Origin of the sequence: Citrobacter sp. wls829 (assembly GCF_005280825.1) — a bacterium.
GTDB lineage: Bacteria > Pseudomonadota > Gammaproteobacteria > Enterobacterales > Enterobacteriaceae > Citrobacter > Citrobacter gillenii.
In genome coordinates this window covers 115,344-172,793 of record NZ_SZWP01000066.1, presented here as the reverse complement: position 1 = coordinate 172,793, position 57,450 = coordinate 115,344, and the positions used below count along the sequence as shown (strand labels likewise).

Here is a 57,450-nt window from a genome sequence, read left to right as displayed (position 1 = left end):
ACAACTTCCAGCTGACGCCGGTTGATGTGATCAACGCCATTAAAGCGCAGAACGCCCAGGTTGCAGCCGGTCAGTTAGGTGGTACGCCACCGGTGAAAGGCCAGCAGCTTAACGCGTCAATCATCGCGCAAACCCGTCTGACCTCTGCCGATGAATTCAGCAAAATTCTGCTGAAAGTGAATCAGGACGGTTCTCAGGTTCGTCTGCGTGACGTGGCGAAAGTGGAGTTGGGTGGCGAAAACTACGACATCATTGCGAAGTTTAACGGCAAACCGGCTTCCGGTCTGGGTATCAAACTGGCGACAGGTGCTAACGCCCTGGATACCGCTAGCGCCATCCGCGCTGAACTGGCGAAGATGGAGCCGTTCTTCCCATCAGGCCTGAAAATTGTTTACCCGTATGACACCACGCCGTTCGTGAAAATCTCAATTCACGAAGTGGTGAAAACGCTGGTGGAAGCAATCATCCTCGTGTTCCTGGTTATGTATCTGTTCCTGCAGAACTTCCGCGCGACGTTGATTCCGACCATTGCCGTACCGGTGGTCTTGCTGGGTACCTTTGCAGTGCTGGCCATTTTCGGCTTCTCGATAAACACCCTGACGATGTTCGGGATGGTGCTCGCCATCGGCCTGTTGGTGGATGACGCCATCGTGGTGGTCGAGAACGTTGAGCGCGTTATGGCGGAGGAAGGACTGCCGCCGAAAGAAGCGACGCGTAAATCAATGGGCCAGATTCAGGGCGCACTGGTGGGCATCGCGATGGTGCTGTCAGCGGTATTTATCCCGATGGCATTCTTTGGCGGATCTACCGGGGCAATCTACCGTCAGTTCTCCATCACCATTGTTTCTGCAATGGCGTTGTCAGTACTGGTGGCGTTGATTCTGACGCCGGCTCTTTGTGCCACCATGCTCAAACCGATCGCTAAGGGCGATCACGGAGAAGGCAAAAAAGGCTTCTTCGGCTGGTTTAACCGCATGTTCGATAAGAGCACCAACCACTATACCGACAGCGTTGGCGGCATTCTGCGCAGTACGGGTCGTTATTTGGCGCTGTATCTGATCATTGTCGTCGGCATGGCTTATCTGTTCGTTCGCCTGCCAAGCTCCTTCTTGCCGGATGAAGACCAGGGGGTATTCCTGTCCATGGCTCAGCTACCTGCAGGTGCTACGCAAGAGCGTACCCAGAAGGTGCTGGACGAAATGACGGATTACTATCTGACCAAAGAAAAAAATAACGTTGAATCGGTATTTGCCGTTAACGGCTTCGGTTTTGCGGGACGCGGTCAGAACACCGGTATTGCCTTCGTGTCGTTAAAAGACTGGAGCGAACGTCCGGGTGATGAGAACAAGGTCGAGGCAATCACCGCTCGCGCGATGGGGGCGTTCTCGAAGATTAAAGATGCGATGGTCTTCGCCTTTAACCTGCCCGCGATTGTCGAACTGGGTACCGCAACTGGTTTTGACTTCCAGTTGATTGACCAGGGTGGTTTGGGCCATGACAAACTAACACAGGCGCGTAACCAGCTGTTTGGTGAAGTGGCCAAGCATCCGGATCTGTTGGTCGGTGTTCGTCCTAATGGCCTGGAAGATACGCCGCAGTTCAAGATCGATATCGATCAGGAAAAAGCGCAGGCGCTGGGCGTTTCCATTAGTGATATTAATACAACGCTGGGTGCAGCATGGGGCGGAAGCTACGTGAACGACTTCATCGACCGCGGTCGTGTGAAGAAAGTTTACGTCATGTCTGAAGCGGAATACCGTATGTTGCCGGAAGATATTGGAAACTGGTACGTTCGCGGTAGCGATGGACAAATGGTACCGTTCTCCGCCTTCTCTACCTCACGTTGGGAATATGGTTCACCGCGATTGGAACGCTATAACGGTCTGCCTTCCATGGAAATCTTAGGCCAGGCCGCACCGGGTAAAAGTACCGGTGAAGCCATGGCAATGATGGAGCAACTGGCAAGCAAACTGCCGTCCGGTATCGGCTATGACTGGACCGGGATGTCCTATCAGGAACGACTGTCTGGCAACCAGGCTCCGGCCCTGTATGCCATTTCACTGATCGTCGTCTTCCTGTGTCTGGCAGCACTGTACGAGAGCTGGTCAATTCCGTTCTCCGTTATGCTGGTGGTTCCGCTGGGGGTTATCGGTGCGTTGCTGGCCGCGACGTTCCGCGGATTAACTAACGACGTTTACTTCCAGGTAGGCCTGCTCACAACCATTGGGTTGTCGGCGAAGAACGCGATATTGATCGTCGAATTCGCCAAAGACTTGATGGATAAAGAGGGTAAAGGGTTGATCGAGGCGACGCTGGATGCAGTTCGTATGCGTTTACGTCCGATCCTGATGACCTCGCTGGCCTTTATTCTTGGCGTCATGCCGTTGGTTATCAGCTCCGGCGCAGGGAGTGGCGCGCAGAACGCCGTTGGTACTGGCGTAATGGGCGGGATGGTTACAGCAACCGTACTGGCTATCTTCTTCGTTCCAGTGTTCTTTGTGGTGGTTCGCCGCCGCTTTAGCCGCAAGAATGAAGATGTTGAACACAGCCACCCGGTTGATCACCATTGATTCATCGCTAATGAAAAGGCCGCGCAAGCGGCCTTTTTTCTGGAAAAATCATAAAAATCACTTATTGTGATTACGTTTATTTTCTGCCGAGTGAATAAGCGATATAATCCCTGTAGGCTTAAAGGCTATTCTTAAGAATTCTTGAGGTTTCTTATTTTACCTGAATAATTATTAAGATTAATCCTAGCAGCTAATCTGCATTGTTAGAGGTTGCCTTTGATTGCTAAAGCTAACTCCGTTAACCTGATGATTGCCCGAACAATAAAGAAGTTGTTCCATTTCGAATACCTTCATTTTTAAGGTAAAATGTAAAAAGGGTGCCACATCATAATTTTACGCAATTGTAATTTTTCATGATATGACGATGAAATCTTTTTTAGAGTAGATTATAGTTAAATCATCAGGCGTCACGGGCAAGTTTCAGGTAGTTTGTTGTATCCACCCCGAAGGTGTTCGGTTAGTTTAAACCACTAAGAAGGGGATGCGCTATGGACGAGTACTCACCCAAACGGCATGATATCGCGCAGCTTAAATTTCTCTGCGAAACCTTGTATCATGACTGTCTTGCAAACCTTGAACAAAGCAACCATGGCTGGGTTAATGACCCGACTTCAGCAACCAGCCTGCAGCTCAACGAACTGATAGAGCATATTGCAACCTTCGCACTTAATTATAAAATTAAGTACAATGAGGACAATAAGCTGATTGCGCAGATTGATGAATACCTGGATGACACTTTTATGTTGTTCAGCAATTATGGTATTAATACGCAGGATTTGCAGAAATGGCGAAAGTCCGGAAATCGACTGTTTCGCTGTTTTGTCAATGCCACCAGGGCTAATCCTGTTAGTTTGTCTTGTTAAAAAATATTACAATCATAGGTAAGAGTTATGTCTGATAAACCATTAACTAAAACAGATTATTTGATGCGTCTTCGACGCTGCCAGACAATTGACACGCTCGAGCGCGTTATTGAGAAAAATAAATATGAATTGTCCGACAATGAACTGGCTGTATTTTACTCAGCAGCAGATCATCGCCTTGCTGAATTGACGATGAATAAGCTGTACGACAAGATTCCAACTTCCGTTTGGAAATTTATTCGCTAATTGTTCACGAGGTTAAGTCAGGTATCGCGTTAGATTTGTTTGTCTGGCTGACCACCTCCTCATATTTACAATAGTTATTTAATTCAAATCAGGTGACTTCGATCACAATAAGGTAATGGGAACGCTCCCCTGTGCGCATTGCATTTTATTGTTTTGCCATAATGAACGTTCGGCAAACAGAAGATGCAGACTGTCCTGCATAACCTGTTGGGTCAAAAACACCGTTGTAGGCGGCAATCCTGCGCGCCTCATCAAAACGCTATACGTTCAAATGTAACTGTTATGCTAAATTGTGGTTAATCTGTTACTTTTTTCAGGCACTATCCCCTCTTAAAATGGGTCGATCCCACCTGAATATTGAAGACATCACGAAGGCAAGAGATGACAGAAATACAGCGCCTGCTCACCGAAACAATTGACGACTTAAATGTGCGCGAAAAGCGCGATAACAGACCGCGCTTTAGCATCAGCTTCATTCGCAAGTATCCGGGACTGTTTATTGGCATGTATGTCGCCTGGTTCGCCACGCTGGCGGTTATGCTGCAATCAGAAACGCTGGTCGATTCAGTGTGGCTGCTGGTGGTATTGTTTGTCATCCTCAATGGTTTTTTCTTTTTTGACGTCGCGCCGCGTTACCGTTTCGAAGACATCGACGTGCTGGACTTCAGAGTCTGCTATAACGGCGAATGGTATAACACCCGTTTTGTTCCGCCAGCGCTTATCGAGACCATTCTGCATTCACCGCGGGTGGATGGCGAACGTAAAGCCCAATTGCAAAAAATGATGGCGCGGAAAGGCGAACTCTCTTTCTACGACGTCTTCACGCTAACTCGCGCAGAAGCTGCCGGTCAGTAGCTTGCCTACCAGCCAATAAAAAAGTGCGTACCCGCTGGCACGCACTGGTTTCCCTAAAATGTTGGCAAAATGTCTAACGTCTTTTCTTCCTGCCCTGCACCGCTTTAAATCGCGGATTCGTTTTGCAGATAACATACAAACGCCCTTTGCGTTTGACTATCTGACAGTCAGGGTGGCGCTGTTTGGCACTTCGAAGTGAATTAAGAACCTGCATATTAACCTCGCTTAGTGCCAATAAAATGGCCAAAACGTTTCTGGAAGCGCGCCGCACTGCCTTCGTTGTCGAACGTCTTCTGCTTCCCGGTGTAGTACGGGTGTGATTTAGACGAAATATCAAGGGTCACGTAGGGATACGTTTGTCCCTCAAATTCAATTTCACGTTCCGTTTTGATGGTCGAACCGACCTTAAAGTACTCATTGGCACTGGTGTCGTGGAATACCACAGTACGATAAAAAGGATGGATATCCGGTTTCATAGTAACCTCTAATTGTTACATTATAACATAACAATAAAGTACACTACTCTCGTCCCTGGCTCAACCTCATTTACACAGTGGGTAATTAATCTGGAAATACCCCTCTTAAATCTATTAGGTCATTCGAATAGATTTTTCACTTTCGGATATACTTTCCCTACGCTGTGTAAATAAGGATATCACTGTGACAACACGACATTTGATCGGCCTGGTGACCGGAATACTGATTCTGTCCATCCTTGCGCCAGTGGGTTTGAGTCTGTGGCTGGCGTATCGTCAGGTTGAAACTAAATTTATGGACGAGCTTGATTCTTACACCACCCGGGTTGCTTTGCGCACAGAAAGGGTCGGCGAGCAGGCGAAAAAAGCATTACGCCAGATTGAGACCTTCAAGGGAGAACCTTGCGGAACGGAACATTTACTGGAAATGCGTCGTTTGTCATACAGCTATCGTTACATTCAGGAAGTGGTGTACCTTAAGGACAACGTCCCGCAATGCTCTTCCCTCGAGAATAAAAGCCGTGCTGTCGCCTTCCCTGCGGCGATGAAAGTCACCGAGGATGGCTACCGTGCCTGGTTAACCACGGAGAACGACTTAGGTATCCAGCGTTTTATGGCTGCATTAGGCAGCGAAAACTATGTGGTGATGGTCGATCCCGCCACGTTCATTGACGTTGTTCCGTTTGGTTCGTGGCCGATTGATGTCGCCATTATTGGCGCCGATAAAAGCAGGATTGTCACCAGTAGCGGAACGCTACCCGAAGATATTTTGCAAAATTTTCAACAAGATAATGCCACTACGCATTTGCAAAAAGAGGGCGTTATTTACAACGCTCGTCCCTTCCCTGCATTAGGTATTACCGTCGTCAGTTGGGCATCTACGCTGCCGCTAAAAAAAATATGGCACCGACAGGCGCTTATCTGGCTCCCGGCGGGAATTCTTATCGGTCTGCTGACCGCCGCCTTTGTTCTGCGTATTTTACGTCGTTTGCAGTCTCCCCATCATCAGTTGCAGGAGGCTATCCAGCGCCGTGAAATTAAGGTGTACTATCAGCCGATCATTTCTCTTCGTACCGGGAAAGTGGTAGGTGCCGAAGCGCTGGCCCGTTGGCCGCAGCCCGATGGCAGTTTTCTCTCACCAGAGATTTTCGTCGCGCTGGCACAGCAGACCGGCCTGACAACCCCTCTCACTCGCCTGATTATCGAAAGCGTGTTTGACGATCTGGGCAAATGGCTTCATCACCATCCGGAGCAGCATATCTCCATCAATCTTGAAGCCGATAATCTGACATCAGAAACGCTGCCAGGTCTGCTCAGCCGGAAGGTGAATCACTATCAGATAAACCCGTCGCAAATTGCACTCGAACTCACAGAACGCGCCTTTGCCGATCCGAAAACCAGCGCTCCGTTCATCGCCAAGTACCGCCAGGCCGGCCATTCGATTTACATTGATGATTTTGGCACCGGTTATTCCAGTCTCAGTTACTTGCAGGATCTGGATGTCGATATTCTGAAGATCGACAAATCGTTCGTGGATGCGTTGGGATACAACAACGTGACGCCGCATATTATCGAGATCGCAAAAACGCTGAAGCTGGAAATGGTGGCAGAAGGTATCGAGACGAAAAATCAGGAAGAGTGGCTACGACAGCATGGCGTGCAGTACGGCCAGGGCTGGCTATACAGTAAGGCATTGCCAAAGGCAGAGTTTATCCTGTGGGCGGAGACACGACTGTAGCCGACATGCGAAAAGATTGAGATGGCTGGCGGCACGCCGCACAGCCAGTCACGTCAGTCATCCATAATGGGCGAGAATCCACCGTAGATCATGCGCTTGCCATCAAAGGGCATCGATTCGCCAAATTCCTTCATTCGGGGATCGGACATCATCTTCTGATTCGCCGCGTCACGGACTTCTTTTGAAGGATACTCAATCCAGCTGAATACCACTTCTTCATGATCCTGCGCTTTTACCGCCATGCGAAAATCGGTCAATTTGCCGTCAGGGACATCGTCTGCCCAGCATTCCACCACGCGCAATGCACCGAACTCCTTGAAAAGCGGAGCCGCTTTTGCCGCCATCGCGATATACGCCTCCTTGTTTTCAGCGGGTACGGCAACCACAAAACCATCAACATACTTCATGAGAAAAGCCTCCGAAGTTTACTGCGCGGCAAGCCAATTCTGGCCGCGTCAGTCGAGATTAAGTTTAGTCGTCAGCCCGCGATCATGCCGTAGGTTCATTCCGAACCCGAACACGTGACTGCGGCTGATGCCGAAACCACGGCAGGCAAAGCTGAATGAGCGGACCAATCGCCAGTGCATACAGCACCGTACCAACGCCCAGGGTTCCCCCGAGTAGCCAACCGATAAACAACACCGACACTTCGATGGCCGTTCGAATTCGCCTCACCGGCCAACCGGTACGCGCGTGAATGCCGGTCATCAGACCATCACGTGGGCCAGCACCGAACCCCGCACCGATATACAGACTGGTCGCTAAGGCGTTCAGTATCACCGCAGATACCAACAAACCGCTGCGGGCAAACAGGGATTCAAATCCCGGGATTAGCATCAGCGCCACATCAGCCGCCAGCCCAATCATAATGACATTACTCAATGTGCCAAACCCCGGACGCTGGCGTAGTGGGATCCATGCCAACAGGACCAATACGCCCACGGCAATAATCACCAAGCCGATGTTCATCGACAACAGATTTGCCACACCCAGATGAAAAACGTTCCAGGGATCAGCGCCTAAATCCGCACGCACAAACATCGCCGTCGACACGCCGTAAAGCATCAGCCCGATAAACAATTGCAGTAAACGACGCAGCATGCTTTTCTCCTCTCCCTGCGCAGACAGTCTTCATCTTCAACGCAATTGGCACTATGATTAATGACCAGTTTCCAAAAAGTGGACTGCAATGTCATCTCGTCGTTATGGAAGTCAGTCTCTCCAGCGCCTGCTCGGGCACTGGCAGGAGAGTCCCTCACGTACCCCAATCTGGCGACAGCTGGCCGAAGCCTTGCGTCTGCTGATACTGGATGGCCGGCTGGCGCTGGATAGCCGGCTTCCCGGCGAGCGCGAACTTGCTACGGTGCTGGAAGTCAGCCGAACAACTATCGCCAGCGCAATGGCACAGCTGCGGGAAGAAGGATATCTGGAAAGCCGCCAGGGTAGCGGCTCACGGGTGATCCTGCCGGAACATATTCGCCATGTACCGACTCGCACCGTCACCGGTACCGCACTCGATCTGTCCACCGCCGCGCTCAGCGCAGGTCCCGAAATTCATCAGGCTTACCAGCAGGCGCTGTTTGCCATACCGCAGCATCTATTAAGTTCCGGGTATCTGCCCCAGGGGCTACCGTCTTTGCGCGAATCCATTGCCCGGCATTACTGCGAACGCGGATTACCCACGCAGCCGGATGAGGTTATGGTGGTCAATGGTGCAGTCAGCGGGCTGGCGCTGATCCTGCGGTTGCTTACCGGTCCAGGCGATCGCGTAGTGGTTGATCATCCTACTTACCCGCTCGCTATTGCGGCGATTCAGGGGGCCTCCTGCCGACCCGTGGGGGTGTCGCTGCCTGAACAGGGATGGGATACTGCGGGTCTTGTCGCCACCATCGCACAAACCGCCCCCCGCATGGCCTACCTGATGCCGGATTTTCACAATCCTACCGGACGTTGCATGGACGCCGCCACACGCCAGGTGGTGGCCGATATCGCCGCCAAAACGCACACCACGCTGGTGGTGGACGAAACCATGGTCAATCTGTGGTATGACGCCCCGCCACCACCGCCGCTTGCCGCCTTCAATCGCGATGCACCCATCATTATGTTGGGGTCTGCCGGTAAAAGTTTCTGGGGAGGATTACGTCTTGGCTGGGTGCGGGCGTCATCACGGACTATTGCCTCACTGGTGCAAACCCGCGACACGTTCGATTTAGGCTCACCGGTGCTGGAACAGCTCGCTACCGGCTGGCTGCTGGATAACGCCGCGCAGTTTCTCCCGGACAGAAGACAACTGCTCACCGCCAGACGCAACCAGTGCCATACTCTGATGCGATCGCATTTCCCGGAATGGCAATTTACCCAACCGCAGGGCGGGTTATCTTTCTGGGTAGAATTGCCCGATACGCTGGCGACGCTGTTTGCCACTCGCTCCGACAGCGCCGGTATTCAGTTAGGTACCGGAACGCGCTTTGGGTTAGCGGGTGCATTCGATCGTTTCTTACGCATGCCCTTCGCGCTGCCGGATGACACGATGCGCGCCGCCTTCAACACGTTGCAGCCGATCTGGGACACTCTGCGTTCACAGGCAAGTCATGGGAAAATACGTAAAATAATCTAAGTGACGAGGAAAGGTGAAAGAGATTGCCGAACGGCAGAATTGGGTGGGGGCCCTGCCAGCTACATCCCGGCACACACGTCATCTGCCTTGGCTGCTTCCTTCCGGACCTGACCTGGTAAACAGAGTAGTGTTGCGGGAGAACCAACAGAGCCCCCATTGAGAGCGTTGTTAACCAACGCGCAGGCGCATTATCACTGCTGCACCGTGTAATTGCAACCCATCCAGCACCAGATGCTGTTTTCTTGTGCAATGCGGCTTCACTCACCCGCCATTCCAGATTATGCTGGGGAATTAGCGCAGGAATAAATGATGGATATACAAGACTCTTTCCCCCAACGCGTCTGGCAAATTGTCGCCTCAATCCCCGAAGGATTCGTCACTACCTATGGTGATGTCGCCAGACTTGCCGGATCTCCGCGTGCAGCGCGTCAGGTCGGCGGCGTCCTCAAACGGCTTCCCGAAGGCAGCACCCTGCCGTGGTATCGAGTCGTTAATCGCCATGGTGCTATATCGCTGACCGGGCCGGATCTACAGCGCCAGCGTCAGGCATTGCTGTCTGAAGGGGTGGTGGTTTCGGGAAGTGGGCACATCGATTTACAACGTTATCGCTGGGTGTATTAACCCTCCCCTGGCGGAGAGGGTTATGCCAGGCTTAGTACTGCGTAGGTGCAGGGACGGCTGAAGACGGATTCACCTGCGTGGGAGACGTTGACGGCACCGTAGTTGCCGCACCACCGCTGGCCTGAACCGGAACTTCCGTATGCTGAACAGGAACCAGCGTCAGATCGGCCTTGGTACCGCCCTGGTTGATAACCGGCTGCACGGTGTCCGTAATAAACACCAGTTTGTCGTTCACCATAATGGCTGCACTCAACAAAATACGGGCGTTCGGCTGAATATCTGCCGGGTTAAACGGCAGCACAAAGCTAAATGGCGCCTGCTTCCCTTCAGTACGCACCGCTTTTTGCGACAGAACTTTTGACGGGGCATCCGCCAGCGAAGCGTCCGACAGTGTGACGGTCAGTACGGCATCCGGTGGCAGCGCAACTTTCTGGCGGATCCACACCGTACCAGAAACATTCGGCTGTTGAATTTTTGACTGTGTGTCAGCAATTGACGTAGTAGGGCTTGGCGCAGGTGTCTGAATATCTGCACTTTTATCAGCACAGGCCGCCAGCGCGACCGCAACGGCTAAACCACTTACCATGTGCACGAGTTTCATTAAATTCTCCTTATCGTCAATGCACCAGCGAGAACTTTCCTCGCCAGAAGAGTGGTTAACAAAAACATAACGTGACTAAGTGTGGCACAAAGTAGCTATTTTTGCCTGCAATCGACCGGTAATTCAGACAATTGCACCCATCGGACCACTTTCAAAATTGCGTTATACTCTGCCTACTTCGCTGCGACATCGACATGACCTGGAGAGCACCTATGAGTCTGGCACTAAAAAGTTTGCTGACATTGTTGAATTTGGAAAAAATTGAAGAAGGACTCTTTCGCGGCCAAAGTGAAGACTTAGGATTACGCCAGGTTTTTGGCGGGCAGGTCGTCGGACAGGCGCTGTATGCCGCTAAAGAAACCGTACCGGAAGAGCGGCTGGTGCACTCCTTTCACAGCTACTTTTTACGTCCTGGCGATAGCCAAAAACCGATAATTTACGATGTCGAAGTGCTGCGCGATGGTAACAGCTTCAGCGCTCGCCGCATTGCCGCCATCCAGAACGGAAAGCCCATTTTCTACATGACCGCCTCTTTTCAGGCGCCGGAAGATGGCTTTGAACATCAAAAAACCATGCCGCACGCACCTGGGCCCGACGCGCTGAAATCCGAAACCGAAATTGCCCGTTCAGTGGCGCATCTGCTGCCACCGCTGTTGAAAGAGAAATTTATCAATGACCGCCCACTGGAAGTGCGTCCGGTGGAGTTTCATAACCCGCTCAAAGGCCATGTCGCCGAACCGGCACGACAGGTGTGGATCCGCGCCAACGGTACGGTGCAGGACGACCTACGCGTGCATCAGTATCTGCTGGGTTACGCCTCCGACCTGAACTTCCTGCCTGTGGCGCTACAACCGTACGGAATTGGTTTTTTGGAGAAAGGGATTCAGATAGCCACTATCGACCATTCGATGTGGTTCCATCGTCCTTTCAATATCAATGAGTGGTTGCTGTATAACGTCGAGAGCACCTCTGCCTCCGGTGCCCGGGGCTTTGTGCGCGGGGAATTTTATACACAGGACGGCGTACTGGTTGCCTCTACCGTACAGGAAGGGGTGATGCGCAATCGCAACTGATGTCTTATCCGGCCTACAGACTACATCTGTCGTAGGCCGGATAAGCGTTTAGCGCCATCCGGCAGAGTGAAATATCAAGCGTTGTAGGCGTTTTCACCATGGCTGTTCACATCCAGCCCTTCGCGCTCCTGCTCTTCCGGTACGCGCAGCCCTACCGTCATGTCCGCCAGCTTATAGCCGATGAAGGCCACCACACCGGACCAGACAATGGTAATCGCCACGCTTTCGAGCTGCACCAGCACCTGATGCCCCATGGTCACGCCCTCAGCAAAGCCTACGCCACCCAGCGAACTGGCGGCGAACACCCCGGTCAGAAGACAGCCGACAATGCCGCAAACGCCGTGCACACCGAACACATCGCACGGGTCATCAACGCGCAGAAAACGCTTCAGCATCGTCACGCCCCACAGTCCCGCCAGACCGGCAATTGCCCCGATGATCAACGCACCGCCGACGCCAATGTACCCACAAGCAGGGGTCACGCCAACCAGGCCCGCAATGGCACCAGAACACGCCCCCAGCAGCGACGGTTTACCGCGCAGCGCCCACTCACCGAAGATCCAGCCGAGAATGGCAGCAGCGGTCGCCACCACGGTATTCACAAAGGCCAGTGCAGCGATTTCATTTGCCGTCCCAGCAGAACCTGCGTTAAAACCAAACCAGCCGATGTAGAGAATCGCGGTCCCGGTAAAGACCATCGGCAGGTTATGCGGTTTGAAAGCCTCTTTGCCAAAACCCACACGCTTGCCAATCAGATAAGCACCCACCAGCCCGGCGATCGCGGCGTTGATATGCACCACCGTCCCGCCCGCAAAATCCAGCGCGCCATGGGAGGCCAACAGACCACCACCCCAGACCATATGCGCAATCGGAATGTAGGACAGCGTCAGCCATACCACCACAAAAATCAGTACCGCAGAGAAGCGAATGCGTTCAGCCAGCGCCCCAACGATAAGTCCAACGGTGATGCAAGCAAATGAGCCCTGGAACGCAACGTGAATGTACTGGTAGAAACTCCCCGTTACCGCCGTCAGGGCAATGTTTTTCAGCATCACCCAGTTGAAGTTGCCGAAGAAACTATTCCCCTCGCCAAAGGCCAGCGAGTAGCCATACACCACCCATAAAATGCAGACCAGTGCGAACGTCACCGTCACCTGCGTCAGCATCGACAGAACGTTCTTGCCACGAATCAAACCGCCGTAAAACAGCGCGATGCCCGGAATGGTCATAAACAGCACCAGCGCGGTACATATCATCATAAAGGCGTTATCAGCTTTGTCCGCGACGGCTGGCGCTGCCATCGCCAGTCCCGGCAGCAGTGCCAGTGAAGCGATACCCGTTTTCATCGTTGCTATCTTCATTTTTTGGTTTCCTATCACTGTGTGCCAGAAGTTACAGTGCGGCTTCGTCGGCTTCGCCGGTACGAATACGAATCACACGTTGCAGCTCGGCGACAAAAATTTTGCCGTCGCCAATTTTTCCGGTGTAGGCCGACTTGCTGATGACGTCGATCACCTCATCAAGCTGATCGTCGGCAATCGCCACATCAATCTTCACCTTCGGTAAAAAATTGACGCTGTATTCGGCTCCCCGATACAACTCGGCATGGCCTTTCTGTCGACCAAAGCCCTTCACTTCGGTGACGGTCAGCCCCTGAATACCAATAGAAGACAGTGCTTCACGGACGTCTTCCAGTTTGAACGGTTTGATTACCACGGTAACCAGCTTCATAGATCCCCTCCAGTCAGAATTCAGTAGTGGCTGCAGATACACAGGATGAATATTGCAAGGGGTGTGCCAGGAATGAAAAACGCGGGATGATTCAGGCTCGCAGGGCGCGGCCGGGGTAGAAAAAGAAAAAACGCACTATAACGGTGCATAGTGCGTTACATTTTTGCACCAGATTGTTGATGCTTCTTGAACCAATTTAGCCGTAGGCCTGAAACGCACTGCGCCATCAGGCAATAATGGAATCCTCATGCGCACTGGCCGCCAGCTCTTCACCGGCCAGTTGCAGCTGATACATTTGCCAGTAGCGGCCTTGCGCCGCCAGTAATTGCTGATGTGTGCCGCGCTCGACGGCCTGCCCCCGGTGCAGCACCAGAATGGTGTCTGCTTCCACGATCGTGGAGAGTCGATGGGCAATCACCACCAGCGTAGTGTGTTCGCGCACAGCAGCCAGCGCCTGCTGAATGGCCTGCTCCGTGCCGGAGTCAATACTGGCGGTGGCTTCATCCAGAATCAGTACCTGCGGCGTTTCGACCAGAACCCGCGCCAATGCCAGCAGCTGTTTCTGCCCCACGGACAAATTATTGCCCTGTTCGCCCAATCGGGTGTGAATACCGTCACTCAGACCACGTGCCAGCTCAGCCAGCTGTACGGTCTCCAGCGCCTGCCACACTCGATCTTCAGAAATATCGCGGCCCAGCGTGACGTTTGCCAGGAAGGTGTCCGCCATCACAACCGGATCCTGCTGCACCATCGCGACGCCCTGACGTAAGACGCCGTGACTCAACGAGGAGAGGGGGCGCCCGTCCAGACGGATCTCCCCTTGCGTCAGCGGATAGTAGCCCATCATCAGGCTGGCGAGCGTACTCTTGCCACTACCGGTATGCCCAACCAACGCCACAAAACTACGTGAAGGCACGGACAGGCTAATATTTTTCAGCACCAGATTGTCATCGCGATAAGCAAATGACACGTTATCAACCTCAATGTTGCCACTCTTCAGCGGCTGATCATCATCGCCATAATGCTGACGCGGTCTGTCCATCAGTTCGAAGACGCGCTCACCGGCGACAACCGCTTGCTGCAGCATAGATTGTTGGGTCGTCAGCTCAATCAGCGGCTCATTCAGACGCCCGAGATAGCTGATAAACGCATACAGCACGCCAACCTCGATGGACGTGCCAGAGGTCACACTGAACAACATCAGTAAACCACAGAGGATCAGGGCGGAAAACAGGCTCAGCAACGGACGCAGTAAAAAACCGTCCAGCCGCAAGGTCTGCATGCGTGCCATATAGTGCGAACGGCTGGCCTCGCCCATGCGCTCCCCAAAGCGCGCCTGCTGACGAAACTGTTGGATCACGCTCATACCGTTAATGACTTCATTGAAGCCATCATTGATATCGGCCAGATAGGCACGAACGCGGCGCACAATCGGCGTGCTGTAGCGCTGATAAATCACCATCACCACCATCACCGCCGGGAATATAGCCATCGCCACCAGCGCCATACGCCATTCGAGGCTAAACATCGCCACCAGCATGGCACCAATCAGAGCCGCACTGCGCAGTACCGTCGCCACGACCGTCACGTACAGGTCGCGGATCACTTCGGTATCGTTGGTTACACGAGAGATAAGCTGTCCGACGGGCTGGATGTCAAATTCACTCAACGGTTGGCGCAGCGCAGCATCCATTACATCCGTGCGTAGCTGTTGCACCACACCGACGGCAGCCTGGTTAAACAACAGTGACTGCGCATAGTGCAGTCCCGCCGCCAGCAGTTGCAGACCGACATAAGCCGCAACCAGACCAGCCACCATCGCCAACGGCAAATTGTTTTTCGCCACCATGTTATCAATAAAGTAGCTTATCAGCAGCGGACCGCTGACTTCTGCCGCCGCCGCCACCCACAGCATCACCACCGCAATGCCCAGTGGTTTTCGCCACGGTGAACCATAGCGCAGCAGCCGTTTCAGCGTCGGCCATAATTGCCCAAAACTACGCATTCGCCGCCTCCTCATTTAACGCAGGGGCATCAGACAGCGCCGCTTCCAGCTGCTGATAGCGATACATATCGCGGTACCAACCGGGTTGCTGGACCAGCGTGTCATGGTCGCCACGCTGGGCAATATGTCCGTGCTGCATCACGATAATCTCGCTGGCTTCCGTCAGCGCCGACAAGCGGTGGGCGCTGATAATAACCGTTCTTCCCTCGCCCCACTGGCGCAGGTTATGCAGGATCTGATGTTCGGTACGGCCGTCTACCGCCGACAGCGCATCGTCAAGAATCAGAATTTCCGCATTAAGCAGCAGCGCTCGGGCAATAGAAATTCGCTGTTTTTGCCCGCCCGAGAGCATCACGCCCCGCTCGCCCACTTCGGTGTCATATCCCTGCGGCAAACGTAAAATATCCTCATGCACGCTGGCGAGGCGCGCCACATGTTCGATTTCGGCCTGCGTCGCCTGCTGGCGTCCAAGTGCAATGTTATTGCCGACGGTGTCCGAAAACAGGAACGGCGTCTGGCTAACAACTGCCAGCCGACTGCGCCAGCTATCAAGCTGTAAGCGCGTCAGCGGAATGTCATGAAAGCGCACATCGCCCTGGGTAATATCAAAGTGGCGCTGGATCAGCGACAGAATGGTACTTTTTCCCGCACCGGTCGGCCCACAAATACCCAGCATCTGCCCAGGCTTAAGCTGGAAATTAACGTTTTCCAACGTCGGGCGCGCCATCAGCGGGTAGCTGAATTCACGAATCGCAACCGCCAGTTCCCCGCGCCCTTCCGGCACGGGTTCCGTGCCATCATTAACCACGGGAGCTTCCGCCAACATGGCGCGAATACGGCTGTAGGCGGCGCTACCGCGCTCGACGATATTAAACATCCACGCCAACGCCAGCATCGGCCAAATCATCAGACCGAGATACATCATAAAGCTGGTCAGCTGACCGAGCGTCAGCGAACCGTGAACCACCATCCAGCTTCCACCGCCAATCGCCAGCAGGTTCGCCATACCAATAGCGATATAAATGGTGGGATCGAAGCGGGCGTCGATGCGCGCGACGCGCATATTTTTCTTACCGGTATCCTGCGCATCTGCGGCAAATAAGGCCGACTGCCGGTCCTCCAGACCAAAGGCTTTAATCATGCGAATGCTGGTCAGGCTCTCCTGAGTACGATCGTTGAGGCTGGAGAATGCCGCCTGCGCTTGCTTAAAGCGGTTATGAAGCCGATCGCCGTAACGCTTAATCATCAGCGCCATCACCGGCATCGGTAGCAAGGCAAATAGCGTCAACTCCCAGCTTATTTGCGTAGACATGACGATAAGCACCGCACAGCCCATCACCAGCGAGTCGACCAACGTCAGCACACCTTCTCCGGCGGCGAACACCACCCGGTCAACATCGTTGGTGGCGCGCGCCATCAGATCGCCCGTGCGATGGCGCAGATAAAATTCAGGATGTTGACGGCTCAACTGACGGTAATAATCTTCGCGCAGTTCTACTGCCAGCTGGTAGGATGCCCCAAACAGCAGCACGCGCCAGACGTAGCGCAGCAAATAGACCACCACCGCAATCAGTGCAATTGTGCCAACCCACATTAGCAGGCGTTCGGTCGTGAAGCGTTGAGCCGTCACGCCATCAACAATAATGCCGACCACTTTAGGCGGAATAAGTTGAAGGATAGCGATGATGATAAGCAGGGCCACTGCCCCGAGGTAGCGACGCCACTCCCGGCGAAAGTACCAGCTTAATTGAGCAAATAATCGCACGCGTTATGTCCTGACATGATTTCCGACAATGAGCGCCGGGAGAATTATTCAATAGGTAGAGCAGTTGTGTATTTAATCTGTTCCATCGCAAAGCTTGAGGTAACGTCCGACAACCCCGGCACGCTGTTCACCAGCCGTTTGTAGAAGTCATCATAGCGTTTCATGTCGGCGACCTGCACTCGCATCAGGTAGTCATACTCCCCGGCCATGCGCCAGAATCCCAGTACCTCTGGCATCCCGGTCACTTCAGTCACAAAGCGACAGTACCATTCACTGCTGTGATGCTGCGTTTTGATCAGCACAAAGGCCGTTAACCCAAGTCCCAGCTTTTCGGGATCCAGCAGCGCGACTTTGCCAAGCAGAACGCCGTCATCCTCAAGTCGCTTGAGTCGTTTCCAGCAGGGGGTGGTTGTCAGATTAACGGCATCTGCGAGTGCCTGCAAAGAAAGGGTACAATCCTGTTGCAGCAAGCTGAGCAGCTTGCGGTCAATTTTGTCTAACATATCCACTCCACAGAGAAGAATTTTCTCCCTACATTCTATTTTAAAGGCTAAATGGCAACAATTTTTTCCGTGCTTTTCGTTACTCTAGGCACAAAATGACAAATGGATATTAATGATGAATAGCTCCTGGGTTAAAAACGCCATCAATGAAATCAATGCGGATTATCAACGCTCCGCAGATACTCATCTTATCCGCCTGTCACTTCCGGCGTTCCCGGGGATTCAGCTGTACCTGAAAGATGAAAGTACACATCCGACCGGTAGCCTGAAGCATCGACTGGCGCGTTCACTGTTCCTGTACGGACTGTGCAATGGTTGGATCAAAGAAGGCACCACCATTATTGAGTCGTCTTCCGGCTCCACGGCGGTTTCTGAAGCCTATTTCGCCCGCCTGCTGGGGCTACCGTTTATCGCCGTCATGCCGTCCTGCACGGCAAAACGCAAAGTTGAGCAGATTGAGTTTTACGGCGGTCGCTGCCATTTCGTGGAAAGCGCCTGCGAAATTTATGCCGCGTCTGAACAGCTGGCCCGTGAACTCAACGGCCATTATATGGATCAGTTCACCTACGCCGAGCGCGCTACCGACTGGCGCGGCAATAACAATATTGCCGACAGTATCTTCCGCCAGATGTCATGCGAGCCACATCCCGTTCCCCGCCACATTGTGATGAGCGCCGGAACCGGCGGCACGTCAGCGACCATTGGGCGCTACATTCGCTGCCAGGGTTACGACACCAGGCTGATGGTGGTCGATCCGGAAAACTCTGTTTTTCTGCCATACTGGCAGGCGCGTGACGCCACATTACGCAGCCCGGTGGGCAGTAAAATCGAAGGTATCGGTCGCCCGCGCGTCGAGCCCTCTTTCATTCCGGACGTGGTTGATGAAATGCTGCGCGTGCCGGATGCCGCCAGCGTCGCTACCGCGCACTGGCTGGAAACGCAGTTGGGCCGCAAAGTCGGAGCTTCAACCGGGACCAATATGTGGGGTACGCTGCAACTTGCCGCCCGCATGCGTGAGGCTGGAGAAACAGGTTCACTGGTAACGTTACTGTGCGACAGCGGCGAACGTTATCTTGAGACCTACTACAACCCAGAGTGGGTTAATGCGCATATTGGCGATTTGACACCATGGAAAGCGGAAATCGCCCAACTGCTGAATACCCAGTAAACCGGCAAAAAAAAGCCAGACCTAATGGTCTGGCTTGCTGGAAGGGATCTCTCATTCGGGGGAATAAGGTAGATGCGGATTATCCAGCCAATGTGTTAAAAAGTGCGATACCGCCTGATTGCGACAATGTCCAATCACCGGTAAATCAGGAAGCTCAGCAATTAATTGCGGCATGGCGTTGCCCATAATCAAACCTCGCCCCACGCTGCCCAGCATCTCGCGATCGTTCATCGCGTCACCAAATGCCATGCACTCAGCCATAGAAAAACCTAAATGGTCACTCAGTACCGCCAGCGCGGAGCCTTTGTTACAGCCCAGCGGCAGCACTTCAAGACAGTCTACGGCGGAAAAACAGAGATTTGCCTGCTCACCCAGCACCTCATTCAATTGAATGCGCAGGCGTATCAGGTCGTCATGATCGCCGCAGAAGCAGATCTTCGTCACCTGATGCGCGGGGATACGTTTCACATCCACGACTTGATAACGGAATCCGCTGTACACATGCGCCTTGAGGATCGACGGGATCTCCTGCCCGGTGAACCATCCATTGTCATTGAAGACATGCATGCTGGCCTGGGTATCCCACTTCTGATGCAGGACGATATCTGCTGCCTCGGGTGCCAGATCCTGACGATGCAGTACATCCCCTTCCAGCGAATGAATACGCGTCCCGTTACCCGTTATCAAAAATGCGTCCAGCGAGAGGGTCCCTAAGATATGACGCATCTCCAGCACATGGCGGCCAGTGGCAAACGTCAGGGTGATGTCGCGTTCACGCAGGCGCGCCAGCGTCGAGAGTGTTTCGTCACCTAAATGGTGATTCGGCATCAGCAGGGTGCCATCCATATCAAATGCAGCCAGACGAGCCATTTCTTTCTCCACACTGTGACGCGGTTAACTTGTGGTTCAGTATCACCTGAGATATACGGAAGTAATAGTGAATAGATAAAACGAATTGTTCCGGGTTTATGTTGCCCGAAGGATGAAGTGCAAATGCGACTTTTGAATCGATTGAATCAGTACCAACGCCTCTGGCAGCCCTCAAACGGAGAGCCGCAGTCGGTCACCGTCGGCGAACTGGCTGAACGCTGTTTTTGCAGCGAACGCCATGTCCGTACGCTGCTACGCCAGGCACAGGAGGCGGGCTGGCTGGTATGGGAAGCACGCTCAGGACGCGGAAAACGGGGACAATTGCGCTTTTTGGTCACGCCCGACTCGCTGCGTAATACGATGATGGAGCAGGCGTTGCAAAAGGGAGAACAGCGTAGCGTGCTGGAGCTGGCGCAGCTGGCTCCCGGAGAATTAAGAACGCTGCTGCAGCCGTTTATGGGCGGCCAGTGGCATAACGATACGCCAACCCTGCGTATTCCCTACTATCGCCCACTTGATCCCCTCCGCCCCGGCTTTCTCCCCGGTCGTGCCGAACAACATCTTGCCGGGCAAGTCTTCTCCGGACTGACCCGTTTTGACAGTACGACCCAGCGCCCCTGCGGTGATTTGGCCCACCACTGGGATATCTCCGCCGACGGCCTGCGCTGGGATTTCTATATTCGCTCCACGCTGCACTGGCATAACGGTGACGTGCTCAGCACCTCGCAGCTACATCAACGCCTGCAACAGCTGCTGGAGCTGCCCGCGCTCAATAAATTATTTATCAGCGTGAAGCGTATTGAGGTGACTCACCCTCAATGCCTGACGTTTATTTTACATCGCCCCGACTTCTGGCTGGCACACCGTCTGGCCAGCTACAGCAGTCATCTGGCGCACCCGGAACAGCCGCTCGTCGGCACCGGTCCGTTTAGGCTGACGCTGTTTACACCGGAACTGGTCCGTATCGAGAGCCATGACCACTATCACCTCAGCCACCCGTTGCTGAAAGCCATTGAATTTTGGATAACACCGCAGCTTTTCGACCAGGATCTGGGTACCAGCTGCCGCCATCCGGTGCAAATTGCCATTGGCAAGCCTGAGGAACTGCCGATGCTTAGCCAGGTCAGTAGCGGGATCAGCCTCGGATTTTGTTATTTAACCCTCAGGAAAAGCGCACGACTGAACGTGCTTCAGGCGCGTCGGCTGGTCAATATCATCCACCGCTCTTCCCTGTTGCAGACGCTTGAGGTGGAAGAGAATCTGATTACCCCAAGCAATGCGCTGCTGCCAGGGTGGACCATTCCGCAATGGGATCAGTTGGATGAAGTGGCCCTGCCGGAAAAACTGACGCTGGTATATCACCTGCCAGTAGAGTTGCACGCCATGGCCGAACAGCTTCGCCAGGTACTGGCAACGCTGGGCTGCGAGTTAACGCTGATTTTTCACAATGCCAAGAACTGGGACGGTGACCATCCTCTGGCCCAGGCCGACCTGATGATGGGCGACCGTCTGATTGGCGAAGCACCAGAATATACACTTGAACAGTGGCTACGCTGCGATCAGCTCTGGCCGCATGTTCTGGATGCCCCGGCATTCTCTCATCTACAGGCCACGCTGGATGCGCTGCAAACCCAGGCTAATGAGGATCATCGTCACGCGGCGTTACAGCAGGTTTTCACTAACCTGATGAATGACGCCACGCTAACGCCGCTGTTTAATTACCATTACCGCATTAGCGCCCCACCGGGCGTCAACGGCGTGCGGCTCACCCCCAGAGGCTGGTTTGAATTCACCGAGGCCTGGCTGCCGCCGCCTTCATCGTGAAGAAGCTGGTCGACGCCGCGCCCAGGCGCTACCATAGGGTTTTCGTTATTTGTCAGGAAAAACCATGAAACGTGCCGTTGTCGTATTTAGTGGAGGTCAGGACTCCACCACCTGTCTGGCGCAGGCGCTGCATCAGTATGATGAAGTGCACTGTGTGACCTTTGATTATGGTCAGCGCCATCGCGCTGAGATTGATGTCGCACGTGACCTGGCCTTAAAACTCGGCGCACGCGCGCACAAAGTTCTCGACGTCACGCTGCTTAGCGAACTGGCGGTCAGTAGCTTGACCCGCGATAACATTCCGGTACCGGATTACGAACCGGAAGCCAACGGCATTCCCAACACCTTTGTGCCCGGACGTAATATTTTGTTCTTAACGCTGACAGCGATTTATGCATATCAGGTGCAAGCGGAAGCGGTCATTACTGGCGTTTGCGAGACCGATTTCTCCGGCTATCCTGATTGTCGCGATGAGTTTGTCAAAGCGCTGAATCATGCCGTAAGTCTGGGCATGGCAAAAGATATCCGCTTTGAAACCCCGTTGATGTGGCTTGATAAAGCCGAAACCTGGGCACTGGCCGACTACTGGGGCAAGCTGGATCTGGTGCGTGAAGAGACGCTGACTTGCTATAACGGCGTTAAGGGCAACGGTTGCGGCCAGTGTGCCGCCTGTAACCTGCGTGCCAACGGCCTGAACCATTATCTGGCGGATAAACCGGCAGTGATGGCGGCCATGAAGCAGAAAACCGGGTTAAAGTAATTTATCGCGATGATAATGCCGGATGGCGACGCTAATGCGTCTTATCCGGCCTACAAATCGGTATCATTTGCAGGCCTGATGTTTGCAGGCCCGGCAATCTTCCCTTACTTCACCATCTGCTCCAGCTTTTCGCGCAACTCCCCTTCCAGCGGCAGCGCTTTCTGCGTTTTTAAATCGATACAGACGAAGGTAATCAACGCATCGGCCACTACCTGCCCTTCCGGCTCTAACGTGATGGTCTGGTTTAACACACCGCTTTTGCCATTTAACTGTTGTACCTGACTGGTGACCGTCAGCAGATCACTCAGCACGGCGGGGCGCCGGTAGTTGATATTAATGTTAACCACCACAAAAGCGATGTTGTGCGCGGTCATCCACTGGAAGCTATCACTGTTTTCCAGACCGTCCCAGCGGGCTTCTTCCAGAAACTCAAGGTAGCGGGCATTGTTAACATGTTGATAGACATCGAGATGAAAACCACGAACTTTGATTTGTGTTTGCATAGCGCAGGAACCCTAATTTGTTTTTATAGGAATAGACTTGAGGATAAGGAGGCCATAACTGGTATGACCTCTACAGTCTGGCAAATTTTCAGCGCTCTGCAAGTTATTAAAGTGTTAAAACAGCCAGGTTACGCTCCACCAGTGAACTGCCCATTCCCGGCACCTGTTTTAAGTCATCAACCGTTTTAAACGGCCCGTACTCCTCCCGATAGCTGACAATCGCCTGCGCTTTCTTTAGCCCGACACCATTCATGACCCGCGCTAAATCCTCCGCCGACGCGGTATTGATGCTTACCCTGGTGCCTTCATCATCGCTGGCTTTCGTCGGTACCGTCGCTTTGCTATGCGCCGCACCCGCGCCCTCAGCTTTGGTCTGGACCGCCTGGCTTTTGGCGACAGGTTCCGCGGCCAGAGTACTTTGGCTCACGCCAGCACAGGTTAATGAAAGGGTGATAAGCAGTGCTTTGATTCCATGTTTCATACTGTTTTCTCCTTGTTTGTTAACAGTGGAATCACGATAGCGAGGTGGAGAACGGCAGACAAATGGCAAAATTCAGAAATGGAAAAGGCCGCGAAAGCGGCCTTTGGTGTATACAACTTTTTGCAATTTTTTGCGAAGCGTCTCGATTATTGCTGCTGTTCCAGCGCGTCACCGACTTTAATTTTTGCCGCTTTACGCAGGTTACTCATCAGCGCTTCGAAGACAATCTGCGCGTTGTTCTGAGTAATCCCCTGAACCATTGCTTTCTTCTGCTCTTCTGGCATTGAACCCGCTTTCACCGCGTCGAGCGCCAGCAGAACAACGTTGCCCTGCATATCGTTCGCTACGCCGTAGCTCGGCTTGTCATTCGCCGGCAGCGCCAGACCAAACGCCGCCTGACTCAGCGGATCCTGACCTGTACGGCTCAGGGTTTTCGCTTCACCAAAACTCAGACCTGCCGCTTTCATTGCTTCATCACCTTTACCGGCTTTCAGCGCAGCCAGCAGTTTGTCGGCATCCAGCTTCGCTTGCTGCTCTGCTTTGTTATGCTTAACAAGCGCGGTTACCTGATCTTTCACTTCAGCCAGCGGCTTAACAGCTTCCGCTTTGTGCTCTGCAATACGCAGCACAAACGCGCGATCGCCATCCACGGTGATGATGTCAGAGTTGCTGCCCGGAGTGCCATTCTCACCAACCAGGCCACCATTGAAAATGATGTCTGAAACCGGTTTGAAATTCAGCTCTTCAGGCAGGCTGTCACGGCTAAACCAGCCCGTTTCAACGGCTTTCATACCCGCTGCCTGCTCAGCCCCCGCGAGGGATTCGTTATCGTTGCTTGCCGCATCGCTGACTTTCTGCTGCAGCGCATAGTAGGCATCCAGCGCTTTTTCCTGCTTCACTTTCGCCGCAATCTCGTCACGTGCTTCGCTCAGCGGTTTAACCTGCGCTGGCTGGACATCATCAAGACGAGCAACCAGGAAACCCACAGAAGACTTGATCACGCCTGACAGTTGGCCTTTTTCTTTCAGACCCGCATTCTTCAGCTCTTCTGGCGTGGTGGATTCTTCCAGCCATCCCATATCACCGCCGTTACGGGCAGAGATAATGTCGGCAGATTTTTCCTTCGCCAGGGCGGCAAAATCACCACCTTTGTTCAGCGCATCCAGTACCGCTTTGGCTTCATCTTCCGTTTTGGTCTGGATGATGCTGTAGCGATTACGCTGTGGTTGAGTGAACTGATCCTGATGCTGGTCATAATAAGACTGAATATCCGCATCGCTGGCTGTTTCCTGCATAGCTGCAGCATCCAGCTTGATGTAGCTCACACGGAACTGCTCCGGCATCATAAAGTGGTTTTTATTCTGCTCGTAGTAGCTGGCAACTTCCTGCTCGGTCACCGACTGTTTCGCTGCAAGTGCGTTGACGTCAATAGTCGCTTCACGCACGATACGCTGCTGTGCAACCAGCGCCGCCAGTTCGTCCGTTTCACCCTTCAGCATGAACTCTGTCCCGGCTACGCCGTTGATCAACTGCTGGGTGGTGAGCTGGTTACGCAGCGCCTGAGCATACTGGTCTGCGGTCATCCCCATCTGATTTACAATTGCGTTATAGCGGTTGTTATCAAATTTACCGTCAACCTGGAAAGCAGGCGTTGAGAGGATAGCCTGTTTAACCTGCTCATCGCTGATGCTGAGCTTCAGTTCGCGAGAGTATTGGTCCAACAGCGCTTCGTCTACCAGACGATTCAGCACCTGCTGACGCAGCGTTTTCATGTAGCCTTCATTCGCCGCCAGCTCAGAGAACTGATCGCCCAGCTGCTGCTGCATGCGATTACGTTCACTGTTAAACGCATTCTCAAACTGCCCGCGGCTAATTTCCTGGCCATTCACTTTTGCGGCGTAGTTGTTGCTTCCGCCAATCAGGTAACCACTCACGCCGGTCAAAATGAACGACACGATAATGATACCGAAAATAATCTTGAGCACGAGACTGTTAGCAGCCGTGCGTAAGCTGTCCATCATGGTGTAACCACACTCCGCTGTAGGTGACTGTATACCTCACGCAGCATAGCGTTTTCTGAACGCTGCGTGGAAAGGTCTATTGTGACAAGAAACAGGGGCGATTGTCAGCCCACAACACGTAGAAAGTCCCGGAATCACAAATAAAAAAGGCACATCTGTTGATGCGCCCTTGTACTTAGTCACATCCCCAAAGGGGGAATCACTTAGTTTACCGCGTCTTTCAGTGCTTTACCTGCACGGAAACCCGGTACTTTAGCCGCGGCGATAGTGATCTCTTTACCAGTTTGCGGGTTGCGACCAGTACGGGCAGCACGCTCTTTAACGGCAAAAGTACCAAAACCTACCAGCGCTACGTCATCACCTTCTTTCAGGGATTCGGTAACAGAAGCAATAATTGCATCTAACGCACGTCCAGCCGCAGCTTTAGAGATATCAGCCCCTGCAGCAATTTTGTCGATCAGTTGAGATTTATTCACTCTTCTCTTCCTCTTTATAATTTATATCGCACCTGAATCCTTCAAAGTGCGAACGCGCAGCAGTTATATCAGGCCTGCCATGCCCTTACAACACCCGTTAATGATGGCAAGCCTAATCCGTCATCTAAATTAGCTATACAAAAAAAGGCTGGCAAGCCCGAAATGGCCTGCCAGCCCTGTTTTTATTGACGCTCTTTGCGCGAGGTCACTATTTTGCCGTCACAACCTGCATACCTGAAGGTTCGTTTTGCAGTGCCAGAGTCAGAACTTCCTCAATGCGCTTCACCGGATGGATGTCCAGATCGGCGAGAACGTTGTCCGGAATCTCTTCCAGGTCACGTTTGTTTTCATCAGGAATTAAGACCGTTTTGATACCACCACGGTGTGCTGCCAGCAGTTTTTCTTTCAAACCACCGATCGGCAAAACCTGACCACGCAGGGTGATCTCGCCGGTCATGGCAACATCCGCACGAACCGGGTTACCGGTCAGGCACGATACCAGTGCGGTACACATAGCAATACCTGCGCTTGGGCCATCTTTCGGCGTTGCCCCTTCAGGGACGTGAACGTGAATATCACGTTTTTCGTAGAAGTCCGGGTTAATACCCAGTTTCTCCGCACGTGCGCGTACCACGGTCAGCGCTGCCTGAATGGATTCCTGCATTACTTCGCCCAGAGAACCGGTGTAGGTCAGCTTTCCTTTACCCGGCACACAGGCGGTTTCGATGGTCAGCAGATCGCCACCCACTTCAGTCCACGCCAGACCAGTGACCTGACCTACGCGGTTTTCGTTGTCCGCACGGCCGTAGTCAAAGCGCTGCACACCCAGGTAGTCGTGCAGGTTATCGCCATTGATCTCGATATGTTTCAGTGACTTATCAAGCAATAGTTGTTTCACCGCTTTGCGGCACAGTTTGGAGATTTCACGCTCCAGACTACGCACGCCCGCTTCACGGGTGTAGTAACGAATAATGCCCACAATGGCGCTATCGTCGACCGTCAGTTCACCTTTTTTCAGTGCGTTACGCTCAATCTGCTTCGGCAGCAGGTGGCGTTTAGCAATATTCAGCTTCTCGTCTTCGGTATAACCGGACAGACGGATCACTTCCATACGATCCAGCAGCGGTGCCGGAATGTTCATGGAGTTAGAGGTCGCAACAAACATCACGTCGCTGAGATCGTAGTCCACTTCCAGGTAGTGATCGCTGAACGCCACGTTCTGTTCGGGATCCAGCACTTCAAGCAGTGCGGACGCCGGATCGCCACGCATGTCGGAAGACATTTTGTCGATCTCATCGAGCAGGAACAGCGGGTTTTTAACGCCCACCTTGGCCATTTTCTGGATGAGTTTGCCCGGCATTGAACCGATATAGGTCCGGCGGTGACCGCGGATTTCCGCTTCGTCACGCACGCCACCCAGCGCCATACGGATGTATTTACGCCCGGTCGCTTTAGCAATGGACTGCCCCAGAGAGGTTTTACCCACCCCCGGCGGCCCTACCAGGCACAGGATCGGCCCCTTGATTTTGTTGACTCGGCTTTGAACCGCAAGATACTCAAGGATGCGGTCTTTCACGCGCTCCAGACCATAATGATCGGTATCGAGGATCTCCTGCGCCTGACGCAGGTCTTTTTTGACCTTGCTACGCGCGTTCCACGGTACCTGCACCATCCAGTCGATGTAGCCGCGAACCACGGTCGCTTCTGCCGACATCGGAGACATCATTTTCAGCTTCTGCAGTTCTGCTTCCGCTTTCTCTTTTGCCTCTTTCGGCATTTTCGCCGCGTCGATTTTACGTTTCAGCGCTTCGTTTTCATCCGGCGCGTCGTCCATCTCGCCGAGTTCTTTCTGAATGGCTTTCATTTGCTCGTTCAGATAGTACTCACGCTGGGACTTCTCCATCTGCTTTTTCACGCGGTTGCGAATACGCTTCTCAACCTGCAGCAGATCGATTTCAGATTCCATCATTGCCATCAGATATTCCAGACGTTCGTTAACGTCTGACATCTCCAGCACGGACTGCTTATCCGCCAGTTTTAGTGGCATGTGCGCAGCGATGGTGTCCGCCAGACGTGCAGGATCGTCAATGCTATTAAGCGACGTCAGCACTTCTGGTGGGATTTTCTTGTTCAGCTTGATATAGCCTTCGAACTGGCTGATTGCGGTACGCACCAGCACTTCCTGTTCGCGCTCATCAATGGCCGGCGAATCAAGGTACTCCGCTTTCGCAGAGAAATGCTCACCGTTATCAGACAGCGCAGAAATACGCGCGCGCTGTAACCCCTCGACCAGCACCTTTACGGTGCCGTCAGGCAGTTTCAGCATCTGCAAAATAGAGGCCACGGTCCCGACGGTGAAAAGATCGTTTACACCCGGCTCATCCGTTGATGCTTCTTTCTGTGCGACCAGCATGATTTTTTTATCATGGTCCATGGCCGCTTCCAGACAACGGATAGATTTTTCCCGCCCTACAAATAAGGGTATGACCATGTGCGGATAAACCACCACATCGCGCAACGGCAATACGGGGATTTCAATGCGTTCAGAACGCTCAGGATTCATAGAGCTCTCTCTTAGTTTAGTGTCCGCCAGGTAATCAGGTGGCATTGCTGTGCTTCTTATTACCACCTTTAACATGTATGTCAGTATATGGGGATGTTTCCCACACATTCAACGCCATGTTTACGGAAAAATAAAAGGGGAGATAAAATCCCCCCTTTTTGATTAACCGATTGTATAAAATGGTTAATTATTCGCCAGATGCCTGCTGCGCTTCCGGCTTACCGTAAATCAGTAATGGCTTGCTCTGACCACCGATAACGGACTCGTCGATAACCACTTTTTCGACGTCTTCCATAGAAGGCAGATCGTACATGGTGTCGAGCAGTGCAGCTTCAACGATAGAACGCAGACCACGAGCACCGGTTTTACGCGCCATCGCTTTCTTGGCGATAGCATCCAGCGCTTCGTCACGGAATTCCAGATCCACGCCTTCAAGATTGAACAACGCCTGATACTGCTTGGTCAGGGCATTTTTCGGCTCTTTCAGGATTTGGATCAGCGCATCTTCGCTCAGCTCGGTCAACGTTGCCACCACCGGCAGACGTCCTATGAACTCAGGGATCAGACCAAATTTGATCAGATCTTCCGGCTCAACCTGCGACAGCAGTTCACCTTCGCTGGCTTTATCAGACTGGGCTTTTACCGTCGCGCCAAAACCAATGCCGGAGCCGGTTTCAACACGGTTAGCAATCACTTTATCCAGACCGGCAAATGCACCGCCACAGATAAACAGGATCTTAGAGGTATCAACCTGCAAGAACTCCTGCTGCGGATGTTTACGTCCGCCCTGCGGAGGCACAGCAGCAACCGTACCTTCGATCAGTTTCAACAGCGCTTGCTGTACGCCTTCGCCGGAAACATCACGCGTGATGGACGGGTTGTCTGATTTACGCGAGATCTTGTCGATCTCATCAATATAGACAATGCCGCGCTGCGCTTTCTGTACGTCGTAATCGCACTTCTGCAACAATTTCTGAATGATATTTTCAACGTCCTCACCCACATAACCTGCTTCGGTCAGGGTGGTGGCGTCGGCCATAGTGAACGGAACGTCCAGCAGGCGCGCCAGCGTTTCAGCCAGCAGCGTTTTACCGGAACCCGTCGGGCCGATCAGCAGGATGTTACTTTTGCCCAACTCGACGCCATTGCTGGTGTCGCCGTTGCGCAGACGTTTGTAATGGTTGTATACCGCGACCGCCAGCACTTTCTTCGCCTGCTCCTGACCGATAACGTAATCGTCCAGGTGGTTGCGAATTTCATGCGGCGTCGGCAGCGCACTGCGTTCACGATGCGGTGCGACTTCCTTAATCTCTTCGCGAATGATGTCATTACATAAATCAACACATTCGTCGCAGATATACACGGATGGTCCGGCAATCAGCTTGCGCACTTCATGCTGGCTTTTGCCGCAAAAAGAGCAGTACAACAATTTGCCCGAGCCATCTTTGCGTTTATCTGTCATGAGTCAAAACCTCTTCTTTGTTCTTTGTGCCGCACACGACGACGCAAATGCCATTCTCAGGCGCAAGCCGCTTGTCAGCGTTGTGCCGCCCTTCATTAGTATATACACAAAATCATTCGAGCTACATCGAGGCGGCAACTAAGCGACTCCCCAGGCGCTTACATAAGTAAGTAACTGGGGGGAGCGCTGGCAGCCAACAAAGAGGTAGCGTGAAGGATGAAGTGTATAGCGACACACTTGCGTCCTGGGCATCAATTACGATGGGTCAAAATCGAGTCGACCAGACCGTACTCTACTGCTTCAGAAGCAGAGAGGAAGCGATCGCGCTCGGTGTCACGTTCAATCTGCTCAAGCGATTGACCCGTATGATGCGCCATAAGTTCATTCATGCGCCCTTTCACTTTAAGGATTTCACGGGCATGAATTTCAATATCCGTTGCCTGGCCCTGGTAACCGCCCAGAGGCTGGTGGATCATGACGCGAGAGTTAGGCAGGCAGAAGCGTTTATCTTTTGCCCCTGCAGTCAACAGGAACGCGCCCATTGAGCACGCCTGGCCCATACAAATGGTGCTAACGTCCGGCTTAATAAACTGCATGGTGTCATAGATAGACATCCCTGCGGTAATTACCCCACCCGGGGAGTTGATGTACAGGTAGATATCTTTTTCTGGGTTTTCCGCTTCCAGGAACAGCATCTGCGCCACGATCAGGTTAGCCATATGGTCTTCGACCTGGCCGGTCAGAAAAATGACGCGTTCCTTAAGTAGACGAGAATAGATATCAAAAGAGCGCTCGCCACGTGAGGTCTGTTCAATGACCATCGGCACCAGCGCCATATGGGGTGCAAAGTTATCTCGTTCGCCGCTGTATGACATTTCCGTCTCCTGGATAAAATTTGAAAAAACCTGCTGTGCTGATTGTAACCTTATGGACGGATTATCAGCTAGTCCCTCAGTAATGGGTACGACATCGCCATAATTCAAGCATAACAATCTTTTGTTGTAACGCTAACACTGAAACGCTGTTTTCGCACCCTTCCCATGCAAAATGCGTGACAAAAAAAAACCCGCCACCGGAAGGTGACGGGCTTATGTGCGAATTTCGTGCTAAAAACGCGACGAATTACGCCTGCTGGTTCATCAGTTCGTTGAAGGTAGTGGCTTTTTCAGTCACTTTTGCCTTCGCCAGAACCGCTTCAACAGCCTGCTCTTCCAGAGCGACGTTACGCATGTTTTCCATCAGCTCTTTGTTCTTGCTGTAGAATTCAACCACTTCTTTCGGATCTTCGTAAGCAGAAGCCATCTCTTCGATCAGGCCTTTTACGCGTTCTTCGTCAGCTTTCAGCTCGTTGGTACGAATAACTTCGCCCAGCAGCAGGCCAACAACAACGCGACGCTTAGCCTGTTCTTCGAACAGTTCACGCGGCAGTTCCAGAGCTTGTTTCTCGTTGCCACCGAAACGCTGTGCAGCCTGACGACGCAGAACGTCGATTTCGTTGTCAATCATGGCAACAGGAACGTCGATGTCATTCGCTTTTACCAGACCTTCGATCGCCTGAGACTTAACGCGGTTACGCACGGCGCCTTTCAGCTCGCGTTCCATGTTTTTACGCACTTCAGCACGCAGACCGGCAACAGAACCATCTTCCACGCCGAAACGCTTGATGAATTCTTCAGTCAGTTCCGGCAGTTCACGTTCTTCAACTTTCTTCAGGTTGATAACGAATTTAGCCGCTTTACCTTTCAGGTTTTCAGCGTGGTAGTCTTCCGGGAAGGTCACTTCGATAGTGAACTCTTCGCCAGCTTTGTGACCTTTAACGCCTTCTTCGAAGCCTGGGATCATACGACCCTGACCCATTGCCAGTACGAAGTCAGACGCTTTGCCGCCTTCGAACTCTTCGCCGTCTACAGAACCGGTGAAGTCGATGGTGACACGGTCTTCTGCATCAGCAGCGCCGTCTTTGTCTTTCCAGGTCGCCTGCTGCTTACGCAGGGTGTCCAGCATGACGTCAACGTCAGCGTCGGTGACTTCAACAACCGGTTTTTCAACTTCGATTGCGTCCAGACCCTTCAGCTCAACTTCCGGGTAAACTTCAAACTCTACCGCGTAAGTAAAATCTTCACCCAGTTTGTATTCGCCCGGAACGTAGTTCGGAGAGCCAGCCGGATTAATTTTTTCTTTGATGATTGCATCAACGAAGTGACGGCTCATCAGGTCGCCCAGAACGTCCTGGCGAACAGAAGCGCCATAACGCTGAGCAACAACATTCATCGGTACTTTTCCCTTGCGAAAGCCGTCAATACGCACTTTCTTCGCTACGTTGACCAGCTCGCTTTTCACAGCGTTTTCGATGCTGTCAGCAGCGATAGTAATCGTTACACGGCGGCCAAGGCCTTGAGTGGTTTCAACTGAAACTTGCATCTTGTTACCTCAAAAAATCACAGTGCTCGGTCAACTCTTCTCCGCAAGCACAGGTTGTTGGCTTCGCGGAACCGGGATGTTCTCAAAATCAATCACATTCCCTGTCGTCAGAATCATCCCGAAGACATTCCGAAAAATAAGACGCGCATTATAGCGGCATCACTTTTATGAGTCGAGAACGGTTATCGCGCGTTGCTGCGGCTTTTTTCACAATTCCCGGCTAATTTTTGTCTGAATACTGTACGACTGACTCAGAATTCAGACAAAACAAAACGGCCCGTAGGCCGTTTTCACATAATCTGTAGCAACATACTGGAAAAGCGCCGGTTGTTGCAAATCCGTTTTTCTACGCGATGCTTCCCGCTCCACGACAGGGAGGCGATGCAAAAATCGTGTCCTGCAACGCTTCCCACTCCTTGGTGGTGTAGGTATGCAGGGCTAACGCATGTACGGTTGTGGAGAGTTCCGCCGTTAACGTACTGTAAATCATCCGATGACGATTAAGAAAACGTTCACCTGTAAAGCGATCGCTGACCAGCACAACCTTAAAGTGGCTTTCAGAACCTGCCGGAACATTGTGACGATAGCTTTCATCCACAACTTCGAGGAACACGGGTTGGAACGCTGCCCTTAATTTTTCTTCTATTTGCTCACGAATCATCATGAAATTTTTCCTCCGACAACGCTGAGATGTCACCCATCCCTTTAAATACTAGCCGCTTTTACCGTTTCCATTACACCTTAGCAACAAAAAATTAGCGTTTATCTGATTTTCTCAGCCAAACGAATGAAGTTCACTGATTCAACTAACCGGTTTATTGCAAAAAGTCCATTTATGGTCTCATCAAAGTAGATAAACGGACAACGCAATGAATTTACATGCGTTACCCACTTCCCCTCGTCTCTGGCAATGTTATGATGGCGGGAATTTTCTCTAACCATAAAATGTAGATCCACTGAGAACCCCTGGCATGTTTAAAAAAATCCTCTTTCCGTTAGTCGCGCTGTTTATGTTAGCTGGATGCGCAACGCCACCGACCACCATTGACGTTTCGCCAAAAATTACCCTGCCGCAGCAGGACCCTAGCCTGATGGGTGTGACCCTCAGCATTAATGGGGCCGATCAGCGTCAGGATCAGGCTCTGGCCAAAGTCACCCGCGACAATCAACTGGTAACGCTGACTGCATCCCGCGATCTGCGTTTCCTGCTGCAAGAAGTGCTGGAAAAACAGATGACCGCACGCGGTTATATGATTGGTCCAAACGGTGCAGTGAACCTGCAAATCATCGTGAGCCAGCTGTACGCCGACGTGTCTCAGGGTAGCGTGCGTTATAACATCGCCACCAAGGCAGACATCGCCATTATTGCTACCGCAGCCAACGGCAACAAGATGACCAAAAACTACCGCGCAAGCTATTCTGTTGAAGGCGCGCTGCAGGCCTCTAACAAAAATATTGCTGATGCCGTTAACAGCGTCCTGACCGATACCATCGCTGATATGTCTCAGGACACCAGCGTTCACGATTTCATCAAGCAGAACGCACGTTAATTTCTGCCCTTATGGCCCGGCGCACGTCGGGCCTAAAGACGCCATGTCCAGTCACTACTTACGTATTTTTCAGCAACCTAAGTCAGCAATTCTGCTGATGCTGGGTTTTGCTTCCGGTTTACCGCTCGCGCTGACCTCCGGTACGCTTCAGGCGTGGATGACGGTCGAGAACATCGATCTTAAAACTATCGGCTTCTTTTCTCTGGTCGGTCAGGCCTACGTCTTTAAGTTTCTCTGGTCCCCTGTGATGGACCGCTACACGCCGCCGTTTTTGGGTCGACGTCGCGGCTGGCTGCTGACCACACAGATTTTGCTGCTGATTTCTATTGCTGCAATGGGTTTTCTGGAGCCCGGCACGCAGTTGCGATGGATGGCAGCACTGGCGGTAGTAATCGCCTTTTGCTCAGCGTCGCAGGATATCGTCTTTGATGCCTGGAAAACGGATGTTTTACCCGCCGAAGAACGCGGCACCGGCGCTGCCATCAGCGTGCTCGGCTACCGCTTAGGGATGCTGGTTTCCGGTGGCCTGGCGCTGTGGATGGCCGATCGCTGGCTTGGCTGGCAGGGCATGTACTGGCTGATGGCGGCCCTGCTAATACCGTGTATTATCGCCACCCTGTTAGCCCCCGAACCCACAGATGCGATTCCGGTCCCTAAAACGCTGGAGCAAGCTGTTGCCGCGCCGCTGCGCGATTTCTTTGGCCGTAACAACGCCTGGTTAATCCTGCTGCTGATTGTGCTGTATAAGCTTGGCGATGCCTTCGCCATGAGCCTGACCACCACCTTTTTAATCCGCGGCGTCGGATTTGACGCCGGTGAAGTTGGGGTGGTCAATAAAACGCTGGGGCTGCTGGCGACAATTGTTGGCGCACTGTACGGCGGGATCCTGATGCAACGCCTGTCGCTGTTTCGCGCATTGCTGATTTTTGGCATTTTGCAGGGCGCATCGAACGCGGGTTACTGGTTGCTCTCCATTACCGACAAACATATGTTTAGCATGGGTGCGGCAGTATTCTTCGAAAACCTGTGCGGTGGGATGGGGACAGCAGCATTTGTCGCCCTGCTGATGACGCTGTGTAATAAATCCTTCTCCGCAACGCAGTTTGCCCTGCTCTCCGCGCTTTCCGCTGTGGGGCGCGTTTATGTCGGCCCGGTCGCAGGCTGGTTTGTCGAAGCACACGGTTGGCCCACGTTTTATCTGTTCTCCGTCTTTGCCGCGATCCCTGGCCTTATTCTGTTGCTGGTCTGTCGCCAGACGCTGGAACATAGCTGGAAAAACGAAAGTTTTATCCCGCGCACGGAGTTTCGTAGCGCGTACAACCTGGCATTGATGACGCTGGTGGCGGGCTGTTGTTTGCTGGTGGTCTGGCTGTTACTGCTGACAATGAACGCCCTGGACTATACTAACTTCTCCTTCCTGCCGGAACTGCTTGAAGTTGCGGTCGTGGTCGCAGTCTGCGGTGTGGTATTCGGTGGATTGCTGGATTATCTGGCGCTGCGCAAAACGCGTCTGGCGTGATGTTGCATATTTATGCTCTAAATAATTCGAGTTACGGGACAAAAGGCGTGAGCGTTTTGAACAGCGCTTGCGCTGGCCCCGTAGGGGAGAGGCCGAAAGGCCGAATCACGCGGCGACGCAGCAAATCTCCAGGAGCTTACATAAGTAAGTGACAGGGGTGAGCGAGGACAAATTCGTCGGGAACGAATTTGAACGCTGTTCACAGCGCCCGTAAGGGTGAGGCCCAGGATGGGCCGAGTTATTGCCAACACACCCGTAGCTTGAAGTATGACGAGCATATTTGGCCGTTGTAATAACCCTGCGTAATTATAACGGCTAAATAAACAACACTTAATAAAAATATTATTTGTTGTTTTGTGCGCCATAGATTTTGGAAATTATTGACGCCTTTTATAAATTCTATTTTCCTTACTCGATTCAGCCAACGCCATTCTATTTTTTGTTCTCTAATTGTCCTTTTAATGATAATCAGTTGTTAATTAATTGTTTTATTTTAGCATTGGTTATACCAATTGCCCTTCGCACTGCCCCCGCGTGCCTGCTTTCGTTATAACGTGATGTTGCAACAGGTTCTTAAAGTCAACGCGGTATATATTGCAACATATGTGACATGCACGGCAGAACCCGGTAACACAGATCCAATGATGTTTACAGTAATGTAACCTTCCCGTAAAATGCCCTCACACTTTAAACGCCACCCGGTCCCGTGGAATTGAGGTCGTTAAATGAGACTCAGGAAATACAATAAAAGTTTGGGATGGTTGTCATTAATTGCAGGCACTGCATTACTCAGTGGCTGTAATTCTGCGCTGCTTGACCCTAAAGGACAGATTGGTCTGGAACAACGTTCATTGATACTGACGGCATTTGGCCTGATGTTGATCGTCGTTATTCCTGCCATCTTGATGGCTGTTGGTTTTGCCTGGAAGTACCGTGCAAGCAATAAAGATGCGAAGTACAGCCCGAACTGGTCACACTCCAATAAAGTGGAAGCTGTGGTCTGGACGGTGCCTATCTTAATCATCATTTTCCTTGCCGTACTGACCTGGAAAACCACGCACGCGCTTGAGCCAAGCAAACCGCTGGCGCATGACGAGAAGCCCATTACCATCGAAGTGGTTTCCATGGACTGGAAATGGTTCTTCATCTATCCGGAACAGGGTATCGCTACCGTGAATGAAATCGCCTTCCCGGCGAACACTCCGGTTGAATTCAAAGTGACATCCAACTCCGTGATGAACTCCTTCTTTATCCCGCGTCTGGGTAGCCAGATTTATGCCATGGCCGGTATGCAGACTCGACTGCATCTGATCGCCAACGAAGCCGGTACTTATGATGGTATCTCCGCAAGCTACAGCGGACCAGGCTTCTCCGGTATGAAGTTCAAGGCTATCGCAACAAAGGACCGCGCCGAATTCGACCAATGGGTTGCTAAAGCTAAACAGTCCACGAACACCATGAGTGACATGGCAGCGTTCGAGAAAGTGGCTGTACCAAGCGAATACAACCAGGTGGAATATTTCTCCAACGTGAAACCGGATTTGTTTAAAGACGTTATTAACAAATTTATGGCTCACGGTAAGAGCATGGACATGGCCAAACCAGAAGGTGAGCACAGCGCACACGAAGGAATGGAAGGCATGGACATGAGCCACGCGGAATCCGCTCACTAAGGGGCCGAGGAAGAATACGATGTTCGGAAAATTGACACTGGATGCAGTCCCGTTCCATGAACCAATCGTCATGGTTACGATCGCTGCCATTATCATCGGTGGGGCGGCCTTACTGGGCCTCATTACTTACTTCGGTAAGTGGACCTACCTGTGGAAAGAGTGGCTGACTTCGGTTGACCACAAACGTCTTGGCATCATGTATGTCATCGTCGCCATCGTCATGTTGATTCGTGGCTTTGCTGACGCCATCATGATGCGTAGTCAGCAGGCGCTGGCGTCTGCAGGTGAAGCGGGCTTCCTGCCACCTCACCACTACGACCAGATCTTCACGGCTCACGGCGTGATCATGATCTTCTTCGTCGCCATGCCATTTGTTATCGGTCTGATGAACCTGGTGGTTCCGCTACAGATCGGCGCACGTGACGTTGCCTTCCCCTTCCTGAACAACCTGAGCTTCTGGTTCACCGTTGTCGGCGTTATCCTGGTTAACCTGTCTCTGGGCGTAGGTGAATTCGCACAGACCGGCTGGCTGGCCTATCCGCCGCTCTCGGGAATAGAGTACAGTCCAAGCGTCGGGGTTGATTATTGGATATGGGCGGTGCAGTTGTCCGGTATCGGTACAACCTTAACCGGTATCAACTTCTTTGTGACCATCATCAAGATGCGTGCACCGGGTATGACGATGTTCAAGATGCCGGTATTTACCTGGGCATCTCTGTGCGCCAACATCCTGATTATCGCCTCCTTCCCAATCTTGACGGTTACCGTCGCGTTGCTAACCCTGGATCGCTATCTGGGCACCCATTTCTTTACCAACGATATGGGCGGCAACATGATGATGTACATCAACCTGATTTGGGCCTGGGGCCATCCGGAAGTGTACATTCTGATTCTGCCGGTCTTCGGGGTGTTCTCCGAAATCGCAGCAACCTTCTCGCGTAAACGCCTGTTTGGCTACACCTCGCTGGTGTGGGCAACCGTGTGTATCACCGTTCTGTCGTTCGTTGTTTGGCTGCACCACTTCTTCACCATGGGTGCAGGCGCTAACGTTAACGCCTTCTTCGGTATTACCACCATGATTATCGCCATCCCTACCGGGGTGAAGATCTTCAACTGGCTGTTCACCATGTATCAGGGCCGTATCGTATTCCACTCAGCGATGCTGTGGACGATTGGCTTCATCGTGACCTTCTCAGTCGGCGGTATGACCGGCGTACTGCTGGCGGTTCCGGGTGCGGACTTCGTACTGCACAACAGCCTGTTCCTGATTGCGCACTTCCACAACGTTATCATCGGCGGCGTGGTATTTGGTTGCTTCGCCGGTATGACCTACTGGTGGCCAAAAGCGTTTGGCTACACGCTGAACGAAACCTGGGGCAAACGCGCATTCTGGTTGTGGATCATCGGCTTCTTCGTGGCATTTATGCCGCTGTATGTGCTGGGCTTTATGGGTATGACCCGTCGTCTCAGCCAGCAGATTGACCCGCAGTTCCATCCGATGCTGGTCGTTGCCGCCTGCGGTGCCGCGCTGATTGCACTGGGTATCCTGTGCCAGCTGATTCAGATCTACGTGTCTATTCGCGACCGCGAGCAGAACCGTGACCTGACCGGTGACCCGTGGGGTGGTCGTACGTTGGAGTGGGCAACCTCTTCCCCGCCTCCGTTCTACAACTTTGCCGTTGTGCCACACGTTCACGAGCGTGATGCCTTCTGGGAAATGAAAGAAAAAGGCGAAGCGTATAAGCAACCTACGCACTATGAAGAGATTCATATGCCGAAGAACAGCGGCGCCGGTATCGTCATTACCGCCTTCGCAACACTGTTTGGTTTCGCCATGATCTGGCATATCTGGTGGCTGGCAATTGCAAGCTTCGCAGGCATGATTATCAGCTGGATCGTGAAAAGCTTTGATGAAGACGTGGATTACTACGTGCCGGTCCCGGAAGTCGAAAAACTGGAAAATCAGCATTTCGATGAGATTACTAAGGCAGGGCTGAAAAATGGCAACTGATACTTTAGCGCACGCGAATGCCCACGCGCACGAACACGGGCACCACGATGCAGGTCAGAACAAAATCTTCGGATTTTGGGTCTACCTGATGAGCGACTGCATTCTGTTCTCTATTTTGTTTGCAACCTATGCCGTTCTGGTGAACGGCACCGCAGGTGGCCCAACAGGTAAGGACATTTTTGAGCTGCCGTTCGTCCTGGTAGAGACCTTCCTGCTGTTATTCAGCTCCATTACTTACGGCATGGCGGCGATCGCCATGTACAAGAACAACAAGAGCCAGGTCATTTCCTGGCTGGCGTTGACATTCTTGTTCGGTGCCGGATTCATCGGGATGGAAATCTATGAATTCCACCACCTGATTGTTAACGATATGGGCCCAGATCGTAGCGGTTTCCTGTCGGCGTTCTTCGCGCTGGTTGGTACGCACGGTCTGCACGTCACTTCCGGTCTTATCTGGATGGCGGTGCTGATGGTGCAAGTTGCCCGTCGCGGCCTGACCAGCACTAACCGTACCCGCATCATGTGCCTGAGCCTGTTCTGGCACTTCCTGGATGTGGTGTGGATCTGCGTGTTCACTGTTGTTTATCTGATGGGGGCGATGTAATGAGTCATTCAAACGTGAGCGGCGGCGCATCCCATGGCAGCGTAAAAACCTACATGACAGGTTTTATCCTGTCTATCATCCTGACGGTCATTCCGTTCTGGATGGTGATGACAGGTTCTGCCTCTCCTGCCGTTATTCTGGGGACTATCCTCATTATGGCAGTGGTACAGATACTGGTTCACCTGGTGTGCTTCCTGCACATGAATAGCAAATCTGATGAAGGTTGGAACATGACGGCCTTTGTCTTTACTGTGCTAATCATCGCCATTCTGGTTGTGGGCTCCATCTGGATTATGTGGAACCTGAACTACAACATGATGATGCACTAAGAGCGGCGATTATGATGTTTAAGCAATACCTGCAAGTAACGAAACCAGGCATCATCTTTGGCAACCTGATCTCGGTGATTGGTGGATTCCTGCTAGCCTCTAAAGGTAGCATTGATTATCCCCTGTTTATCTACACGTTGGTTGGGGTGTCACTGGTTGTGGCGTCGGGTTGTGTATTTAACAACTACATCGACAGGGATATCGACAGGAAGATGGAGAGGACCAAAAACCGTGTGCTGGTTAAAGGTCTGATTTCTCCTGCGGTCTCGCTGGTATACGCCACCTTGCTGGGTATTGCTGGCTTTATGCTGCTGTGGTTTGGCGCGAACCCTCTGGCCTGCTGGCTGGGGGTGATGGGCTTCGTGGTCTATGTTGGCGTGTACAGCCTGTACATGAAACGCCACTCGGTCTACGGTACGCTGATTGGCTCACTCTCCGGCGCTGCGCCGCCGGTGATTGGCTACTGCGCCGTGACGGGGAGCTTTGACAGCGGTGCGCTGATTCTGCTGGCGATTTTCAGCCTGTGGCAGATGCCGCACTCTTACGCCATCGCGATTTTCCGCTTTAAGGATTATCAGGCTGCCAACATTCCGGTACTGCCGGTGGTGAAAGGCATTTCGGTGGCGAAGAACCATATCACGCTGTATATCATCGCCTTTGCTATCGCCACGCTGATGCTGTCTCTGGGCGGTTACGCCGGCTACAAATATCTGGTTGTGGCGGCTGCGGTCAGCGTCTGGTGGTTAGGCATGGCGCTGCGTGGGTACAAAGTGGAAGATGACAGAGTCTGGGCGCGCAAGCTGTTCGGTTTCTCCATCATTGCCATCACCGCGCTTTCCGTGATGATGTCCGTCGACTTTATGGTGCCAAACTCGCAGAACCTGCTAACTTACGTCTGGTAAAATCTGCTTATACTATAAAGGGTGCTTCGGCACCCTTTTTTATTTGTCGTTTTGCCACGCCCTCCCCTCACAACCACAACATTTGTTAATGAAGCGCATATTTACCCCGCCCGCATACCGCTTTACACTAGGCGCGAAATTAAAACAGAGGTGGGAATGAACGATTATAAAATGACGCCCGGTGAGTTGCGCGCCACCTGGGGTTTAGGGACCGTATTCTCGTTGCGCATGCTTGGCATGTTTATGGTCCTGCCGGTTCTGACCACCTATGGTATGGCGCTGCAGGGCGCCAGCGAAGCGCTGATCGGGCTTGCCATCGGTATTTATGGTCTGGCACAAGCGGTCTTCCAGATCCCCTTCGGCTTGCTTTCCGACCGCATCGGTCGTAAACCGCTTATCGTCGGTGGGCTGGCGATATTCGTTTTCGGTAGCGTGATCGCCGCGCTCTCGGACTCTATCTGGGGAATTATACTCGGACGTGCACTGCAGGGTTCCGGGGCGATTGCCGCCGCGGTGATGGCGCTGCTGTCTGACTTAACCCGCGAACAGAACCGCACAAAAGCGATGGCGTTTATTGGCGTCAGCTTTGGTATCACCTTCGCCATTGCAATGGTGCTTGGGCCGATCGTTACCCACGCGCTGGGATTACACGCGCTGTTCTGGATGATCGCCGCACTGGCAACCACCGGCATCGTACTGACCATTTGGGTGGTTCCCAATAGCACCACCCACGTGCTGAACCGCGAATCAGGCATGGTCAAAGGCAGCTTCAGTAAAGTCCTGGCGGAGCCTAAACTGCTGAAGCTCAATTTTGGCATCATGTGCCTGCATATTTTACTGATGTCCACTTTCGTCGCCCTGCCAGGCCAGCTGGCAAAAGCGGGCTTTCCCGCCGCCGAACACTGGAAGATTTATCTGGTGACGATGCTGCTGTCCTTTGTTTCCGTGGTGCCGTTCATCATCTATGCCGAAGTAAAACGCCGGATGAAGCGGGTATTTGTGTCGTGTGTGGTGCTGATCCTGGCTGCTGAGATTGTCCTGTGGAGCGCTAACATTCGTTTCTGGGGGCTGATTGCAGGTGTTCAGCTCTTCTTCCTCGCCTTTAACCTGATGGAAGCACTTCTCCCCTCGCTCATCAGCAAAGAATCACCGGCGGGGTATAAAGGAACGGCGATGGGCGTTTACTCCACCAGCCAGTTCCTCGGCGTCGCCATCGGGGGTTCGCTGGGCGGTTGGGTGGTCGAAATGTTTGATGGTCAGGCGGTATTTTTGGCAGGCGCATTACTGGCTGCAATCTGGCTACTGGTGGCCAGCACGATGAAAGAGCCGCCGTATGTCAGCAGCCTGCGCGTGGAGATCCCCCCTGAGATCGCCGCAGATGACACACTAAAACAGCGACTGCAGGCAAAAGAAGGCGTGAGTGAGGTGTTAATTGTGGCAAAAGAGCATTCTGCCTATGTGAAAATCGACAGCAAAGTGACCAATCGATTTGAAATTGAGCAGGCGATAAGCCAGGCGTGAGGATTGCCGGATGGCGACTATCGCCTTATCCGGCCTACAAATAGCGTGTGCGATCGGTAGGCCTGATAAGCGTAGCGCCATCAGGCAGAACGGCTTAGTCGCGGAAGTTCTTGAACTGGAACGGCTGGCCGAGGTCGCCGCCACGCACCAACGCCATGACGGATTGCAGATCGTCACGCGCTTTGCCGGTCACACGAATTTCTTCGCCCTGAATCTGCGCCTGCACCTTCAGTTTGCTGTCTTTAATCAGCTTGACGATTTTCTTCTGTACCGCGCTTTCAATGCCCTGCTTCAGCTTCGCTTCCACAAACCAGGTTTTTCCGCTGTGCGTAAAGGTTTCCGGTACGTCCAGTGACGTCCCTTCAATCCCGCGCTTCAGCAGCTTGGCGCGCAAAATATCCAGCAACTGATTAACCTGGAAATCAGACTCGCTCAGCACCTTAATGGTCTTATTGGCTTCGTTCAGCTCAAAAGTGGCTTCAACGCCACGAAAATCGAAGCGTGACTCCACTTCGCGGCTCGCGTTATCGACCGCGTTACGCGCTTCCTGAAGATCAACTTCAGAGACAATATCGAAAGATGGCATCTTTTCCTCTCCCTTCGTTTTTGATGCGAAGCATAATACCTGCAAAGTTACTCAACAGACAGCGCTATACTAGGCTGTATCCCCTAATTGTACGTGCCAATGGTAGCGGCGAACAATAATGGGATGCAGACGATATGGATTAGCACCTGGTGCTGTTGCAGGTGAGGAGGATGAATGAGAATTACCGTACTGGGATGCGGAGCCTTAGGGCAGCTTTGGCTTACCGCGCTATGCAAACATGGACATGAGGTTCAAGGGTGGCTACGCGTGCCACAACCTTATTGCAGCGTGAATTTGATTGACACGGATGGGTCAGTTTTTAATGAATCCCTGACGGCAAACGATCCCGACTTTTTGGCAAAAAGCGATCTGTTACTGGTGACGCTGAAAGCCTGGCAGGTTTCTGATGCGGTAAAAAGCCTGGCAACTATTCTGCCAAAGACCACCCCAATTCTGTTGATTCACAACGGAATGGGCACCATTGATGAGCTGCAAAGCATTACGCAACCACTGTTGATAGGCACCACCACGCAGGCCGCTCGCCGTGATGGCAACATCATAATCCATGTGGCGAAAGGAACAACGCGCATCGGCCCGGCGCGTGAACAGGATGGCGATTTCAGTTATCTGGCTGAGATCCTGCAAGAGGTGCTGCCTGACGTTGCCTGGCACGACAACATCCGCGCGGAACTGTGGCGCAAGCTGGCAGTCAATTGCGTCATTAACCCACTCACCGCGCTGTGGAACTGCCAAAACGGCGAGTTACGCCAGCATCCTGAAAAAATAGCGCAGATATGCGAGGAAGTGGCGGCGGTTATCGAACGCGAAGGCCACCATACATCCGTGGATGATTTACGCTATTATGTTGAGCAAGTAATTGACAGTACGGCAGAAAATATCTCATCCATGCTGCAGGACATTCGTGCTCTGCGCCATACGGAGATTGACTACATTACCGGTTATTTGTTGAAACGCGCGCGTGCGCACGGCATCGCCGTCCCGGAAAATGCCCACCTGTTTGAAATGGTAAAGCGAAAGGAAAGTGAATATGAGCGCTCAAGCACTGGTATGTCTCGCCCCTGGTAGTGAAGAGACCGAAGCGGTCACCACTATCGACCTGCTGGTTCGAGGCGGGATCCAGGTAACAACCGCCAGCGTAGCCAGCGATGGCGACCTGACGATTGTCTGCTCGCGCGGCGTCAAGTTGCTGGCGGATGCACCGCTGGTTGAAGTCGCCGACGGCGATTACGACATTATCGTGCTGCCCGGCGGTATTAAAGGCGCAGAATGTTTTCGCGACAGCCCGCTGCTGATTGAAACCGTTAAACAGTTTCATCGCTCCGGGCGTATTGTGGCAGCTATATGTGCCACAGCCGCCACCGTGCTGGTTCCGCATGACATTTTCCCCATCGGCAATATGACCGGATTCCCGGCGCTGAAAGACAAAATCCCCGCTGAACAATGGCAGGACAAACGCGTCGTCTGGGATCCGCGCGTCAACCTGCTGACCAGCCAGGGGCCAGGAACATCGATTGATTTTGGCTTAAAAATCATTGATCTGCTGGTCAGTCGCGAAAAGGCTCATGAAGTGGCGTCACAACTGGTGATGCCCGCAGGCATTTATAACTACTACGAGTAACACTTAGGCCACTCCCTCTAAAAGGAACCGTTATGAAAGGATATCTGAGCGGAGTGGTTTTACTGCTCCTTTCCAGCACCACCGCCGCAACCCAGCTTGAAATTAAGAGCCTTGAGTACCGTTATCCCAATAGCACTGAAATGCAGTATCGCGTGCCATGGTTTTCCTCAACGGATAACCCGCAGGTTGCAAAACGCATTAACGATTATATTTTCGCAAGCTTCATCAATCGGTTACCAGGGAATAACCCGCAGGCGACAGTGAATCAGTTTGCGAAATCAGAGATGAATGCCACCGCCAACCTTGACTACACGGTCGAGTATCGCGACGCCAACGTGCTGACCCTGAATATGTTTGCCGAAGGCTGCGGGGCCTATTGCGAGTCGTATAACGTGCCGATGAGCTTCGATTTAGCCAATGGCGCGGCAATTACCCTTAACGATCTCTTTTCTCGCGCCACGATGGCCGAATTAAACACCCGCATCAGAAAAGATATCCGCAGCCAAATTGATACCTTTGTTGCCGCACAGAAATCACAAAAGTCGGAGCCAATAAAAGAGGAAGACGGTGAAGATTTGGGCTATGACGACTTCTACGCATCATGCGCCACCTACACCGACGGGTTGTACTACATCGACAAATTCTCCCTGCAAAAAGATCATCTGGCTTTCCTGAACGGACGCTGTAGCAACCACGCCAACCGCGCGGGTGATGAACTGGGCGATTTCACAACAAAAATCCCGACCGCAGATCTGCATAATCAGTTCACGCCATACGGCCAGTATCTGACTGGCGCAAAGGGTACAACACCGGTTGAGCCCGCGCCCGGCATCGACGGCAAGGTGATGTACGGCACGCTGGGAAAAAGCCTGCGTATTGTGTTGAAGGTGGACTGCAAATACGGTGATTATTTTGAAGGGGCTTACTTCTACCAGAAATTTGGCGCACCGATTGAATTAACCGGCAAGTGCGACACCGCCAACAATCAACATTATGAACTGAAGACCTCTGACGCAGAACAGGCGCAAGAGAAGATGACGCTGGAATTGAAAGACGGTGTCTATCAAGGCGTCTGGGAATCGAACGGGAAGACGCTCCCCGTTCGATTTGAATAACGCTTTCGCACAACATTGCCAGATGGCGATGTAAACACCTTATCAGGCCTACAAAGACCTACAGCTTGTAGGCCTGATAAGCGCAGCGCCATCAGGCAAAAGTCACTACGGGCGATACACTTTCACGTTTGCAAAACCCTGCTCGCGCAGATACAGCGCCTGCAGGCGGCTCATCACCCCACGTTCACACCACAGCAGCCAGGTTTTATTCTGGTCCAAATCGCCAAAGTGGGTGCTCAGCTTGTAGAACGGCAGCGAAACCACGTCCACGCCTTCCACTTTCAGCGGCTTATCATCCTGTTCATCCACAGAGCGGATGTCCAGAATCACGTCGTTGGGGCCAAAACCGCTCACGGTTTCAACTTCCACCACGGCCTGCTCGGTCTGCTGAGCGATATCGCGGATATCGATATTATTGGCTTCTTCCACCACTTTATCGAGGATGGCAAAATCGAAGTTTTGTTCTTCGGCTTCAATCTTCGCTTTAATGGCTTTTACCGTCGGGCTTTTTGAGATCACACCGCAGTACTCCGGCATGGTTCGAGCAAAGTCTTCGGTACCAATTTCACGCGCCAGATTAATGATGTGTTCTTTATCGTGCGAGATCAGCGGACGCAGGATCAGCGTGTCGGAGACGTTGTCGATCAAACGCAGGTTAGTCAGCGTCTGGCTGGATACCTGCCCAAGCGCTTCACCGGTCACCAGCGCCTGGACGCCGTAGCGCTCGGCCACTTTAGACGCCGCGCGAACCATCATGCGCTTGAGGACCACGCCCATCTGGCCATCGTCAACTTTCTCGAGGATCTCACCCACCACCGGTTCAAAGTTGATGGCGACAAAACGTACGCGATGCGAACTCCCGAAGCGGTTCCACAGGTAATGCGCCACCTGACGAACACCGATTTCGTGCGCCGCACCACCGAGGTTAAAGAAGCAGTAGTGCACGCGACAGCCGCGACGCATCAACATATAGCTGGAAACGCCAGAGTCAAAACCGCCGGAAATCAGCGACAGCACGTCTTCCTGGGTGCCAATCGGATAGCCGCCAATACCTTCGTAGCGACCTTTCACCAGCAGCAGTCGGTCGTTTTCGATTTCAAGATTGACGGTCACATCAGGTTTGGTCAGCTTCACGCGCGCGGATTCAATATGTTGATTCAGCCCACCGCCAACATAACGTTCCACTTCAATGGAGCTAAACTCATGCTTACCACGGCGCTTCACGCGCACGCAGAAGGTTTTGCCTTCCAGTTGATCGCGGTACTGCACCAGCGCTTTCTCGAAGATATCGTGCATATCGGTAAACGGCACGTCTTCCACTTCGAGAATATGGTGGATACCCGGAATGCGGGTCAGCGCGTCACGAATATCCAGACGCTGGGTTTCATCTTTGGCGCGAACCTCAACATGGTCCCAGTGGCGGACGACAGCAAGGTCTTCATCATAGTGTTTTAAAACGTTACGGATGTTCCCTGTCAGAATTTTTATAAAGCGCAAACGCACAGATTGGCTTTTGATGGTGATTTCTGGGAACAATTTAATGATAAACTTCATGGCGGCAATGGTTCTTTGGCAAGCATCAAAGGCTTGTATTGGGGAATAATACAGCAGCCCATACCTGCGGCTGCATCCAGGCGCGGAAGTATACCACTACGCGAGCTTCCTGTGCACATTGCGCATTATTTGATAATTGCTCTAAGTCCGTTACCATGGCTTGGGCTGAAAATATTGAGAGTCAGACATTCATTATGCCGAAGAAAAATGAAGCGCCCGCCAGCTTTGAAACAGCGCTGAGCGAGCTGGAACAGATTGTTACCCGTCTGGAAAGCGGCGACCTGCCGCTGGAAGAGGCGCTGAACGAATTCGAACGTGGCGTACAGCTGGCGCGTCAGGGACAGGTTAAGTTGCAACAGGCTGAACAGCGCGTGCAAATCCTGCTGTCTGAGACGGAAGATGCCGCCCTCACGCCTTTTACACCGGATAATGAGTAAATGGATTTTACGCAGCAGCTACAGGCTTGCGTTGAGCAGGCCAACCAGGCACTGAGCCGTTTTATCGCGCCATTGCCCTTTCAGAACACTCCCGTGGTCGAGACCATGCAGTATGGCGCATTATTAGGCGGTAAACGTCTGCGCCCATTCCTGGTATACGCAACCGGTCAGATGTTTGGCGTCAGCCTGAGTACGCTCGACGCTCCCGCCGCGGCGGTTGAGTGCATCCATGCTTATTCGCTGATGCACGATGATTTACCCGCGATGGACGACGACGATCTGCGACGCGGCCTGCCGACCTGCCACGTTAAGTTTGGCGAGGCGAATGCGATTTTAGCGGGTGATGCGCTGCAAACGCTGGCGTTTTCCATTATCAGTGACGCCCCCATGCCGGAGGTCGCCGACCGTGACCGCATCGCCATGATCTCTGAACTGGCTCAGGCCAGCGGTATTGCCGGCATGTGCGGCGGTCAGGCGCTGGATCTGGCAGCTGAAGGCCTCCAGGTTGAGCTGGAGGCGCTGGAGAAAATCCATCGCCATAAAACCGGGGCCTTGATTCGCGCCGCCGTGCGTCTGGGGGCATTAAGTGCCGGAGACCAAGGCCGAAACGTCCTGCCGATACTCGACAAGTACGCCGAAAGCATCGGTCTGGCGTTCCAGGTTCAGGATGACATACTGGATGTGGTAGGCGATACTGCAACATTGGGTAAACGTCAGGGTGCCGACCAGCAGCTTGGCAAAAGTACCTATCCTGCACTTCTGGGTCTTGAGCAAGCCCGGAATAAAGCCCGGGATTTAATCGAGGATGCCCGCCAGTCACTCAGTCTGCTGGCCGCACAGTCACTCGATACCTCGGCACTGGAAGCGCTAGCGGACTACATAATCCAGCGTGATAAATAAACCAACATATCCGATGAGCTTGCGATGAGTTTTGATATAGCCAAATACCCGACCCTGGCGCTGGTCGACTCCACCCAGGAGTTACGCCTGCTGCCAAAAGAGAGCCTGCCCAAGCTTTGCGACGAACTGCGCCGCTATTTGCTCGACAGCGTGAGCCGTTCCAGCGGGCATTTTGCCTCCGGTCTGGGCACGGTGGAGCTGACCGTCGCGCTGCACTACGTCTACAACACCCCGTTTGACCAGTTAATCTGGGATGTGGGACATCAGGCGTACCCGCACAAAATTCTGACGGGGCGCCGCGATAAAATCGGCACCATCCGCCAAAAAGGTGGCCTGCATCCGTTCCCCTGGCGTGGCGAGAGCGAGTATGACGTTTTAAGCGTCGGACACTCCTCCACCTCCATCAGCGCCGGTATTGGCATTGCAGTTGCCGCCGAGAAAGAAGGCAAAGAACGCCGTACCGTTTGCGTGATTGGCGACGGTGCCATCACTGCCGGCATGGCGTTTGAAGCCATGAACCACGCGGGCGATATTAAGCCCGACATGCTGGTTATCCTGAACGACAACGAAATGTCGATTTCAGAAAACGTCGGCGCGCTGAACAACCACCTGGCACAACTGCTCTCCGGCAAACTGTATTCCTCATTGCGTGAAGGCGGGAAGAAAGTCTTCTCCGGCGTGCCGCCGATAAAAGAGCTGCTTAAACGTACCGAAGAACACATTAAAGGTATGGTAGTGCCGGGTACGCTGTTTGAAGAATTGGGCTTTAACTACATCGGCCCGGTAGACGGTCACGACGTGCTGGGACTGATCACCACGCTGAAGAACATGCGCGACCTGAAAGGCCCGCAGTTCCTGCACATCATGACCAAAAAAGGTCGTGGCTATGAGCCTGCAGAAAAAGACCCAATCACGTTCCATGCGGTACCCAAATTCGATCCGTCCAGCGGATGTCTGCCGAAAAGCAGCGGCGGCCTGCCGAGCTACTCCAAAATCTTCGGCGACTGGCTGTGCGAAACGGCGGCCAAAGACAACAAGCTGATGGCGATCACCCCGGCCATGCGTGAAGGTTCCGGTATGGTGGAGTTTTCGCGTAAATTCCCGGACCGCTACTTCGACGTGGCGATTGCCGAGCAGCATGCGGTGACCTTTGCTGCCGGACTGGCAATTGGCGGCTATAAGCCGGTGGTCGCGATTTATTCCACCTTCCTGCAACGCGCCTACGATCAGGTGCTGCATGATGTCGCCATTCAGAAACTGCCGGTCCTGTTCGCCGTGGATCGCGCGGGGATCGTGGGCGCAGATGGACAAACCCACCAGGGCGCGTTCGATCTTTCTTTCCTGCGCTGCATCCCGGAGATGGTCATTATGACCCCGAGCGATGAAAACGAATGCCGCCAGATGCTGTTTACCGGTTATCACTACACTAACGGCCCGGCCGTGGTACGCTACCCGCGCGGTAATGCGGTTGGTGTTGAGCTGACCCCGCTGGAAAAATTACCTATTGGTAAAGGCATCGTGAAGCGTCACGGGACAAAAGTGGCAATCCTTAACTTCGGCACCCTGATGCCAGAAGCCGCTCAGGTTGCGGAATCGCTGAACGCCACGTTGGTCGATATGCGCTTTGTCAAACCACTGGACGAAACGTTGATTCTGGAGATGGCGGCCCGTCACGAGGTGCTGGTTACGCTGGAAGAAAACGCCATTATGGGCGGCGCGGGCAGCGGTGTAAACGAAGTGCTGATGGCGCATCGTAAGCCGGTTCCGGTGCTTAACATTGGTCTGCCTGACTTCTTCATCCCACAGGGGACACAGGACGAAGCGCGCGCCGATCTCGGTCTTGATGCCGCCGGCATTGAGGCCAAAATCAAGGCCTGGCTGGCATAATCCCCTCCCCGCTCCTGCTATGCTTAATGATTAACACGCTAAGCAGGAGCGGAATATGCAATACAACCTCTTAGGAAAAACTGACCTTCGGGTTTCTCGCCTTTGTCTGGGCTGCATGACGTTTGGCGAACCCAATCGCGGCAACCACGCCTGGACGCTGCCGGAAGAAAGCAGTCGCCCAATTATCAAACATGCTCTTGAAGGCGGTATTAACTTTTTTGATACTGCCAATAGTTACTCCGCTGGCAGCAGCGAAGAAATTGTCGGTCGCGCCCTGCGTGACTTCGCCCGCCGCGACGAGGTGGTGGTCGCCACAAAAGTATTTCACCAGGTAGATGATTTAGCGGAAGGGTTATCCCGGGCGCAAATCCTGCGTTCTATCGACGACAGCCTGACTCGCCTTGGCATGGACTATGTCGATATCCTGCAAATTCACCGCTGGGATTACAACACGCCTATCGAAGAAACCCTGGAAGCGCTCAACGACGTGGTGAAGTCCGGCAAAGCACGCTATATCGGCGCCTCTTCGATGCACGCCTCCCAGTTTGCGCAGGCGCTGGCCTTGCAGAAACAACACGGCTGGGCACAGTTTGTCAGCATGCAGGATCACTACAACCTTATCTACCGTGAAGAAGAACGCGACATGCTGCCGCTGTGCTACCAGGAAGGCGTGGCGGTGATCCCGTGGAGCCCACTGGCACGGGGACGTCTGACGCGCCCCTGGGGAGAAACGACCGCGCGTGTCGTGTCGGATGAAGTCGGAAAAAATCTGTACCGCGAGAGTGATGAAAACGACGCGAGAATAGCGGAACGGTTAACCGGGGTGAGTGAGGAAATCGGCGCTTCGCGCGCGCAGGTAGCGCTGGCGTGGCTGCTGAGCAAACCGGGCGTCGCTGCGCCCATAATTGGCGCCTCGCGCGAAGAACAGCTGGATGAGTTGCTCAACGCGGTCGATTTAACGCTAAAACCGGAACAGATTGCCGAACTGGAAATGCCGTACAAACAGCATCCGGTGGTGGGATTTAAATAATCTGGTATTGCCCGATGGCGCTGTGCTTATCGGGCCTACAACATAACCCTGGTAAGGGTTAAATAATGCCAAGCGGCCAGTGATGCCCGATAAAATAGAGGATCCCTGCGGAAAGTATCCCCGCCACAATATCGTCGATCATAATCCCCGTACCGCCATGCACGTTACGATCGAACCAGCGGATCGGCCAGGGCTTCCACATATCCAGAATGCGGAAAATCACAAATCCGGCGGCGACCCACTGCCAGTCGAGTGTCGGCAGAGCCATCAGGGTTATCCACATCCCGACAAACTCATCCCAGACGATACTACCGTGATCGTGTACACCCATATCTTTCGCCGTTTGATGGCACAGATAGACACCGATACAAATAGCCAGCATGACGACCAGTGAATACAGCTGCCACGGCAGAAACGTCATCAAATACCAAAATGGGATCGCCGCCAGCGATCCCATGGTACCGGGTATAATTGGACTTAATCCGCTGCCGAATCCGGTGGCCAACAGGTGCCACGGATTACGCATACTCAAACGGCTTTTTGCGACATCTTTTTTAAGGCGCAGCAAAATGGTCATATCCTTTCCAGTCAAACGTGACAGGCTTACCGTCACGCGTAAAGTGCATCCCTTCCACGTCCGCACTCATCTGCCCAATGCAGGTAAATGATACGCCAAGATGCCCCAGCGCGACGTCCAGTGCACCACGGTTTATTTCCGGTACGGTAAAGCATAACTCATAATCTTCACCACCTGAGAGCGCCCAGCGCAGCGCCTGCTCCGGCTCAACGTGCTGAGATAATGCCGTGGAATACGGTAACGCATCGACATTAACGCGCACGCCGCAACCGCTGGCATTAACGATATGTCCGAGATCGGAAATCAGACCGTCGGAAAGATCGATAGCCGCACTGGCCAGGTCGCGCAGGGCCTGCCCCTGTAAAATTCTCGGCGTGGGACGCAGGTGACGTTTAAGCAGATACTCCGCGTCTTTGGCATCTGTTACCTGCAATCGGTTTTGCAGAATAGCCAAACCGGCAGCACTGTCGCCCGGCGTACCGGTAACGTAAATCCAGTCACCCGGCTTCGCACCCGAGCGTTTTAAGGCTCGCCCGACCGGGACGTAGCCATGGATACCCAACGTCATCGACAGTGGCCCACGCGTGGTATCACCGCCAATCAGCTGCATATCATAGTAATTAAGGAGTTCAAACAGGCTGTCACTGAAGGCTTCGAGCCAGGATTCATCAACGTCAGGTAACGTGAGCGCCAGCGTCAGCCATGCCGGGTCAGCTCCCATCGCCGCCAGATCGCTTAAATTAACCGCCAGCGCTTTCCAGGCCAGGTCCGTTGGATCAATATCGGGAAGGAAGTGATTGCCTGCCACCAGCGTGTCGGTGCTGATCGCCAGCGTTTGTTTTTCAGGGATGTTCAGGAGTGCGCAATCGTCACCAATGCCGGTTTCGACGTCAAGACGAGAGCTTCTAACACGGTCAAAATAACGGGCAATCAGGGAGAATTCGCCACATGCCATACGTTATGCCTCAGCAGGAAAAAAGAAAAGGCCGGCGACAGCGGAAAAAGATTCCGCCATCCTGCCGGCCTGGCGATCACTTTTTGTTGGGGCGAATCGCAGGTGCTGCTTTATCCAGTACGCCGTTGACGAACTTGTGGCTATCTTCGGCACCGAAGGTTTTCGCCAGTTCAATCGCTTCGTTGATGGCCACTTTATACGGCACATCACTACGTTTAGACAGTTCAAACAGTGCAATACGCAGTACGGCTTTCTCTACCTGACCCAGCTCTTCCAGCAGACGAGACAGGTAAGGCTTCATCAGGCCATCCAGGTACGCGCTGTTAGTCGCCACCCCGGACAGCAGTTCACGAAAATACAGGACGTCGACATCTTTCACGTCCTGTTCCGCCAGGAACTGGTATTCAACATCAGAGATGTCGTTCTGGGACAACTGCCAGGAGTAGAGCGCCTGGACGGCACACTCACGGGCGCGGCGACGAGCAGCAGGTTTCACGGATTTCCCCTTACAAAAATCAGGCCTTAATGGCTTTCAATACATTAATCATTTCAAGCGCGGTCAGTGCAGCTTCTGCGCCTTTATTACCGGCTTTCGTGCCAGCACGTTCGATGGCTTGTTCAATACTTTCGGTGGTCAGAACACCGAAGGCTACCGGAATACCGCTGTCCTGAGCGACGTGCGCCAGGCCATTGCTTGCACCGCCAGCCACATATTCGAAGTGTGCGGTACCGCCACGGATAACTGTACCCAGCGCAATCACCGCGTCATATTTACCGGTTTTCGCCAGTGCATCAGCTGCCAGCGGCAGCTCATACGCGCCTGGAACCCAAACGACGGTAATGTTTTCATCTTTAACCTGGCCAATACGCTTCAGGGCGTCGATAGCACCTTCCAGCAGGCTGTCATTGATAAAGTTGTTGAAACGCGCAATGGTGATGGCGACGCGAGCGTCCGGAGTAGCAACGTTAGCTTCAATAATGTTCATATTCTTCCTTCGGATTCACTAGACCCCGCAGGGGGGCGGATTTTATCATAATAATCTGTGCGCTGCTTCCCTTTCGAACCGGGAGATCATGCGCTCACTAAATGCAGGCAAACGTCCGGACCTACATGGCGTATCTCGTTGAATTTGAAATGGGGGGCATCGGCCAGTTTCTCAAGGCCTGGCAGCACACATAATCCTCGCGCGTCACTGCCTAACAGTTTAGGCGCAACATAGACGATTAGCTCATCCACCACCCCGGCCTGCAATAATGCGCCTGCAAGCGTTGGGCCAGCCTCAACCCAAATGCTGTTAATTTGCTGCTTGCCCAGTTGCATCATCAACACCACCAGATCCAGATTCCCGTTATGCTCCGGCACATTCAGCGTGCGAACACTCTCCGGCCAGATACGCGAATCGTCGCTGCTGCGCGCAATCCAGGTTTCTCCCGGCTGCTGCACAATACGATGTTCAGGTGTGACCTGGTTTTGACGATCGAGAACAATGCGGATTGGCTGACGCAGGTTTTCCTGCGGATACAGCGCCTGGGTCGATTCATCAAGCTCCGACCAACGGACGGTAAGCTGGGGGTCGTCAGCCAGCACCGTGGCGCTGCTGGTTAAAATAGCATGGCTTTGCGCACGCAGGCGCTGCACGTCGCGACGTGCCTGTGGTGAGGTTATCCACTGGCTTTCGCCGCTGGCCATCGCCGTACGGCCGTCAAGCGATGCGCCGAGCTTAAGCTGAACATACGGAAATCCGGTGCGCATCCGCTTGAGAAAACCTTTATTCAGCTGTTCGACGTCGTTCATCATCATGCCGTGGCTGACATCAATACCGGCCTGCTGCAAGCGGTAAAGTCCACGCCCCGCCACCTGCGGGTTAGGATCCTGCATCGCGGCAACAACACGCGTCACGCCCGCAGCAATCAGCGCATCGCAGCACGGCGGCGTACGCCCGTGATGACTGCACGGTTCGAGCGTGACGTAGGCGGTTGCCCCCTGCGCTTTAACACCGGCCATACGCAACGCATGGACCTCGGCATGGGGTTCGCCCGCACGGTGATGATATCCTTCACCGACGATTTCCCCGTCTTTAACAATGACACAGCCCACGTTGGGATTAGGGTGGGTCGTGAAACGTCCACGCGCGGCCAGCTTCAGCGCTCGCGCCATGTACAACTCATCCTGCATGGCTTAATCCTGTAGGCGAGCAATCTCTTCGCCAAATTCTTTGATATCTTCAAAGCTCCGGTAAACCGAAGCAAAACGGATGTAGGCCACTTTATCGAGCTTTTTCAGTTGCTCCATCACCAGATTACCGATCATTTTACTCGGCACCTCGCGCTCGCCCGTCCCACGCAGCTGTGATTTTATATGGTTTAACGCCATTTCGACGTCATCTGCGCTGACCGGCCGTTTCTCAAGCGCTCTCAGCATGCCGCTGCGCAGCTTCTCTTCATTAAAAGGCTCGCGCACGTCGTTGCTTTTTACAACGCGTGGCATAACCAGTTCTGCCACTTCAAAAGTGGTAAAACGTTCGTTACAGACCAGACACTGCCGACGGCGGCGTACTGAAGAGCCCTCGCCGACAAGACGAGAGTCAATTACCTTAGTGTCTACGGCGAAACAGAATGGGCAATGCATACGGCGTCCTGTACCTCAGTGGTTCATAGAGATCTATTTTACCCTGAACTGGCGCGACAACAAAGGCAGAGCGCTTTTGAGACAAAGGAGCGATGCCTTCGTGCTCTAAGCACACTACCATTATGCTATCGCGACAATGTAGGAAGTAATCATAATGACAAGACGTTACCTAAGAATTCTCCTGGTGGGAAGCCTCTTTAGTCTTAATGCCTGCGCACAGCAAGCTGAAGTACGACAGATGCATCAAAGCGTAAGTACCTTGAGCAAAGAGATGACCCAGCTCAATCAGGAAACGGTAAAAATAACGCAACAAAATATGTTGAATGCGAAATCCACCCGCGGCGTCTATTTATTACCGGGTTCGAAAACCCCCGCCCGCCTGAACAGCCAGATTGGTACGCTCCGCATGTCACTGGTCAATATTGCACCGAATGCGGAAGGTACGCGCCTGACGCTGCGCATTCAGGGAGAATCCAACACACCGTTACCGGCATTTAGCGCCACCGTAGAGTACGGGCAAATCCAGGGCACCACGGACAACTATCAGGAAGTGAACGTTAAGAATGAATTGATCAACGCTCCGGCAAGCCTTCTTGCCCCCAGTGACGTAGACATTCCGCTACAGCTCAATGGCCTGTCGCTTGACCAACTCGGCTTTGTACGCATCCATGACATCCAGCCTGTGACCCAATAAACTTTTTTGCGGAGCGTTTTGTGCGTTCCGCAACACCCATCCCCGTCATTTTGTTACTCCGCTGACATCACCGATATTTTTAGTAAAACTTGGCAACATTCATGGGAGTCAGTACAATTCGCCGCCTAAAGTACGCAAACGTGAACGCAATCGATTACGTAAATGATAGAACTGTGAAACAAGACATATTTTTGTGAACAATGATTTTTATAATAGGCTCCGAAGAATTACGAAATATTTAGAAACGCAAATTGCGCCTTTTTCACTCCCGAAAGGGATTTCAAACAGTGGCATACATATGAAAAAAACATTACTTGCAGCCGGTGCAGTGCTGGCGCTCTCCTCGTCTTTCACTGCTAATGCAGCAGAAAACAACAAACCGGAATACCTGTCCGACTGGTGGCACCAGAGCGTTAACGTTGTCGGCAGCTACCACACCCGTTTCTCTCCGAAACTGAACAACGACGTTTACCTGGAATACGAAGCGTTTGCCAAAAAAGACTGGTTTGATTTCTATGGCTACATCGATATTCCTAAGACCTTTGATTGGGGTAACGGCAACGATAAAGGTATCTGGTCTGACGGTTCCCCGCTGTTTATGGAAATCGAACCGCGTTTCTCCATCGACAAACTGACCGGTGCTGACCTGAGCTTTGGTCCGTTCAAAGAGTGGTACTTCGCCAACAACTACATCTACGACATGGGTGATAACAAAGCCAGCCGCCAGAGCACCTGGTACATGGGTCTGGGTACCGATATCGACACCGGTCTGCCGATGGGCCTGTCTCTGAACGTCTATGCCAAATACCAGTGGCAGAACTATGGCGCATCCAACGAAAACGAATGGGATGGCTACCGTTTTAAAGTGAAATATTTTGTGCCGATCACCCAGGTTTGGGGCGGTCAGTTGACCTACATCGGCTTCACCAACTTCGACTGGGGCTCAGATCTGGGCGATGATCCGAACCGCACCAGCAACTCTATCGCCTCCAGCCACGTTCTGGCGCTGAACTACGATCACTGGCACTACTCCGTAGTGGCTCGTTACTTCCATAACGGCGGCCAGTGGAAAGGTGGAGATACTCTGAACTGGGGCGAAGGCGACTTCAGTGCGAAATCTACCGG

Annotated in this window: 55 protein-coding genes, 1 other RNA gene and 1 pseudogene (2 of these 57 running past the window's edge); 28 read left to right on the top strand and 29 right to left on the bottom strand. The window is 52.9% G+C overall.

Going from position 1 to position 57,450, the window contains the following annotated elements; genetic code table 11:
* From acrB to FDW88_RS13550, 4 genes are all read left to right on the top strand, one after another.
* Positions 1-2,570 carry the 3' portion of an efflux RND transporter permease AcrB gene (acrB, locus tag FDW88_RS13565; RefSeq protein WP_096758039.1) on the top strand. The gene continues 580 nt to the left of window position 1, outside the view, so only the last 2,570 of its 3,150 coding nucleotides appear in the window; the start codon falls outside the window, past its left edge; it ends in the stop codon at positions 2,568-2,570.
* Positions 2,571-3,058: 488 nt separating this feature from the next.
* Entirely contained in the window at positions 3,059-3,433 is a 375-nt protein-coding gene (gene tomB / locus FDW88_RS13560) for an Hha toxicity modulator TomB (RefSeq protein WP_115259201.1), read from the top strand.
* Positions 3,434-3,460: 27 nt separating this feature from the next.
* Complete coding sequence (locus FDW88_RS13555; protein WP_002892050.1) at positions 3,461-3,679, top strand: HHA domain-containing protein; 219 nt, start codon at positions 3,461-3,463, stop codon at positions 3,677-3,679.
* A gap of 381 nt (positions 3,680-4,060) precedes the next feature.
* On the top strand, positions 4,061-4,534 hold the full coding sequence (locus FDW88_RS13550; RefSeq protein WP_096758041.1) for a YlaC family protein: 474 nt from the start codon (positions 4,061-4,063) through the stop codon (positions 4,532-4,534).
* Positions 4,535-4,607: 73 nt separating this feature from the next.
* Here the strand turns inward: FDW88_RS13550 and ykgO are convergent, their stop codons facing one another.
* Positions 4,608-4,748 (bottom strand): type B 50S ribosomal protein L36, encoded by a 141-nt coding sequence (gene ykgO / locus FDW88_RS13545; protein ID WP_005125190.1) that lies wholly within the window; start codon positions 4,746-4,748, stop codon positions 4,608-4,610.
* 1 nt (position 4,749) lies between these two features.
* Entirely contained in the window at positions 4,750-5,010 is a 261-nt protein-coding gene (locus FDW88_RS13540) for a type B 50S ribosomal protein L31 (protein ID WP_115259215.1), read from the bottom strand.
* Between the two features lie 184 nt (positions 5,011-5,194).
* Between FDW88_RS13540 and FDW88_RS13535 the strand changes: the two genes are divergently transcribed.
* The gene (locus FDW88_RS13535; protein WP_137362739.1) at positions 5,195-6,748 is read left to right on the top strand and encodes an EAL domain-containing protein; all 1,554 of its coding nucleotides are present in this window, start codon (positions 5,195-5,197) and stop codon (positions 6,746-6,748) included.
* 53 nt (positions 6,749-6,801) lie between these two features.
* Here FDW88_RS13535 and FDW88_RS13530 read toward each other — a convergent pair whose 3' ends face one another.
* Together FDW88_RS13530 and FDW88_RS13525 are read right to left on the bottom strand one after the other, a co-directional pair.
* Positions 6,802-7,155 carry a DUF1428 domain-containing protein gene (locus tag FDW88_RS13530; protein ID WP_115259217.1) on the bottom strand — a complete coding sequence of 118 codons (354 nt, stop codon included), beginning with the start codon at positions 7,153-7,155 and terminating at the stop codon, positions 6,802-6,804.
* A gap of 82 nt (positions 7,156-7,237) precedes the next feature.
* Positions 7,238-7,849 (bottom strand): YitT family protein, encoded by a 612-nt coding sequence (locus FDW88_RS13525; protein ID WP_137362738.1) that lies wholly within the window; start codon positions 7,847-7,849, stop codon positions 7,238-7,240.
* 88 nt (positions 7,850-7,937) lie between these two features.
* Between FDW88_RS13525 and FDW88_RS13520 the strand changes: the two genes are divergently transcribed.
* The gene (locus FDW88_RS13520; RefSeq protein WP_137362737.1) at positions 7,938-9,365 is read left to right on the top strand and encodes a PLP-dependent aminotransferase family protein; all 1,428 of its coding nucleotides are present in this window, start codon (positions 7,938-7,940) and stop codon (positions 9,363-9,365) included.
* Positions 9,366-9,415: 50 nt separating this feature from the next.
* Here the strand turns inward: FDW88_RS13520 and ffs are convergent.
* Positions 9,416-9,512: signal recognition particle sRNA small type (gene ffs, locus FDW88_RS13515), an RNA gene on the bottom strand.
* Between the two features lie 84 nt (positions 9,513-9,596).
* Between ffs and FDW88_RS13510 the strand changes: the two are divergent.
* Positions 9,597-9,986, top strand: a pseudogene (locus tag FDW88_RS13510) (MGMT family protein).
* A 31-nt stretch (positions 9,987-10,017) separates the two neighbouring features.
* On the opposite strand, the gene FDW88_RS13505 reads toward FDW88_RS13510, so the two are convergent.
* Positions 10,018-10,587, bottom strand: coding sequence for a YbaY family lipoprotein (locus FDW88_RS13505; protein WP_096758048.1), 570 nt, complete (start codon positions 10,585-10,587; stop codon positions 10,018-10,020).
* Positions 10,588-10,799: 212 nt separating this feature from the next.
* Between FDW88_RS13505 and tesB the strand changes: the two genes are divergently transcribed.
* Complete coding sequence (gene tesB / locus FDW88_RS13500) at positions 10,800-11,660, top strand: acyl-CoA thioesterase II (protein WP_115259224.1); 861 nt, start codon at positions 10,800-10,802, stop codon at positions 11,658-11,660.
* A gap of 74 nt (positions 11,661-11,734) precedes the next feature.
* Here tesB and amtB read toward each other — a convergent pair whose 3' ends face one another.
* From amtB to decR, 5 genes are all read right to left on the bottom strand, one after another.
* The gene (gene amtB, locus FDW88_RS13495) at positions 11,735-13,021 is read right to left on the bottom strand and encodes an ammonium transporter AmtB (protein WP_096758050.1); all 1,287 of its coding nucleotides are present in this window, start codon (positions 13,019-13,021) and stop codon (positions 11,735-11,737) included.
* 31 nt (positions 13,022-13,052) lie between these two features.
* Positions 13,053-13,391 carry a P-II family nitrogen regulator gene (glnK, locus tag FDW88_RS13490; protein ID WP_096758051.1) on the bottom strand — a complete coding sequence of 113 codons (339 nt, stop codon included), beginning with the start codon at positions 13,389-13,391 and terminating at the stop codon, positions 13,053-13,055.
* Positions 13,392-13,617: 226 nt separating this feature from the next.
* Positions 13,618-15,396, bottom strand: a complete 1,779-nt coding sequence (locus tag FDW88_RS13485) for a SmdB family multidrug efflux ABC transporter permease/ATP-binding protein (RefSeq protein WP_096758052.1) — start codon at positions 15,394-15,396, stop codon at positions 13,618-13,620.
* On the bottom strand, positions 15,389-17,161 hold the full coding sequence (locus FDW88_RS13480; RefSeq protein ID WP_137362736.1) for a SmdA family multidrug ABC transporter permease/ATP-binding protein: 1,773 nt from the start codon (positions 17,159-17,161) through the stop codon (positions 15,389-15,391). Before FDW88_RS13480 ends, FDW88_RS13485 begins: the two co-directional genes overlap by 8 nt.
* A gap of 44 nt (positions 17,162-17,205) precedes the next feature.
* On the bottom strand, positions 17,206-17,664 hold the full coding sequence (gene decR, locus FDW88_RS13475) for a DNA-binding transcriptional regulator DecR (protein WP_164496612.1): 459 nt from the start codon (positions 17,662-17,664) through the stop codon (positions 17,206-17,208).
* Between the two features lie 112 nt (positions 17,665-17,776).
* On the opposite strand from decR, the gene FDW88_RS13470 reads away from it, so the two are divergent.
* Entirely contained in the window at positions 17,777-18,832 is a 1,056-nt protein-coding gene (locus FDW88_RS13470) for a PLP-dependent cysteine synthase family protein (RefSeq protein WP_219921364.1), read from the top strand.
* Positions 18,833-18,883: 51 nt separating this feature from the next.
* Here the strand turns inward: FDW88_RS13470 and cof are convergent, their stop codons facing one another.
* Positions 18,884-19,702 (bottom strand): HMP-PP phosphatase, encoded by an 819-nt coding sequence (gene cof / locus FDW88_RS13465; protein ID WP_137362735.1) that lies wholly within the window; start codon positions 19,700-19,702, stop codon positions 18,884-18,886.
* 123 nt (positions 19,703-19,825) lie between these two features.
* Here cof and FDW88_RS13455 point away from each other — a divergent pair, with 123 nt between their 5' ends.
* Positions 19,826-21,526 carry an SgrR family transcriptional regulator gene (locus FDW88_RS13455; protein ID WP_137362734.1) on the top strand — a complete coding sequence of 567 codons (1,701 nt, stop codon included), beginning with the start codon at positions 19,826-19,828 and terminating at the stop codon, positions 21,524-21,526.
* A 64-nt stretch (positions 21,527-21,590) separates the two neighbouring features.
* The gene (gene queC / locus FDW88_RS13450) at positions 21,591-22,286 is read left to right on the top strand and encodes a 7-cyano-7-deazaguanine synthase QueC (RefSeq protein ID WP_137362733.1); all 696 of its coding nucleotides are present in this window, start codon (positions 21,591-21,593) and stop codon (positions 22,284-22,286) included.
* Between the two features lie 104 nt (positions 22,287-22,390).
* Here queC and fadM read toward each other — a convergent pair whose 3' ends face one another.
* The 9 genes from fadM to bolA form a co-directional block, all read right to left on the bottom strand.
* The gene (gene fadM / locus FDW88_RS13445) at positions 22,391-22,789 is read right to left on the bottom strand and encodes a long-chain acyl-CoA thioesterase FadM (RefSeq protein WP_096758059.1); all 399 of its coding nucleotides are present in this window, start codon (positions 22,787-22,789) and stop codon (positions 22,391-22,393) included.
* A 106-nt stretch (positions 22,790-22,895) separates the two neighbouring features.
* Positions 22,896-23,270 carry a helix-hairpin-helix domain-containing protein gene (locus FDW88_RS13440; RefSeq protein WP_096758060.1) on the bottom strand — a complete coding sequence of 125 codons (375 nt, stop codon included), beginning with the start codon at positions 23,268-23,270 and terminating at the stop codon, positions 22,896-22,898.
* Positions 23,271-23,416: 146 nt separating this feature from the next.
* Positions 23,417-25,291: a peptidylprolyl isomerase gene (ppiD, locus tag FDW88_RS13430; RefSeq protein WP_096758061.1), complete on the bottom strand. Its 1,875-nt coding sequence runs from the start codon at positions 25,289-25,291 to the stop codon at positions 23,417-23,419.
* A 203-nt stretch (positions 25,292-25,494) separates the two neighbouring features.
* On the bottom strand, positions 25,495-25,785 hold the full coding sequence (gene hupB / locus FDW88_RS13425) for a nucleoid-associated protein HU-beta (RefSeq protein WP_219352570.1): 291 nt from the start codon (positions 25,783-25,785) through the stop codon (positions 25,495-25,497).
* 190 nt (positions 25,786-25,975) lie between these two features.
* Positions 25,976-28,330 (bottom strand): endopeptidase La, encoded by a 2,355-nt coding sequence (lon, locus tag FDW88_RS13420; RefSeq protein ID WP_096758062.1) that lies wholly within the window; start codon positions 28,328-28,330, stop codon positions 25,976-25,978.
* 187 nt (positions 28,331-28,517) lie between these two features.
* Positions 28,518-29,792 carry an ATP-dependent protease ATP-binding subunit ClpX gene (clpX, locus tag FDW88_RS13415; protein ID WP_096758063.1) on the bottom strand — a complete coding sequence of 425 codons (1,275 nt, stop codon included), beginning with the start codon at positions 29,790-29,792 and terminating at the stop codon, positions 28,518-28,520.
* 251 nt (positions 29,793-30,043) lie between these two features.
* Positions 30,044-30,667, bottom strand: coding sequence for an ATP-dependent Clp endopeptidase proteolytic subunit ClpP (clpP, locus tag FDW88_RS13410; RefSeq protein WP_096758064.1), 624 nt, complete (start codon positions 30,665-30,667; stop codon positions 30,044-30,046).
* A 247-nt stretch (positions 30,668-30,914) separates the two neighbouring features.
* Positions 30,915-32,213 (bottom strand): trigger factor, encoded by a 1,299-nt coding sequence (gene tig, locus FDW88_RS13405; RefSeq protein ID WP_096758065.1) that lies wholly within the window; start codon positions 32,211-32,213, stop codon positions 30,915-30,917.
* A gap of 346 nt (positions 32,214-32,559) precedes the next feature.
* On the bottom strand, positions 32,560-32,877 hold the full coding sequence (gene bolA / locus FDW88_RS13400; RefSeq protein WP_096758066.1) for a transcriptional regulator BolA: 318 nt from the start codon (positions 32,875-32,877) through the stop codon (positions 32,560-32,562).
* A 307-nt stretch (positions 32,878-33,184) separates the two neighbouring features.
* Here bolA and FDW88_RS13395 point away from each other — a divergent pair, with 307 nt between their 5' ends.
* From FDW88_RS13395 to FDW88_RS13355, 8 genes are all read left to right on the top strand, one after another.
* Positions 33,185-33,763 (top strand): lipoprotein, encoded by a 579-nt coding sequence (locus tag FDW88_RS13395; RefSeq protein WP_096758067.1) that lies wholly within the window; start codon positions 33,185-33,187, stop codon positions 33,761-33,763.
* Between the two features lie 43 nt (positions 33,764-33,806).
* Complete coding sequence (ampG, locus tag FDW88_RS13390) at positions 33,807-35,282, top strand: muropeptide MFS transporter AmpG (RefSeq protein ID WP_137362732.1); 1,476 nt, start codon at positions 33,807-33,809, stop codon at positions 35,280-35,282.
* A 725-nt stretch (positions 35,283-36,007) separates the two neighbouring features.
* A complete protein-coding gene (gene cyoA, locus FDW88_RS13380; RefSeq protein WP_115259235.1) occupies positions 36,008-36,955 on the top strand; it encodes a cytochrome o ubiquinol oxidase subunit II in 948 nt (315 codons plus the stop codon).
* A gap of 19 nt (positions 36,956-36,974) precedes the next feature.
* On the top strand, positions 36,975-38,966 hold the full coding sequence (cyoB, locus tag FDW88_RS13375) for a cytochrome o ubiquinol oxidase subunit I (RefSeq protein WP_096758070.1): 1,992 nt from the start codon (positions 36,975-36,977) through the stop codon (positions 38,964-38,966).
* On the top strand, positions 38,956-39,570 hold the full coding sequence (locus FDW88_RS13370) for a cytochrome o ubiquinol oxidase subunit III (RefSeq protein ID WP_096758071.1): 615 nt from the start codon (positions 38,956-38,958) through the stop codon (positions 39,568-39,570). The genes cyoB and FDW88_RS13370 overlap by 11 nt, the downstream gene beginning before the upstream one ends.
* Positions 39,570-39,899 (top strand): cytochrome o ubiquinol oxidase subunit IV, encoded by a 330-nt coding sequence (locus FDW88_RS13365; RefSeq protein ID WP_096758072.1) that lies wholly within the window; start codon positions 39,570-39,572, stop codon positions 39,897-39,899. Before FDW88_RS13370 ends, FDW88_RS13365 begins: the two co-directional genes overlap by 1 nt.
* An 11-nt stretch (positions 39,900-39,910) precedes the next feature.
* On the top strand, positions 39,911-40,801 hold the full coding sequence (gene cyoE, locus FDW88_RS13360) for a heme o synthase (protein WP_096758073.1): 891 nt from the start codon (positions 39,911-39,913) through the stop codon (positions 40,799-40,801).
* Positions 40,802-40,957: 156 nt separating this feature from the next.
* A complete protein-coding gene (locus FDW88_RS13355) occupies positions 40,958-42,322 on the top strand; it encodes an MFS transporter (protein ID WP_115259237.1) in 1,365 nt (454 codons plus the stop codon).
* 94 nt (positions 42,323-42,416) lie between these two features.
* Here the strand turns inward: FDW88_RS13355 and FDW88_RS13350 are convergent, their stop codons facing one another.
* Entirely contained in the window at positions 42,417-42,908 is a 492-nt protein-coding gene (locus FDW88_RS13350) for a YajQ family cyclic di-GMP-binding protein (protein ID WP_096758076.1), read from the bottom strand.
* 174 nt (positions 42,909-43,082) lie between these two features.
* Between FDW88_RS13350 and panE the strand changes: the two genes are divergently transcribed.
* From panE to FDW88_RS13335, 3 genes are read left to right on the top strand one after another with little or no spacing between them, the layout of a single operon-like run.
* On the top strand, positions 43,083-43,994 hold the full coding sequence (gene panE, locus FDW88_RS13345; protein ID WP_117342117.1) for a 2-dehydropantoate 2-reductase: 912 nt from the start codon (positions 43,083-43,085) through the stop codon (positions 43,992-43,994).
* On the top strand, positions 43,957-44,547 hold the full coding sequence (gene yajL / locus FDW88_RS13340; RefSeq protein WP_117342116.1) for a protein deglycase YajL: 591 nt from the start codon (positions 43,957-43,959) through the stop codon (positions 44,545-44,547). Before panE ends, yajL begins: the two co-directional genes overlap by 38 nt.
* A 32-nt stretch (positions 44,548-44,579) precedes the next feature.
* Entirely contained in the window at positions 44,580-45,662 is a 1,083-nt protein-coding gene (locus tag FDW88_RS13335; protein ID WP_117342115.1) for a hypothetical protein, read from the top strand.
* Positions 45,663-45,767: 105 nt separating this feature from the next.
* Here the strand turns inward: FDW88_RS13335 and thiI are convergent, their stop codons facing one another.
* The gene (thiI, locus tag FDW88_RS13330) at positions 45,768-47,216 is read right to left on the bottom strand and encodes a tRNA uracil 4-sulfurtransferase ThiI (protein WP_135912466.1); all 1,449 of its coding nucleotides are present in this window, start codon (positions 47,214-47,216) and stop codon (positions 45,768-45,770) included.
* Positions 47,217-47,410: 194 nt separating this feature from the next.
* Here thiI and xseB point away from each other — a divergent pair, with 194 nt between their 5' ends.
* From xseB to FDW88_RS13310, 4 genes are read left to right on the top strand one after another with little or no spacing between them, the layout of a single operon-like run.
* Positions 47,411-47,653: an exodeoxyribonuclease VII small subunit gene (gene xseB / locus FDW88_RS13325; protein WP_096759458.1), complete on the top strand. Its 243-nt coding sequence runs from the start codon at positions 47,411-47,413 to the stop codon at positions 47,651-47,653.
* Positions 47,654-48,553 (top strand): (2E,6E)-farnesyl diphosphate synthase, encoded by a 900-nt coding sequence (gene ispA, locus FDW88_RS13320; protein ID WP_115259240.1) that lies wholly within the window; start codon positions 47,654-47,656, stop codon positions 48,551-48,553.
* 24 nt (positions 48,554-48,577) lie between these two features.
* Positions 48,578-50,440 carry a 1-deoxy-D-xylulose-5-phosphate synthase gene (gene dxs, locus FDW88_RS13315; protein ID WP_115259241.1) on the top strand — a complete coding sequence of 621 codons (1,863 nt, stop codon included), beginning with the start codon at positions 48,578-48,580 and terminating at the stop codon, positions 50,438-50,440.
* Between the two features lie 55 nt (positions 50,441-50,495).
* On the top strand, positions 50,496-51,470 hold the full coding sequence (locus FDW88_RS13310; protein WP_137362731.1) for an aldo/keto reductase: 975 nt from the start codon (positions 50,496-50,498) through the stop codon (positions 51,468-51,470).
* A gap of 58 nt (positions 51,471-51,528) precedes the next feature.
* Here the strand turns inward: FDW88_RS13310 and pgpA are convergent, their stop codons facing one another.
* From pgpA to nrdR, 6 genes are all read right to left on the bottom strand, one after another.
* Positions 51,529-52,047 (bottom strand): phosphatidylglycerophosphatase A, encoded by a 519-nt coding sequence (gene pgpA, locus FDW88_RS13305; protein WP_096758084.1) that lies wholly within the window; start codon positions 52,045-52,047, stop codon positions 51,529-51,531.
* Positions 52,025-53,002 (bottom strand): thiamine-phosphate kinase, encoded by a 978-nt coding sequence (gene thiL / locus FDW88_RS13300; protein WP_135912468.1) that lies wholly within the window; start codon positions 53,000-53,002, stop codon positions 52,025-52,027. The genes pgpA and thiL overlap by 23 nt, the downstream gene beginning before the upstream one ends.
* A 76-nt stretch (positions 53,003-53,078) precedes the next feature.
* Positions 53,079-53,498: a transcription antitermination factor NusB gene (nusB, locus tag FDW88_RS13295; protein ID WP_096758086.1), complete on the bottom strand. Its 420-nt coding sequence runs from the start codon at positions 53,496-53,498 to the stop codon at positions 53,079-53,081.
* Between the two features lie 19 nt (positions 53,499-53,517).
* Entirely contained in the window at positions 53,518-53,988 is a 471-nt protein-coding gene (gene ribE, locus FDW88_RS13290; RefSeq protein ID WP_003021575.1) for a 6,7-dimethyl-8-ribityllumazine synthase, read from the bottom strand.
* Positions 53,989-54,074: 86 nt separating this feature from the next.
* The gene (gene ribD, locus FDW88_RS13285; RefSeq protein WP_096758087.1) at positions 54,075-55,178 is read right to left on the bottom strand and encodes a bifunctional diaminohydroxyphosphoribosylaminopyrimidine deaminase/5-amino-6-(5-phosphoribosylamino)uracil reductase RibD; all 1,104 of its coding nucleotides are present in this window, start codon (positions 55,176-55,178) and stop codon (positions 54,075-54,077) included.
* 3 nt (positions 55,179-55,181) lie between these two features.
* Positions 55,182-55,631, bottom strand: coding sequence for a transcriptional regulator NrdR (gene nrdR / locus FDW88_RS13280; RefSeq protein WP_096758088.1), 450 nt, complete (start codon positions 55,629-55,631; stop codon positions 55,182-55,184).
* Between the two features lie 154 nt (positions 55,632-55,785).
* On the opposite strand from nrdR, the gene FDW88_RS13275 reads away from it, so the two are divergent.
* On the top strand, positions 55,786-56,325 hold the full coding sequence (locus FDW88_RS13275) for a DUF3251 domain-containing protein (protein WP_137362730.1): 540 nt from the start codon (positions 55,786-55,788) through the stop codon (positions 56,323-56,325).
* A gap of 298 nt (positions 56,326-56,623) precedes the next feature.
* Positions 56,624-57,450 carry the 5' portion of a nucleoside-specific channel-forming protein Tsx gene (locus FDW88_RS13270; RefSeq protein WP_096758090.1) on the top strand. It continues 37 nt past the right edge of the window, so the window shows 827 of its 864 coding nt (coding positions 1-827); its start codon is at positions 56,624-56,626; its stop codon lies off the right edge, out of view.

What these genes read in the sequence shown, in the direction of transcription:
- tomB (WP_115259201.1), top strand. Translation starts at nt 3,059, where the DNA reads ATGGACGAGTACTCACCCAAACGGCATGATATCGCGCAGCTTAAATTT.
- FDW88_RS13555 (WP_002892050.1), top strand. Translation starts at nt 3,461, where the DNA reads ATGTCTGATAAACCATTAACTAAAACAGATTATTTGATGCGTCTTCGA.
- FDW88_RS13550 (WP_096758041.1), top strand. Translation starts at nt 4,061, where the DNA reads ATGACAGAAATACAGCGCCTGCTCACCGAAACAATTGACGACTTAAAT.
- ykgO (WP_005125190.1), bottom strand. Translation starts at nt 4,748, where the DNA reads ATGCAGGTTCTTAATTCACTTCGAAGTGCCAAACAGCGCCACCCTGAC.
- FDW88_RS13540 (WP_115259215.1), bottom strand. Translation starts at nt 5,010, where the DNA reads ATGAAACCGGATATCCATCCTTTTTATCGTACTGTGGTATTCCACGAC.
- FDW88_RS13530 (WP_115259217.1), bottom strand. Translation starts at nt 7,155, where the DNA reads ATGAAGTATGTTGATGGTTTTGTGGTTGCCGTACCCGCTGAAAACAAG.
- FDW88_RS13525 (WP_137362738.1), bottom strand. Translation starts at nt 7,849, where the DNA reads ATGCTGCGTCGTTTACTGCAATTGTTTATCGGGCTGATGCTTTACGGC.
- FDW88_RS13520 (WP_137362737.1), top strand. Translation starts at nt 7,938, where the DNA reads ATGTCATCTCGTCGTTATGGAAGTCAGTCTCTCCAGCGCCTGCTCGGG.
- FDW88_RS13505 (WP_096758048.1), bottom strand. Translation starts at nt 10,587, where the DNA reads ATGAAACTCGTGCACATGGTAAGTGGTTTAGCCGTTGCGGTCGCGCTG.
- tesB (WP_115259224.1), top strand. Translation starts at nt 10,800, where the DNA reads ATGAGTCTGGCACTAAAAAGTTTGCTGACATTGTTGAATTTGGAAAAA.
- amtB (WP_096758050.1), bottom strand. Translation starts at nt 13,021, where the DNA reads ATGAAGATAGCAACGATGAAAACGGGTATCGCTTCACTGGCACTGCTG.
- glnK (WP_096758051.1), bottom strand. Translation starts at nt 13,391, where the DNA reads ATGAAGCTGGTTACCGTGGTAATCAAACCGTTCAAACTGGAAGACGTC.
- FDW88_RS13485 (WP_096758052.1), bottom strand. Translation starts at nt 15,396, where the DNA reads ATGCGTAGTTTTGGGCAATTATGGCCGACGCTGAAACGGCTGCTGCGC.
- decR (WP_164496612.1), bottom strand. Translation starts at nt 17,664, where the DNA reads ATGTTAGACAAAATTGACCGCAAGCTGCTCAGCTTGCTGCAACAGGAT.
- FDW88_RS13470 (WP_219921364.1), top strand. Translation starts at nt 17,777, where the DNA reads ATGATGAATAGCTCCTGGGTTAAAAACGCCATCAATGAAATCAATGCG.
- cof (WP_137362735.1), bottom strand. Translation starts at nt 19,702, where the DNA reads ATGGCTCGTCTGGCTGCATTTGATATGGATGGCACCCTGCTGATGCCG.
- FDW88_RS13455 (WP_137362734.1), top strand. Translation starts at nt 19,826, where the DNA reads ATGCGACTTTTGAATCGATTGAATCAGTACCAACGCCTCTGGCAGCCC.
- queC (WP_137362733.1), top strand. Translation starts at nt 21,591, where the DNA reads ATGAAACGTGCCGTTGTCGTATTTAGTGGAGGTCAGGACTCCACCACC.
- fadM (WP_096758059.1), bottom strand. Translation starts at nt 22,789, where the DNA reads ATGCAAACACAAATCAAAGTTCGTGGTTTTCATCTCGATGTCTATCAA.
- FDW88_RS13440 (WP_096758060.1), bottom strand. Translation starts at nt 23,270, where the DNA reads ATGAAACATGGAATCAAAGCACTGCTTATCACCCTTTCATTAACCTGT.
- ppiD (WP_096758061.1), bottom strand. Translation starts at nt 25,291, where the DNA reads ATGATGGACAGCTTACGCACGGCTGCTAACAGTCTCGTGCTCAAGATT.
- lon (WP_096758062.1), bottom strand. Translation starts at nt 28,330, where the DNA reads ATGAATCCTGAGCGTTCTGAACGCATTGAAATCCCCGTATTGCCGTTG.
- clpX (WP_096758063.1), bottom strand. Translation starts at nt 29,792, where the DNA reads ATGACAGATAAACGCAAAGATGGCTCGGGCAAATTGTTGTACTGCTCT.
- clpP (WP_096758064.1), bottom strand. Translation starts at nt 30,667, where the DNA reads ATGTCATACAGCGGCGAACGAGATAACTTTGCACCCCATATGGCGCTG.
- tig (WP_096758065.1), bottom strand. Translation starts at nt 32,213, where the DNA reads ATGCAAGTTTCAGTTGAAACCACTCAAGGCCTTGGCCGCCGTGTAACG.
- bolA (WP_096758066.1), bottom strand. Translation starts at nt 32,877, where the DNA reads ATGATGATTCGTGAGCAAATAGAAGAAAAATTAAGGGCAGCGTTCCAA.
- FDW88_RS13395 (WP_096758067.1), top strand. Translation starts at nt 33,185, where the DNA reads ATGTTTAAAAAAATCCTCTTTCCGTTAGTCGCGCTGTTTATGTTAGCT.
- ampG (WP_137362732.1), top strand. Translation starts at nt 33,807, where the DNA reads ATGTCCAGTCACTACTTACGTATTTTTCAGCAACCTAAGTCAGCAATT.
- cyoA (WP_115259235.1), top strand. Translation starts at nt 36,008, where the DNA reads ATGAGACTCAGGAAATACAATAAAAGTTTGGGATGGTTGTCATTAATT.
- cyoB (WP_096758070.1), top strand. Translation starts at nt 36,975, where the DNA reads ATGTTCGGAAAATTGACACTGGATGCAGTCCCGTTCCATGAACCAATC.
- FDW88_RS13370 (WP_096758071.1), top strand. Translation starts at nt 38,956, where the DNA reads ATGGCAACTGATACTTTAGCGCACGCGAATGCCCACGCGCACGAACAC.
- FDW88_RS13365 (WP_096758072.1), top strand. Translation starts at nt 39,570, where the DNA reads ATGAGTCATTCAAACGTGAGCGGCGGCGCATCCCATGGCAGCGTAAAA.
- cyoE (WP_096758073.1), top strand. Translation starts at nt 39,911, where the DNA reads ATGATGTTTAAGCAATACCTGCAAGTAACGAAACCAGGCATCATCTTT.
- FDW88_RS13355 (WP_115259237.1), top strand. Translation starts at nt 40,958, where the DNA reads ATGAACGATTATAAAATGACGCCCGGTGAGTTGCGCGCCACCTGGGGT.
- FDW88_RS13350 (WP_096758076.1), bottom strand. Translation starts at nt 42,908, where the DNA reads ATGCCATCTTTCGATATTGTCTCTGAAGTTGATCTTCAGGAAGCGCGT.
- panE (WP_117342117.1), top strand. Translation starts at nt 43,083, where the DNA reads ATGAGAATTACCGTACTGGGATGCGGAGCCTTAGGGCAGCTTTGGCTT.
- yajL (WP_117342116.1), top strand. Translation starts at nt 43,957, where the DNA reads ATGAGCGCTCAAGCACTGGTATGTCTCGCCCCTGGTAGTGAAGAGACC.
- FDW88_RS13335 (WP_117342115.1), top strand. Translation starts at nt 44,580, where the DNA reads ATGAAAGGATATCTGAGCGGAGTGGTTTTACTGCTCCTTTCCAGCACC.
- thiI (WP_135912466.1), bottom strand. Translation starts at nt 47,216, where the DNA reads ATGAAGTTTATCATTAAATTGTTCCCAGAAATCACCATCAAAAGCCAA.
- xseB (WP_096759458.1), top strand. Translation starts at nt 47,411, where the DNA reads ATGCCGAAGAAAAATGAAGCGCCCGCCAGCTTTGAAACAGCGCTGAGC.
- ispA (WP_115259240.1), top strand. Translation starts at nt 47,654, where the DNA reads ATGGATTTTACGCAGCAGCTACAGGCTTGCGTTGAGCAGGCCAACCAG.
- dxs (WP_115259241.1), top strand. Translation starts at nt 48,578, where the DNA reads ATGAGTTTTGATATAGCCAAATACCCGACCCTGGCGCTGGTCGACTCC.
- FDW88_RS13310 (WP_137362731.1), top strand. Translation starts at nt 50,496, where the DNA reads ATGCAATACAACCTCTTAGGAAAAACTGACCTTCGGGTTTCTCGCCTT.
- pgpA (WP_096758084.1), bottom strand. Translation starts at nt 52,047, where the DNA reads ATGACCATTTTGCTGCGCCTTAAAAAAGATGTCGCAAAAAGCCGTTTG.
- thiL (WP_135912468.1), bottom strand. Translation starts at nt 53,002, where the DNA reads ATGGCATGTGGCGAATTCTCCCTGATTGCCCGTTATTTTGACCGTGTT.
- ribE (WP_003021575.1), bottom strand. Translation starts at nt 53,988, where the DNA reads ATGAACATTATTGAAGCTAACGTTGCTACTCCGGACGCTCGCGTCGCC.
- ribD (WP_096758087.1), bottom strand. Translation starts at nt 55,178, where the DNA reads ATGCAGGATGAGTTGTACATGGCGCGAGCGCTGAAGCTGGCCGCGCGT.
- nrdR (WP_096758088.1), bottom strand. Translation starts at nt 55,631, where the DNA reads ATGCATTGCCCATTCTGTTTCGCCGTAGACACTAAGGTAATTGACTCT.
- FDW88_RS13275 (WP_137362730.1), top strand. Translation starts at nt 55,786, where the DNA reads ATGACAAGACGTTACCTAAGAATTCTCCTGGTGGGAAGCCTCTTTAGT.